This is a genomic window from Secundilactobacillus muriivasis (assembly GCF_054785195.1).
In genome coordinates, this window is the sequence record NZ_BAABMI010000006.1 from 1 (window position 1) to 57,671 (window position 57,671).

40 protein-coding genes (1 of these 40 running past the window's edge) are annotated in these 57,671 nt (G+C 47.0%); 14 read left to right on the top strand and 26 right to left on the bottom strand.

The window, feature by feature from the left end; translation table 11 throughout:
• Nucleotides 1-56: 56 nt before the first annotated feature.
• A complete protein-coding gene (locus tag ACYVR3_RS00980; RefSeq protein WP_054736997.1) occupies nucleotides 57-530 on the bottom strand; it encodes an S-ribosylhomocysteine lyase in 474 nt (157 codons plus the stop codon).
• A 61-nt stretch (nucleotides 531-591) separates the two neighbouring features.
• Nucleotides 592-1,377 (bottom strand): carbon-nitrogen family hydrolase, encoded by a 786-nt coding sequence (locus ACYVR3_RS00985; protein WP_054736998.1) that lies wholly within the window; start codon nucleotides 1,375-1,377, stop codon nucleotides 592-594.
• A 197-nt stretch (nucleotides 1,378-1,574) separates the two neighbouring features.
• Here ACYVR3_RS00985 and ACYVR3_RS00990 point away from each other — a divergent pair, with 197 nt between their 5' ends.
• On the top strand, nucleotides 1,575-2,213 hold the full coding sequence (locus tag ACYVR3_RS00990) for a histidine phosphatase family protein (protein ID WP_461242752.1): 639 nt from the start codon (nucleotides 1,575-1,577) through the stop codon (nucleotides 2,211-2,213).
• A gap of 364 nt (nucleotides 2,214-2,577) precedes the next feature.
• Nucleotides 2,578-3,762, top strand: a complete 1,185-nt coding sequence (locus tag ACYVR3_RS00995; RefSeq protein ID WP_461242753.1) for an acetate/propionate family kinase — start codon at nucleotides 2,578-2,580, stop codon at nucleotides 3,760-3,762.
• Between the two features lie 351 nt (nucleotides 3,763-4,113).
• Here ACYVR3_RS00995 and ACYVR3_RS01000 read toward each other — a convergent pair whose 3' ends face one another.
• On the bottom strand, nucleotides 4,114-5,739 hold the full coding sequence (locus tag ACYVR3_RS01000) for a peptide ABC transporter substrate-binding protein (protein ID WP_461242754.1): 1,626 nt from the start codon (nucleotides 5,737-5,739) through the stop codon (nucleotides 4,114-4,116).
• A 227-nt stretch (nucleotides 5,740-5,966) separates the two neighbouring features.
• Here ACYVR3_RS01000 and ACYVR3_RS01005 point away from each other — a divergent pair, with 227 nt between their 5' ends.
• Nucleotides 5,967-6,449 carry a C39 family peptidase gene (locus ACYVR3_RS01005; protein WP_461242755.1) on the top strand — a complete coding sequence of 161 codons (483 nt, stop codon included), beginning with the start codon at nucleotides 5,967-5,969 and terminating at the stop codon, nucleotides 6,447-6,449.
• Between the two features lie 470 nt (nucleotides 6,450-6,919).
• On the opposite strand, the gene ACYVR3_RS01010 is transcribed toward ACYVR3_RS01005, so the two are convergent.
• Entirely contained in the window at nucleotides 6,920-8,116 is a 1,197-nt protein-coding gene (locus tag ACYVR3_RS01010) for an RNA-guided endonuclease TnpB family protein (protein WP_461242756.1), read from the bottom strand.
• A 99-nt stretch (nucleotides 8,117-8,215) separates the two neighbouring features.
• On the opposite strand from ACYVR3_RS01010, the gene tnpA reads away from it, so the two are divergent.
• Both tnpA and ACYVR3_RS01020 read left to right on the top strand, forming a co-directional pair.
• On the top strand, nucleotides 8,216-8,644 hold the full coding sequence (tnpA, locus tag ACYVR3_RS01015; RefSeq protein ID WP_461242757.1) for an IS200/IS605 family transposase: 429 nt from the start codon (nucleotides 8,216-8,218) through the stop codon (nucleotides 8,642-8,644).
• A gap of 67 nt (nucleotides 8,645-8,711) precedes the next feature.
• Nucleotides 8,712-9,134, top strand: coding sequence for a hypothetical protein (locus ACYVR3_RS01020; protein ID WP_461242758.1), 423 nt, complete (start codon nucleotides 8,712-8,714; stop codon nucleotides 9,132-9,134).
• 550 nt (nucleotides 9,135-9,684) lie between these two features.
• Here the strand turns inward: ACYVR3_RS01020 and ACYVR3_RS01025 are convergent.
• Nucleotides 9,685-10,059 (bottom strand): hypothetical protein, encoded by a 375-nt coding sequence (locus ACYVR3_RS01025; protein WP_054736718.1) that lies wholly within the window; start codon nucleotides 10,057-10,059, stop codon nucleotides 9,685-9,687.
• A gap of 267 nt (nucleotides 10,060-10,326) precedes the next feature.
• A complete protein-coding gene (locus tag ACYVR3_RS01030; protein WP_461242759.1) occupies nucleotides 10,327-10,728 on the bottom strand; it encodes a hypothetical protein in 402 nt (133 codons plus the stop codon).
• Nucleotides 10,729-10,901: 173 nt separating this feature from the next.
• Here ACYVR3_RS01030 and ACYVR3_RS01035 point away from each other — a divergent pair, with 173 nt between their 5' ends.
• A complete protein-coding gene (locus ACYVR3_RS01035; RefSeq protein WP_461242760.1) occupies nucleotides 10,902-11,540 on the top strand; it encodes an MIP/aquaporin family protein in 639 nt (212 codons plus the stop codon).
• Between the two features lie 74 nt (nucleotides 11,541-11,614).
• On the opposite strand, the gene ACYVR3_RS01040 is transcribed toward ACYVR3_RS01035, so the two are convergent.
• The 5 genes from ACYVR3_RS01040 to ACYVR3_RS01060 all read right to left on the bottom strand — a co-directional run bounded on the left by ACYVR3_RS01040 (nucleotide 11,615) and on the right by ACYVR3_RS01060 (nucleotide 19,189).
• On the bottom strand, nucleotides 11,615-13,834 hold the full coding sequence (locus ACYVR3_RS01040) for a glycoside hydrolase family 3 C-terminal domain-containing protein (protein WP_461242761.1): 2,220 nt from the start codon (nucleotides 13,832-13,834) through the stop codon (nucleotides 11,615-11,617).
• Nucleotides 13,831-14,757 carry an ROK family protein gene (locus ACYVR3_RS01045; RefSeq protein ID WP_461242762.1) on the bottom strand — a complete coding sequence of 309 codons (927 nt, stop codon included), beginning with the start codon at nucleotides 14,755-14,757 and terminating at the stop codon, nucleotides 13,831-13,833. The genes ACYVR3_RS01040 and ACYVR3_RS01045 overlap by 4 nt, the downstream gene beginning before the upstream one ends.
• Complete coding sequence (locus tag ACYVR3_RS01050) at nucleotides 14,750-16,207, bottom strand: 6-phospho-beta-glucosidase (protein ID WP_461242763.1); 1,458 nt, start codon at nucleotides 16,205-16,207, stop codon at nucleotides 14,750-14,752. Before ACYVR3_RS01050 ends, ACYVR3_RS01045 begins: the two co-directional genes overlap by 8 nt.
• A 395-nt stretch (nucleotides 16,208-16,602) precedes the next feature.
• Nucleotides 16,603-17,760: an ROK family transcriptional regulator gene (locus ACYVR3_RS01055; RefSeq protein WP_054736727.1), complete on the bottom strand. Its 1,158-nt coding sequence runs from the start codon at nucleotides 17,758-17,760 to the stop codon at nucleotides 16,603-16,605.
• Nucleotides 17,761-17,785: 25 nt separating this feature from the next.
• Nucleotides 17,786-19,189 (bottom strand): MFS transporter, encoded by a 1,404-nt coding sequence (locus ACYVR3_RS01060; protein ID WP_461242764.1) that lies wholly within the window; start codon nucleotides 19,187-19,189, stop codon nucleotides 17,786-17,788.
• A 256-nt stretch (nucleotides 19,190-19,445) separates the two neighbouring features.
• Here ACYVR3_RS01060 and yicI point away from each other — a divergent pair, with 256 nt between their 5' ends.
• Together yicI and ACYVR3_RS01070 are read left to right on the top strand one after the other, a co-directional pair.
• The gene (yicI, locus tag ACYVR3_RS01065; RefSeq protein ID WP_057151762.1) at nucleotides 19,446-21,725 is read left to right on the top strand and encodes an alpha-xylosidase; all 2,280 of its coding nucleotides are present in this window, start codon (nucleotides 19,446-19,448) and stop codon (nucleotides 21,723-21,725) included.
• Between the two features lie 300 nt (nucleotides 21,726-22,025).
• Nucleotides 22,026-26,561, top strand: coding sequence for a mucin-binding protein (locus tag ACYVR3_RS01070; protein WP_461242765.1), 4,536 nt, complete (start codon nucleotides 22,026-22,028; stop codon nucleotides 26,559-26,561).
• Nucleotides 26,562-26,738: 177 nt separating this feature from the next.
• Here the strand turns inward: ACYVR3_RS01070 and ACYVR3_RS01075 are convergent, their stop codons facing one another.
• From ACYVR3_RS01075 to secA2, 8 genes are all read right to left on the bottom strand, one after another.
• On the bottom strand, nucleotides 26,739-30,524 hold the full coding sequence (locus tag ACYVR3_RS01075) for a KxYKxGKxW signal peptide domain-containing protein (protein ID WP_461242766.1): 3,786 nt from the start codon (nucleotides 30,522-30,524) through the stop codon (nucleotides 26,739-26,741).
• Between the two features lie 206 nt (nucleotides 30,525-30,730).
• Complete coding sequence (locus ACYVR3_RS01080) at nucleotides 30,731-31,579, bottom strand: hypothetical protein (protein ID WP_461242767.1); 849 nt, start codon at nucleotides 31,577-31,579, stop codon at nucleotides 30,731-30,733.
• Nucleotides 31,569-33,005: a glycosyltransferase gene (locus ACYVR3_RS01085; protein ID WP_461242768.1), complete on the bottom strand. Its 1,437-nt coding sequence runs from the start codon at nucleotides 33,003-33,005 to the stop codon at nucleotides 31,569-31,571. The genes ACYVR3_RS01080 and ACYVR3_RS01085 overlap by 11 nt, the downstream gene beginning before the upstream one ends.
• 14 nt (nucleotides 33,006-33,019) lie before the next feature.
• Nucleotides 33,020-33,787, bottom strand: a complete 768-nt coding sequence (gene asp3, locus ACYVR3_RS01090; protein WP_461242769.1) for an accessory Sec system protein Asp3 — start codon at nucleotides 33,785-33,787, stop codon at nucleotides 33,020-33,022.
• Nucleotides 33,788-33,806: 19 nt separating this feature from the next.
• On the bottom strand, nucleotides 33,807-35,366 hold the full coding sequence (gene asp2 / locus ACYVR3_RS01095) for an accessory Sec system protein Asp2 (RefSeq protein WP_461242770.1): 1,560 nt from the start codon (nucleotides 35,364-35,366) through the stop codon (nucleotides 33,807-33,809).
• Nucleotides 35,353-36,945 (bottom strand): accessory Sec system protein Asp1, encoded by a 1,593-nt coding sequence (gene asp1, locus ACYVR3_RS01100; RefSeq protein WP_461242771.1) that lies wholly within the window; start codon nucleotides 36,943-36,945, stop codon nucleotides 35,353-35,355. The genes asp2 and asp1 overlap by 14 nt, the downstream gene beginning before the upstream one ends.
• A 19-nt stretch (nucleotides 36,946-36,964) precedes the next feature.
• A complete protein-coding gene (locus tag ACYVR3_RS01105) occupies nucleotides 36,965-38,185 on the bottom strand; it encodes an accessory Sec system protein translocase subunit SecY2 (RefSeq protein WP_461242772.1) in 1,221 nt (406 codons plus the stop codon).
• 28 nt (nucleotides 38,186-38,213) lie between these two features.
• Nucleotides 38,214-40,622: an accessory Sec system translocase SecA2 gene (secA2, locus tag ACYVR3_RS01110; protein ID WP_461242773.1), complete on the bottom strand. Its 2,409-nt coding sequence runs from the start codon at nucleotides 40,620-40,622 to the stop codon at nucleotides 38,214-38,216.
• Nucleotides 40,623-41,048: 426 nt separating this feature from the next.
• On the opposite strand from secA2, the gene ACYVR3_RS01115 reads away from it, so the two are divergent.
• On the top strand, nucleotides 41,049-41,240 hold the full coding sequence (locus ACYVR3_RS01115; protein ID WP_461242774.1) for a hypothetical protein: 192 nt from the start codon (nucleotides 41,049-41,051) through the stop codon (nucleotides 41,238-41,240).
• A 494-nt stretch (nucleotides 41,241-41,734) separates the two neighbouring features.
• Here the strand turns inward: ACYVR3_RS01115 and xylB are convergent, their stop codons facing one another.
• The 4 genes from xylB to ACYVR3_RS01135 form a co-directional block, all read right to left on the bottom strand.
• Nucleotides 41,735-43,243 (bottom strand): xylulokinase, encoded by a 1,509-nt coding sequence (gene xylB / locus ACYVR3_RS01120; protein WP_461242775.1) that lies wholly within the window; start codon nucleotides 43,241-43,243, stop codon nucleotides 41,735-41,737.
• Nucleotides 43,244-43,678: 435 nt separating this feature from the next.
• Nucleotides 43,679-45,025, bottom strand: a complete 1,347-nt coding sequence (xylA, locus tag ACYVR3_RS01125) for a xylose isomerase (protein WP_057152325.1) — start codon at nucleotides 45,023-45,025, stop codon at nucleotides 43,679-43,681.
• A gap of 872 nt (nucleotides 45,026-45,897) precedes the next feature.
• Nucleotides 45,898-47,751 (bottom strand): GGDEF domain-containing protein, encoded by a 1,854-nt coding sequence (locus ACYVR3_RS01130; RefSeq protein WP_461242776.1) that lies wholly within the window; start codon nucleotides 47,749-47,751, stop codon nucleotides 45,898-45,900.
• A 288-nt stretch (nucleotides 47,752-48,039) separates the two neighbouring features.
• Entirely contained in the window at nucleotides 48,040-49,227 is a 1,188-nt protein-coding gene (locus tag ACYVR3_RS01135; protein WP_461242777.1) for an ROK family transcriptional regulator, read from the bottom strand.
• 840 nt (nucleotides 49,228-50,067) lie between these two features.
• On the opposite strand from ACYVR3_RS01135, the gene ACYVR3_RS01140 reads away from it, so the two are divergent.
• The 4 genes from ACYVR3_RS01140 to greA all read left to right on the top strand — a co-directional run bounded on the left by ACYVR3_RS01140 (nucleotide 50,068) and on the right by greA (nucleotide 53,817).
• Complete coding sequence (locus tag ACYVR3_RS01140) at nucleotides 50,068-51,261, top strand: MFS transporter (RefSeq protein WP_461242778.1); 1,194 nt, start codon at nucleotides 50,068-50,070, stop codon at nucleotides 51,259-51,261.
• 339 nt (nucleotides 51,262-51,600) lie between these two features.
• Entirely contained in the window at nucleotides 51,601-52,719 is a 1,119-nt protein-coding gene (locus ACYVR3_RS01145) for an aminotransferase (protein ID WP_461242779.1), read from the top strand.
• A gap of 52 nt (nucleotides 52,720-52,771) precedes the next feature.
• A complete protein-coding gene (locus tag ACYVR3_RS01150; protein WP_461242780.1) occupies nucleotides 52,772-53,326 on the top strand; it encodes a cysteine hydrolase family protein in 555 nt (184 codons plus the stop codon).
• Nucleotides 53,327-53,349: 23 nt separating this feature from the next.
• Nucleotides 53,350-53,817 (top strand): transcription elongation factor GreA, encoded by a 468-nt coding sequence (gene greA, locus ACYVR3_RS01155; RefSeq protein WP_054735855.1) that lies wholly within the window; start codon nucleotides 53,350-53,352, stop codon nucleotides 53,815-53,817.
• Nucleotides 53,818-53,996: 179 nt separating this feature from the next.
• On the opposite strand, the gene ACYVR3_RS01160 is transcribed toward greA, so the two are convergent.
• The 3 genes from ACYVR3_RS01160 to ACYVR3_RS01170 form a co-directional block, all read right to left on the bottom strand.
• Complete coding sequence (locus tag ACYVR3_RS01160) at nucleotides 53,997-54,632, bottom strand: DUF1648 domain-containing protein (protein ID WP_461242781.1); 636 nt, start codon at nucleotides 54,630-54,632, stop codon at nucleotides 53,997-53,999.
• The gene (locus ACYVR3_RS01165; RefSeq protein WP_461242782.1) at nucleotides 54,610-54,903 is read right to left on the bottom strand and encodes an autorepressor SdpR family transcription factor; all 294 of its coding nucleotides are present in this window, start codon (nucleotides 54,901-54,903) and stop codon (nucleotides 54,610-54,612) included. The genes ACYVR3_RS01160 and ACYVR3_RS01165 overlap by 23 nt, the downstream gene beginning before the upstream one ends.
• Nucleotides 54,904-55,545: 642 nt before the next feature.
• Entirely contained in the window at nucleotides 55,546-56,826 is a 1,281-nt protein-coding gene (locus tag ACYVR3_RS01170) for an O-acetylhomoserine aminocarboxypropyltransferase/cysteine synthase family protein (RefSeq protein ID WP_461242783.1), read from the bottom strand.
• Between the two features lie 633 nt (nucleotides 56,827-57,459).
• Here ACYVR3_RS01170 and ACYVR3_RS01175 point away from each other — a divergent pair.
• Nucleotides 57,460-57,671 carry the 5' portion of a thiamine-binding protein gene (locus ACYVR3_RS01175; RefSeq protein WP_461242784.1) on the top strand. The gene runs 112 nt beyond the window's last position, so only the first 212 of its 324 coding nucleotides appear in the window; its start codon is at nucleotides 57,460-57,462; its stop codon lies beyond the right edge, outside the window.

Sequence of the window (57,671 nt, forward strand, 5' to 3'; positions counted from 1 at the left end):
TTACGGGGGTGTTTACTTATATTCTGGGACCTAAACGAGTTTTGTCACACTCTCGCCTAAATCACACTCCGCTCAAACGGCTTATCACTAATGCCCTCACTCAAAATCTTCTTCGACCATTCTTTAGCCGAGAACAGTGAGTGGTCGCGGTAGTTGCCGCAGCTTGTGATGTCAGTGCCGGGGACGTCTTCCCACTTGATGTCGTTGGCGATTTGTTCCAACGAACTCTTCAGCGCCTTTGCGACTTCCGTTGTGGTTGGTTCGCCCCAAGCAATCAAATGGAACCCAGTCCGGCAACCGAATGGTGAGCAGTCGATAATGCCGTCCATGCGGTCACGCAACAAGCCAGCCAACAAGTGTTCAATGGTGTGTAAACCAGCCGTTGGAATGGCGTTTTCGTTTGGTTGGACTAATCGTAAATCAAAGTTCGAGATAGCGTCTCCCTTTGGGCCCTTTTCAACCGCAATTAAACGGACGTAGGGTGCCAAAACTTTGGTGTGATCTAATTCAAAACTTTCAACTTTTGCCATGTGATAAATGCCTCCAATTAATTAAGATGCCGTTTTTAGTATAACACGGAATTAAAATTGCCTATTCATACAAGTCTGGGCGGCGATCTTCAAATACTGGCATGAAACCCCGAATCTTATCGGTTTCATCGATATCAATGGTGACCGTCTTCAACTGTTCTTGATCATTTAACCGGGCAACTTCATTGCCAAGCGGATCAATCACAACTGAACTCCCGCCAAAGCGGTTGTCCGGATCACTGCCGACCCGGTTAACGGCAACCACAAATAGTTGATTTTCGATAGCCCGAGCCGCCAACAATTTCCGCCATTGTGCCAAGCGTGGTGTTGGCCATTCAGCGGGCACAAAAATCACCCGACTGTCGGTAAGACTCAGCGTCCGTAACCATTCGGGGAACCGAATATCGTAACAGATCACGCTAGTTGCACCAACCCCGTTAATGTCAAAGCGGTTCTTAGCATTTCCCGCTGCTAGATACTGATCTTCTGCCATCAGGCCAAACAAGTGCACCTTATCATAGGTCGCCACTTCCTGCCCGTTAGCATCGATCACGTAGGTCGTATTAAAGAACTTATCGCCACGCTTTACCGCGACTGAGCCCCCATGAATCATAATGTGGTACTTTTTAGCTAACGCGACTAAGACGTGTTGCGTCTGTTGGCCGTTTGGATCGGCAATATCCCCCAACCGAGTCAAATCGTATCCCGTGTTCCACATCTCCGGAAATACCACGATGTCGGCATGCTGCTCAGCAGCTTGCGCAACAAAGGGTTCAATTTTCGAAAAATTCTTCGCGGGCTGACCAAAATCAACGTCTATTTGTGCAATCGCAATTGTAAGTTCCATCCAGGTCCCTCCTATTATTGACGATTATTATAGCACCATTAAGTAGCGGATTTTCGTGATTGACCAGTCTCAGGCATAAATGCTATAAAATTTTAGAATTTAGTGAAATTTGCGCCCTTTTTCTAGCAATAAATTGCATTTAACGCCGAAGTCCCGCACAATGGGGGTATCATTTTTCACGAAAGAGGCTAGTCATAATGAACCCATTTAACGTTTACCTTGTCCGTCACGGCAGTACCATGCTGAACGCTTTCGACCGGATGCAGGGCTGGATCGATTCCGACCTCACCGATACCGGGATCGAACAGGCCAAGCAGGCCGCCGAAAAACTTCAGGGCATCAACTTTGACCGTGCATTTTCATCCGACCTTGGTCGCGCCATTGATACGCGCGATATTATTCTTTCAACGTTAGGTCAAACGCCAGCTACGCAACTGTTACCAGAGTTCCGCGAAGTTAACTTTGGCTTTTTTGAGGGTCTGAACTCTACCGATATTTGGCACGGCATCGCTGCCCCTTATGGCAAGAGTAGTCAAGAAGAACTCATTGAACTCGGCGGCTTAGAGGAAGCTCGCAATGCAATGAAGCAGGCGGATCCCTCTCACACTGCTGAAAGTACCGAAGAAGTCGTCGCGCGTATGAAGGCCGGCTTCAACAAACTGCGTGAACTTTGCCAACCGAGCGAAAACATCCTCTTGGTCAGCCACGGCACCCTGATTCGTACCATTGCGGATTACTTAGGCGTAGATACGATTGACAACTATCCGGCTAATGGCGGGGTGAGTCAGTTGAGTATCTTTGAGGATCAGGTGGTGTTTGAATCGTATAATCAATAGCGTGCGGAAACAAGGCGTTTAGAGACTGGAGCATAGGCCGCTTCCACCATAATCCCCGGTCTTTGGGGGTTGTGGTGGAAGTGGCCTATGTGCAAGTCTCTGTCTCTCGTAGCACGTTTCGGCTAGATAAAAGTAACGCTCATCCTTCCCTACCCCAACACCCAACTTTTTCAAAAGTCCGGCCCAATTTTTCAGTAATACCGCACCACCTGCCCCAATAAAACGTAACATCCCCACCTAAACCCGAAAATAGATGGTGTTAAAAGTTTCTCAGCGAAACTTTTAACACCATCTATTGAAAACGGTTACATTTTTCGTTAGACTATAGCTAGACTTTTAATTTTTCTGATGAGGTGGAGTAACAATGACAAAAACATTAGCAATCAACGCTGGCAGTTCAACCCTGAAGTGGAAGCTCTTTTCCATGCCCGATGAGACGGTGATCGCCTCTGGGCTCGTTGACCGCTTGAACTTGCCTGGGTCAATCTTTACGGTTAAGCGCCCAGACGCTGAAAAGTACCAGGTCACTCAGGATAATATTGACTACCGGTTGGCTGCTGCCATGGTACTCTCTCACCTGAAAGAGGCCGGCATCGTGAAGCATTTGCACGAAATCACTGGGATCGGTCACCGGGTCGTTGCGGGTGGCGAAATTTTCGATGATTCAGCTGTGATCACTGATGAATCTTTGAAGCAAATTCACTCACTGGCGCAATACGCCCCACTGCACAACCCAATCGAAGCGCAGTACATTGAGATCTTCCAGCAATTATTGCCGGAAGCTAAGCAAGTTGCTGTATTTGACACATCCCTTTACACCAACATGCCTAAACTGAACTACTTGTACCCAATTCCATACGAGTACTACGAAAAGTTTGGGGCTCGTAAATACGGCGCTCACGGCACTAGCCACCGTTACGTTGCCCACCGGACCGCTGAACTGTTAGGCAAGCCGCTCGAAGACCTTAAGCTAATCACGTTACACTTGGGTTCTGGTTCTTCAATTTCAGCTTTTGATCACGGCAAAGTTATCGACACATCAATGGGCTTCACCCCACTTGCCGGCGTCATGATGGGCACCCGTTCAGGTGATATTGATGCCTCACTGGTGACCTTCTTAGCCGAAAAGCTCAACATTAACATGAACGAAATGATTGATATTTTGAATCATAAATCCGGTCTGTTGGGTATCTCCCAACTATCCCCTGACCAACGGGACTTGGAAGACGCTGAAGTAACCAATCCACAAGCCAAATTAGCCTTGGATATGTTTGTGAACCGAGTTGTCCGCTACGTTGGGACCTACGTTGCTGAACTTAACGGCTTAGACGCCCTCGTCTTCACTGCCGGCTCAGGCGAAAACGGCATCGGTATGCGCCAACGCATTGCTGACCAGCTTGGCTACTTTGGCGTTAAGATCGATCCTGAAAAGAACGACTTCCGTGGTAAGGAGCGCGTTGTGAGTCCTGACGATGCACCCGTTACGGTGATGGTTGTGCCAACTAACGAAGAATTGATGATTGCGCGGGACGTTGCGCGGTTAAGTTAGTGTGCGGAACAAGACGTTTTGAGAGCGGAGTGTAAGGGACTTCGGTGAAAGCGCCCGGGTCTGGCGGTTTTATCGAAGCCCCTTACGTGCAGCTCTCAGTCTCGTGCAGCACCATTCGGCGCGGTGGCCAGAAGGCGCGGAGTTGACAAACCCGGCCACTTCAGGAACTCCGGAAATAACAGCCAAAGTGGCGCCGAATTTTGTAGCCTGAATGGGTACTTTTTAATGCGGCTTTGGCGAGCGAAGCGATGACAAACAGCCAATACCCAATTTCATTCAATACACTAACCACAAAACGAACGCCAGGTACCTGCTAACACAGGTATCTGGCGTTCGTTTTGTTCAAACAACTTACTTCATATAAGCCGTCTTAAAGTTATAGTTGGCACCGGCTGAGTTGTAGACGATGTCCTTTACATTTTGATTGAGTAACCATGGTGCGGATGACTGGTACAGTGGGGTAATCCCTTGATCCTTCAACAGGATGTTTTGGGCTTGAACCATGTCGTCCCAACGCTTTGAGGCGTTGTTGGCATCCGTAGTTGATGATGCCTTGATCAATTGATCATACTGGCTGTTTGACCAACCAGAGATGTTGCTTGGGTTGCCCTTGGTTAAGATGTTCAAGAAGGTAATTGGATCAGAGAAATCAGCGAACCAACTTGCCAACGTGACTTCATAACTGTGGGAAGCTTGCCGGGCTAACATCGTCCGGAACGGAATGTTTTGAACCGAGACCTTCAAACCTGGTAGGTTCTTCTGTAGGTCACTTTGGAGGTATTCGGCAACCTTCTTACCAGCTTCACTATCTGAAGCGGTGATGGTGAAACTAGGATTTGAAATCCCGGTTTCCTTCAAGCCTTCCTTCCAGAGCTGTTGGGCCTTCTTGGCGTTATACGTCATGACAGAGGTCTTAGCGATGTCAGCCGTAAAGTCTTTGCCCGTCTTAGGATTAGTTGCTAAGCCCTTGGAGACGAAGCTGCCGTTAACGATTGAGCCATCACCCAGCACTTTGTTGGCGATTTGGTCCCGATCAACGGCCATTGAGATGGCTTGACGAATCTTCAAGTTCTTAAACAAGGTCTTCTTTTGGTTAAGGGCCAAGTAGTAGCTACTTGATTGTGGCCGTGAGATCAAGTCCTTGTTGTTCTTCAAGTTCTTGGCTTGGTTCCCGGTCAACGGTGCCCCAATTAATTTCTTCGAGTTATATTGGTTCAAGGCCGTTTGGTTATCCTTGACCACTTGGTACTTCACAGCACTTAACTTAACAGCTTTCTTATCCCAGTAAGTGTTGTTCTTCTTGAGCGTCCAGGTTGTCCCCGTCCCGTTCCAGTTGGTTAACTTGAATGGGCCGTTGTAAACCATTTTGGCACTGGTCGTACCGTAAGCACTCCCGTATTTGTTAACAACCTTCTCGTTTTGTGGGAAGAACACTGGGAAACCGAGTAGCAGTTTGAAATACGGAATCTGTTGTTCCAAATTAATCTTCAACTGGTACTTGCCCGTTGCCTGAATCCCTAATTGGGTTGGTGACGTTTTGCCGTCCATAATTGAATCAGCGTTCTTGATGCCGCTAAACAGATAGCTGTACTGTGAAGCCGTCTTCGGGTTGACCGTCCGACGCCATGAGTACACGAAATCCTTCGCGGTCACGGTGTCACCGTTACTCCACTTGGTGTTATGGCGGATATCAATGGTGTAGGTCTTGCCACCATTGGTCTGCGTTAATTTAGTTGCCAAAGCGGTTTCTGGCTTACTATTGTTACCCAAACGATAAAGCCCTTCGTTGGTGTTATTCAACGCGTCAAAGGTTCCTAAAGCCGTTGACTTTGATAAATCCACCGTCGATAATTCACTGTCCGTTGGCATGGTAAATGTCTGCTTATCACTAGATGAGCTACTTGAACCACACGCACTCAGTAACAGGGCTAGGCCGGCGACTCCGGCAGTCGCCACCCACTTCTGATTCAACTTCATGATGATTCCTCCCAATCCTTTACAACATATAAACCACTAACATTAACAACACGTTAATCATAGTTTAACATAAATATTAGTTTTTTGTCGCTATTTACTAATTATTAGTTAATTAAAACCGCTTTATTCCAATAATTATGCTTCTCGGTGTTGAGTTTATGCAAATACTCATTTTTTCTCAGCATGCTATAATGTTGATAACTTAACGACGAAAGAAGGCCCCACCCATGAAATTAAACGTGCCCCTAATTGCACAACGTCCCGAATTACCGACTGGCTGCGAAATTACCGCAGTGACGATGATGCTCCAGTACGCTGGTGCTGCTGTGAACAAGGTGCAATTGGCGAAAGAAATGCCCCGCGATGCTGCTGACTGCGACCTTGGCTTTGTTGGTGATCCGTTTATGGAAGATGGCAATAGTATTTACCCACCTGCTCTGCTAGAGTTGATTACCAAGTACGCTGGCCACGCTACTGATTTGACCGGTGCTAGTTTGGCTGAACTCAAGGCACAACTCGACCAGAACAAGCCCGTTGTGATCTGGGTTGGCGAGTTTGATGGCTTTCATACGCATGCGCTGACTTTGATTGGGTATGATGATCAGCACGTGATCGTGAATGACTGTTGGACTGAGGAAGAGACCACTTTGAGTAATGAGCAGTTTGCTGAGATTCGGGCGAATAAGGGGAATCGGGCTGTGGGGTTGTAGGGTTTTTTGAATTAAATGCCAGTGCCGTGGAAATTGACTAGATGTGGTCAGTTTCTACGGCATTTTTGTGATTTTCAAGATTTAATTGTGATTCAAAAATATGCTTTTAGCGTCTTTTTATTTTAGACACGGTATTCTGTCTGAATCGACACACTATATCCCTAATGCATAATGCTAAGCAAATTAAGTACCGTGTATCCTCTTTTATAGATCGAACGTATGTTCTTGTTTCCAAAACTATTGCTTGATATAATCAATTTATTAACTGTGATACCTTCAAATTATTTTAACAACACTGCTGAATGGGTACCTATCATAACTGAATGGAGAATGGTTGAACTACCACCCACTAAAGTAGGTGGATTCTGGGAACACTGCAAACTTGCCAGTTAAGCTCTTCACTTCATCGGTAGCGGTCACAGTTATTTACCAAGGTACGTTCCACACCCGTTTAGTTTTAATTTTTGCGATTAATCAACTAACGCTAGACCTCGTTGTTTAATATTCAGTGCCGCATTAATGTCGCGGTCTAGCGTGGTTTGACAATTTGGACATTGCCAGTCGCGCACAGCTAGCCACTCATGAGTTGATAAGCCATCAAAGTCCGTATTTTTCTGTTGACACACATGACAGATGCGACTGGTGTTCTTAGGGTTAACGATAATCAGCTGCTTTCCGGCCCATTCAAACTTATAGGTCAGTAAGCGGACTAATGTCCCCCAAGCGGCATTGGCGATAGAACGCGCTAGTCGATGATTTTTCATTAGATTCTTGACGGATAGTTTTTCAACTACGAGCACATCATATTCCCGTACCAGTTGCGTGGTCAGTTTCTGCAAGTTATCCAGTCGACGCGCGGCAATCTGTCGCTTGATTTTAGCAACAGTTTTACGTGCCTGCTGGTACCGCGGAAACTGCCAGAGTTCGGTTCGCGGATTAAGGACTTTATTGTGCCGATCTTCAGCCATCGCCTGCTTCGCGTTTCGTAGTCGACGAGCTAGTTTGCGTTCCCACCGTCGTAGTCGGCGAGCTAATTCACGATCATACTGCGTTAATGGGACACTGGTGCCATTAGATAAGGTAATCAGTTGTTTCAGGCCTAGATCTAGACCAACTCTTTGATGCGTGAGTGGTAACGGAATCGGATCCTCACATTCTAGCAGAATGGTTGCTGAATATTGACCTTGCGGATTGATTCTAACGGTCACAGTATGAATCTTACCGTTTAGAATACGACCCGCTCGAAAGTAGACTTTCCCTAACTTTGGCAGTTTCAGGTGATGTTGATCGATCACTTCAATGTTCTTTCCAACGAATTTACTCGTATAGCTTTTATGATTATTTCGCTTGCTTTTAAACCGTGGAAACCGGTTGGCCAACGTTTTATCAAAGAACCGCTTATACGCATCGGTTAAATCTCGATTCACCCGTTGCAGAGCGGTTGAATCAACTAATTTGAGCCACGGATATTCTCGTTTCAATGCCGGTAATAAAGCATCACGATCGTAAGTCGATAGAAACCTGCATTCGGGATTATTGCGATAGCGTTCAATCAACATGTTAAGCATTTGGTTCCAAACAAATCGGGTGCTACCAAAGGTCATGTGGATCAATTGTTTTTGCGTGGCATTCGGGTAGAGTCGCACTTGAAAGGCTTGCAGTACCATGATGTCACCTCCGCATTGGTATACTCGTATCATACCATGTGATAAAGTAGAATCATAAGGATTTAACCCGCTAATTATTTTATATCAGAGGTGATATACATGAGAAAGAAAAAACGCATTCCCGATGCGATTTACACCCAATCGTACGTCTATAATTTTCACTTTCATTTGATTTGGACCACTAAGTATCGGCGAGAATTATTTACAACACCAGAATTAGTTGTCGAAATGAAGACCATTCTTAGCCGGATTGCGGAATTAAATGAAATCACAATCGAAACCATGGAAGTGATGCCGGATCATATCCACCTGCTGATCAGCTTCAAACCAAAATTAGCTCCGACCACAGTGGTGAAAGCCTTTAAAGGGGCCTCAGCGCGACTTTTCTTTAAAAATCATCCTGATATTAAAGCAAGTGCGTTTTGGGGTGGTCATCTATGGACGCGAAGCTACTACATGAGTACTCTCGGCAATATGAGCCGTGAAGTTGTTGAAACATATATTGAAGGTCAACGATTGAAAGGATAGATCAAATTCGTGTCGCTTACATCCCCGGTTTAAAAACCGGAGCATTACGCTCTATTTCAGTAAATTTATGGTCAAACAAAACGCCACAATCAAGGCCGTTCCTTATCAAGTTACTCGTGACGATGGGATTGACGGCTACTATTCTGATAAAAGAATAGAAACACGTTACCGGTTAGTCGATACGCAAACTGGTGCCATTATCAATGATGCCAACGGATATGGCTTCAAAACAGCTCAGAATGCTTATCGCGCAAATGGTTATCATCAGAAAAAGCGACGCAATCAGTTAACCAAGTCTGAGAAAGTAGCACAGTTTTTCAAACAACACCCCGATATTGCAGATCAATTTACACAACTGTGTTTTTTATCACTTCATGATGATGAACAACTGGGCGAAAGTGAATTTCAAGCACTAATGGATCAATCGGAAATTACGTGGCCGATTTCGGCTAAATATTTAGCTGTTAATTATCAACGCTTAAAGTTTTGAAATTATGTATGGGATAAATCGCCAGAAATAAAATTAGGGAGAGCTGATACTTGACCGAGTGCTACTGGCGACGCTCATTGCGATTACTTTGTTTTCGGCGCTTGTTTGGCTTTTAGTTTCTGGATAATCGTTTCCATAGTGCAATTTTTCTGTTTTGGATGTTCTCGGCTACCGCGCCGAAACGCGCGGAGAAAAACTGAGAGCTATGTGTAAGGACCGGAAGATAAAAGCCCAGGGCTAGCTGATACCTGACCAAGTGCTACTGGCGACGCTCATTGCGATTACTTTGTTTTCGGCGCTTGTTTGGCTTTTAGTTTCTGGATAATCGTTTTTATAGTGCAGCTTGTCTGCTTTGATTGTTTTCGGCTACCGCGCCGAAACGCGCGGAGAAAAACTGAGAGCTATGTGTAAGGACCGAAAGACAAAAGCCCAAGCCCAGGGCTTTTGTCTTTCGGTCCTTACACGCCGCTCTCAACCCGTTTTTCTCCACGCTCTGCACTAAAAAAACTATTTGATGCAGCCCTAGGCGACCCTCACCAAATAGTCTCAATCACACGGCGATGTTCCCGGCATTATCGACCGCTAAATAGGCGCGGCCGGTATTTTTAACCATCACATACGTGTTTAATTTTTGATTCAATTGTTTTCGGAACTTATCAATCAGCTCTTTTGGATCTATCTGCGTTAACCCCTCATAGTACAGTGACTGTACGAACGCATCGTACTCGTCCTCGATGACCTCGCCGACACTCCGCACATCCGTGTAACTTGGTGGATTATTCCCCTTCTTGCGGTAACTATCGGGATCTGCCATATCCTGTTCTAACAACGTTGGCGCTACGTGGAGAGAGTCGATCACCGCTGCCGTTTGTGGCAAATGCAGTTGGTCAACGATCTCATCCGGTTCCAATTCGGGCTGAGTCATACTATAATCACTTCTCTCTAATATCATTAGTAAACATTATGCCACGAAACTAAGTCGTTACTGTTAAAAAAGTGATAAAGTTTTGTTAAAATGTCTCACTATGAAAGACAATTGTCCTAAAACCACTAAATCGACTCATTTTCCAAAAATCAATGCCGATAATCGTTGTGAAATCAGCTTTCATCAATTATATCTAAATTAGATTGTTTTCAAAGAAGCGTCCTAACTGCCACCTAACACCGCTCTAGTTGGCACATTTCTGTAACATTACTCACGAAAACCAACTAAGCGAACCGCTAATCGTTCCTGCCGAACGCCAAATACCGTTCGCTGACAAAACCGGTTCAGTACCGTCTTCAAAAAAATGGCCACAACGCCCGCAACCTGTACCCGACTCTCCTGACTCAAATCGGGCTGCCGATACTGAACCGTCAGTATCGCTTGATGCCGCTCATGATCCGCCGTTACCCGAACTAATTTTGCGATACCATACGCCTCACCCTTCATATACGGGACGGTCGTGCGCCACTCATCAGTCCAAGGACTCTGCGACAATAACAATTCGTGAATCGCCGAATCCAACTGTTGGCCGGTTGTGACGTGGCGTTGATTTTGTTGATCCAGCCAATCAATGTAGACCGGCCAAGTGTACGTAAAGGTTGTAGGCATCCGTCTGAACTCCGTTTCGTTAGTTTCCACCCAGTATAGGCCTCAGCCTCAACCAACTTCAAGCTCAAATCTCAAACCGAACCCCCACCGCGCCAAATACCGCTATGTTTACCCCCAAAAGTCGAGTACAATGGGAACAATAGTTTAGATTTGTTTCGAGGGGGAATCACACATTGCGTCGCTACATTGCAGAATTTTTAGGGACCTTTAGTTTAATCTTAATTGGCACCGGGACGGCGGCTCTGACCAATGCCGATCCACTGACTATCAGCCTCGCCTTTGGGCTGACCTTTGCCGCCATGGCCACCATTTTCCAACCGTTCACGGACGGTCAATTTAACCCAGCTATCACGCTAGGCCAAGCACTCAACGGTAAGCTCCCATGGACTGAAGCACTCTGGGTCGTCCTTAGCCAATTGATTGGCGCTATCCTAGCTTCCGGACTAGTCAGAATCTTAGCCCTTAACCTGGGAAATGCCTCCAATGCGTTGGGCCAAACCACTTCTCGGTTAGACTGGCCAGTCGTGTTACTCACTGAGGGCATTTTAACCATGATTCTCGTCCTCGGTTTTTTGATTCTGGACGATACCGATCATCCGTTAGCCGGTTTTTTCAACGGCATTCTCCTTGCCGCACTGACCCTCGTTGGTTACGGTTTGACTGGCCCCGCTTTAAACCCAGCGCGGGCACTCGCACCAGCGCTATACGTTGGCAGTGATGCCATTGCGCAGGTTTGGCTGTACATTGTCGGGCCACTTTTAGGTGCCGTCGTTGCGGCTGGTATTAACCGCTTCTTTAGAACAACAGATTAAGCCCACATCAAAAAGATCCTGATGCCACTCACTGGCATTCAGGATCTTTTTAGTTACTCATCAATCTTATTCACTTAATTGACACGCTTCAAGAAGGCTTCAACCTGTTCCGGTGTCGCCCCAACCATCACAGCGGCGCGCAACGGCATGTTCAGCAACATCTGATCATCCGTTGTTTGACCACCCGCAATGGCTTCAAAGGTTTTCGCCAATCCAGACGCTTCAAGTGCCTGCTTGGCCCGTGGATCGTGCAACAAATCGCCCACGTAGGACTCGCTCGTAATGGGCTCAGCATTATCTTGATCACTGGTCAACGTTACTTGCTGACTTAGTGGCAGGTCACGACTATCATGGCCAACCGCAACCAGATAGTTGCCACTATCTAATTGCCAAGTTGCCTTAGCTGGGTTGTACCAGCTGAACGCCCGTTGGTCTAACGTGAAGGACACCGTTGCCGATTTGCCGGCTTCAAGGGTGACTTGTTCAAATCCCGCAAGTGTCCGCACTGGCTTTTCGATATGACTTGCCTGATTACCAACGTAGATCTGAACGGTTTCAGTCCCCGCAACGTCACCGGTATTCGTCACCCGAACCTGACCGTCAACGTGGTCGCCCGCAACCGTGAGCTTTAACTCATCGTATTTAAACTGCGTATAGCTTAACCCATAACCAAATGGAAACGCCACTGGTAACTGCTTCTTATCGTAGTAGCGGTAGCCCATAAACAGTCCTTCACGGTAAACTTCGCGCGCCGGGTCAGCGTTAAAGGTTAGCGCGCTCGGCGTATCAGCCAACCGGAGTGGGAAGGTTTCAGCCAAGCGCCCACTTGGGTTCACTCGGCCAGATAATACGTCCCAGGTAGCTTCACCAACGGCTTCGCCAGCCAAATACGTTTCGAGGATTCCAGCAACTTGGTGCTGCCAAGGCATCAACACGACCGCACCGTTTTGTAGCACAACGGTCACGTGATTGTTCACCGCAGCCACTGCTTCGATCAACTTCGTTTGGTTTTCTGGTAAGGAAAGACTCGTCTTATCGAACCCTTCTGATTCCCGTTCGGCTGGGTAGCCCGCAAACAAGACCACCTGATCAGCTGATTTAGCGACGGCAACAGCTGCTTGGAGTTGTTGGTCATCAACGGTTTCTTGGTCTAACTGATACCCGGCCGCAAACTGAACCTCCGGACGAGCGGCTTGAATCGCTTCGAGCGGCGATACCACCCGATAAGCGTTCACGTGAGAACTGCCACCACCTTGGTACCGTGGCGTTTTAGCCAGTGCGCCTAAGACCGCTAAGGAACGGTCGGCCTTCAATGGCAAGACTTGGTCGTTATTTTGTAGCAACACCATACTCTTAGCCGCTAACTGACGGGCGTACGCGTGTTGTGCATCTAAATCGTAAGACTCGACTTCACCGGCTGGTTGTTGCCACTTAGCGACCATCCGTAAAACTCGAGCGACTGCGCGGTTAAGCGTGCCAATGCCAAGTTCACCAGCGTCAACGGCGTCGATGATTTCTTGAACGGATAAATCACCCTTCCCAGGCATTTCGAGGTCCAAGCCGGCCTTTAGTGCGGCAACGTGGTCGGCAACGGCGCCCCAGTCAGACATAACGAGGCCGTCAAAGCCCCAGTCGTCGCGAAGAATCTGGGTCAACAACCGCTGATTCTGGGAGTTCAGCGTCCCGTTGATCGCGTTGTACGAGCACATAATGGTTGCGGGGTGGCCTTGCTTAACCACCTTTTCAAATGGCGCCAAATACAGCTCTCGCAACGTCCGCTCGTCCATATCAGACGACATCGTAAACCGCTGATTTTCCCGGTTGTTGGCGGCAAAGTGCTTCACACTGACCCCGACGCCCTGCTGTTGAACCCCGTTCACGTAACTAGCAGCTAACTCACCAGCCAGGTACGGATCCTCTGAGAAATACTCAAAGTTCCGTCCCGCCAACGGACTGCGTTTTAAGTTAATGCCAGGTCCCAGCAAAACGCCCACTTTTTCGGCACGGGCCGCTTCACCTAAATTGGTGCCCAGTTGCGTCAATCCAGCCCGGTCAAACGAACAGGCTGTCAGCGATGACGCCGGAAAACAAACCGCGGTGACACTCTGATTCAAACCCAGCGCATCCGCCGAACTGGCCTGTTTCCGTAACCCAGATGGGCCATCGGTCATCATCATCCGTTGCAGGTTGACCCGCTGATTACCAGCGGTAAACCAGAAATCCTTGCCAGACACCAACGCTGCTTTTTCAGCCAGCGATAACTGTTGGACTAAGTCTTGATCAATTTGCGTCATTTTTCCGATCCTTTCTCATCTTTAATTGCCGTTGCTGGCACCTCCGTTAGGAACTGATACACAGCACCAACGAGGTTCGCGTCATTTTGGAACTGACAACTCATAATTTCGGTTTCAATCGCCGCGGCGCCGTGCCGGTGCAGTAAGTCAGACACCCGCTGTTTCACATGAAACAACACGTCTTCGCGACTAGAAATCCCGCCACCCAATAACAAGCGATCCGGGTTCACACTGACAATCAGATTATAAGCCGCGACACTCAACCAGTGGTACATTTCGTCCAAACACTGCCGAGCAACCTCATCACCCTTAGCAGAACGGTCAAACACCACGTGCGCGTCAACGGGTTGCGGACTCCCGGTCAGTCGGTTATAGCGGTTGGCCATCTTAACCGGGCTCGCAAGTTCACTGAGCGTGTCATCTTGCCCAGTCATGACCATGTAGCCAAATTCACCGCCGAACTGGTCGTGCCCCGTCCAGATGTGCCCGTCTTGAACGATGCTGCCACCGATACCGGTGCCAATGATCATCAGTACGGACGACGTTGTGCCAGCAGCATTTCCTAACCAAGCTTCCGCCAATGCGGCACAGTTGGCATCGTTTTGAATCGTCACGGGAACGTCGAAGGCTTCCTTCAACGTTGCTTTGATTTCAAATCCGTTGAGGTACTCAACCGCACTTGTCCCAGTAATTTTACCGGCCACTGTGTCGACGCTACCCGGTAAACTGATAGCAACCCCCATGATGGGATGTGGCGCCTCTTGTTTGAGCTTCAGTAACGCCAACAGTAACGCCGTCCAAGTTTCGGGGGTCTCAAAACGTCCTTTACCAGCAAGTTGGCGATTTTGCCAGTAGGCGTATTTGACCGTCGTACCACCAATATCGATGGCCAACAGCCAGTCTTCAGGCTTGAGTTCAAGCATGTTTAGCCCCGCTTTCAGACAGATCATCACCGTTCGTTTCAATCACGTGTTGGTACCAGTAGAAGGAATCTTTCCGGTACCGCGCAAGGCTACCAGAACCGTCATCGTTACGGTCCACGTAAATGAACCCGTAACGTTTCGACAACTGACCGGTACTTGCGGACACGATATCAATGGCACTCCAAGGGGTGTAGCCCATGACATCAACGCCGTCTTCCACCATGGCGAGCTTCATCTGTTCGATGTGGTCCCGGAGGTACTTGATCCGATACTGGTCATGTACCTGATGGTCGGCTTCCAACTTATCAATGGCACCAATCCCGTTTTCGACGATAAATACCGGCACGTGGTAACGATCATTCATCCAGTTCAGCCCGTAACGCAGGCCTTCGGGATCCACTTGCCAGCCCCAATCGGAACGCGGCACGTAGGTGTTGGTGACCAAGTCTTCAGATTCGTTGTAAGAGTAGTACTTGTCTTCGTGATCAGAAGCGGCGGTCGCAAACGACATGTAGTAACTGAACCCGAGGTAATCGACGGTACCTTTCTTTAATTCAGCCAAATCTTCTGGCGTGATATCCAAGTTAAACTGCTTGGCTTTTTGATACCGCGTCAACCAACTTGGGTACTCCCCTTCAACCTGCACATCAGAGAACCAGAACCGCGTTTGCATGGCACGTTGAGCCTTCAACACATCCGCTGGTTTATCCGTTGCGGGATAGACTGGCGAGAAGGCAACCATGGCACCAATTTGGAAGTCGGGGTTGATCTTGTGACCAATCTGAACAGCTCGCGCACTAGCAACCACTTCGTAGTGGCCGGCTTGGTACATCACAGCTTCAGCATTTTCTCCAGGCTTAACTTGAATCCCAGAGTTGGTAAATAACGTAAATTCACGGTTGTAGTTACTCTGGTTGTTGATTTCGTTGAAGGTTAACCAGTACTTGACCTTGTCCTTGTAGCGGTTAAACACGGCTTCGGCAAACCGGGTAAAGAAGGTGATCGTCTTCCGGCTCCGGAAACCACCATACTCGGTCACAAGGTGGTACGGCATCTCAAAGTGAGACAGCGTGACAACCGGTTCAATGTTGTACTTGAGGCATTCATCAAACAACCGGTCGTAGAACGCTAACCCTTCTTCGTTCGGTTCCGTTTCATCACCCTGTGGAAAAATTCGTGACCAGGCAATCGACGTCCGGAAACTCTTAAAGCCCATTTCAGCAAACAACTTCACATCTTCTGGGAACTGGTGGTAAAAATCCACCGCCTCATGGTTTGGGTAAAATTCACCCTCTTGAACGCCATCCGTGATCCGCCGTTCATCGTGACTCCCAGCAGCGGTCATCACATCGGCAACGCTGAGGCCTTTGCCGCCAACGTTATAGGCCCCTTCAACTTGGTGCGCTGCAACGGCGCCACCCCATAGGAAATTCTTTGGTAATTCTGTCATAGTTTGTGCTTCCTCTCTTGTGTCAATTTTTGTAACTTATGTTTGTGTTGAGCTGATTTTGGTTGCCGGCTGTTTGTCTTCGCTTCGCTCGCCAAAAGCGCGTGAAAATCAATGTTCTCAGGCTACAAAATTCGGCGCCACTTTGACTGTTATTTCCAGGGTTCCTGAAGTAAGTGAAACTTGTCAACCACGCGCTTTCTAACTACCGCGCCGAATGGTGCTGCGCGAGGCAGAAGGTTGCATGTAAGCACGACCCAGCCAACCTACCAAAACCCGGTAACTTCGCAGGGTCGTACTTACACTCCACCTTCTAACCGCCTCGCTCCGCACACTAAAACATAAAAGGAAGCCTACCCTACATGGTAGGATAAGCTTCCTTGGTTCAAGCAAAAACATCAGTGGTGAAGAATCAACCGGGTCCCTTCCATCTGGAGCACACGGTGGATGGCCATGGAGGCGCCGCCAAGCAAAGTGGCGTAGTGCACATCCTTGGACATGACCAACGGTGGAACAAGCGGTAGGAACGACAGCTTCATCTGCACGTTCTTTAAAATTTCAGGAATCTGATCGATCAATGGTGAGTTGTAGAAGATCATCTGCGGATCATACGAGTTGATCAGGTCACTGGTGACCACCGCCAGATAGTAGCAGAATTGCTCAATTAGGCGAGTGATGGCCGTGTCCTCTCGGTTATAATCCGTCACCAACATGTCTAAGTCGTACTTCGGGTTCTTTTTCAGTAACGCCGCCTTACGTAACAGGGCTGCTTGCGACCACTCTGAACTAAAGTTCGGCAATCGCGTTAGTCGCTTGTTCTTAGCCACGTCGGGCAAGATGATCCGGCCAATTTCACCGGCCTGACCGTAGTTACCCGTGTACAGGTGCGCGTTGATAACGATGCCGGCGCCAACGCCTTCGTGGATGCTGACGGACACCAGGTTTTGAAGTTCTTGCTTACTGTAATCTTCTTCGAAAATTGCGGATAAGTTGGCTTCATTTTCAACGATCACTGGCACATCGTATTTGTTTTGAAAATACTCTGCTAAATCAACGTCCTCGTAATCGACGAACGGTGATGACACGATATCGCCTTGATAGACGACCCCAAAGACCGCAATTGAAATCGCCTGCAGGCCGTTGGTCATCTCAAACTCAGGGAGCTGATTGATCAGTTCTTCCATCTTTCCCAAGGTCACTGAAATGGGTTGATTATCAATTTGATCGACACTGTACTCGAGGACCCGACCGTCCATCTTAGTCGCTACCATCTCAACCTCGGTACCAGAGATACTGAAGTTGATCACGTACCCGTACTCCGCGTTATATTCCACCAACTCGGGTTTTCGGCCACTGGCACCAGAAGAGGTTCGCACTTCTCCCAGACTCTTCACGATTTGTCGTTCAATCAATTGCCCAACAATATCGGAAACCGTCACCTTATTTAATCCCAGTTTTTTGGAAATTTCGTTTCTGGAAATCGGACCATTATTGATAACGGCCGCTAGCACGGACCGCTCGTTGTAGTCGCGCATAATGTCTTTATTAATAATCATCTAGTTTCGCTCGCTTTTCTTAAATTTAGCCTTCAGCGTTTTCCTTAGCGTGCTTTGCAGCCAAGTCGCCTTGCATCTTCTTTTCGATTCCATCTACATGATAGAACAATAATGCAATTGCTGAAAGAGCAAATCCAAGTAATGGTACCCAAATGTAGTTCATTTCGATCCCATGAAGAGCGGAAGCGGTTTGGGTGTGGTTAGCAACATAACCTGATGAAGCCAAGATAGCACCGGTGATGGCACCGCCGATACCCATCCCAAGTTTAGCTGAGAAACTTGAGAATGAGGTAACGATCCCTTCAGCCCGGACACCGTTGACCCATTCGCCGTAATCCACGGCATCGGCCAACATAACGGCGATCAAGCCTGAAACATAACCAGTACCTAAGTAACCCACGATTGTAGCGAAGATGATCATGCCAACGCTCAAGTGTGAAGCACCTAAGCTCAAGAGTAATTGACCAACACAGGCGAGGATCATCCCACCTAACATGGTGTTACGCTTACCGATAATCTTAGCAGTGGCTGGCGTCAAAACAACGGCAACCAAGGCAACTAATTGCAAACTCAAAACTAATGAAGCGATACTTGCATCGTGCATGTTGTACTTGAAGAAATAAACCGTAACTTGTGAACGGGTTTGCATCCCCAACCAGTAAATGAAGTTGATGAAGATGATGATGGCCCATGGCCAGTTCTTACGAAGCGCTTTCAAAGATTCCTTAATTGGAATTGATTGACGAGAGCTCTTGGTTTGAACCCGTTCGTGCGTGTTCTTGAACACGATTCCGAAGAGAATGACAACGATAACCCCAACGATCAACGCCCAGATAAACCAGCCGTGAGCGCTAGTGGTTGAACCGCCGCCGAAGAAGGCAACCATCCCTAAAGTGATCCCAGTGATGATTGTGGCCCCAGCAGTTCCCATAAATTGACGAATCGTTGATAACGTGACCCGTTCTTGTGGGTTACTTGTTAATGATGGCAAAATTGAAGTAATGGGAATGTTAACCGCTGAGTAGAGAATATCAACACCAATGTAAGTCACGTAAGCCCAAATCAACTTACCCGTTAAACTCAAGTTTGGTGTGGTGAACACTAACACACAGAAGACGGCAAACGGAATCGAGAACCATAACCAGTACGGCCGACTCTTGCCCCACTTGGTATGCGTATGGTCAATCATGATTCCCCAGAATGGACCATCAAACGCATCGACGATCCGAGCAACTAAGAACAAAGTCCCAACGGCTGCCGCACTGATACCGAAAGTATCGGTGTAGAAGATCATTAGGTACGTCCCAACCATTTGGAAGGACAAGTTACATGCGAAATCGGATAAACTATAGGAGAAACGTTCCTTCCATGCGACCTGATTCTTTTGATCAGCTGGCACATCGGACGGATTTGAGACATTTTGACTCATAATCAACACCTCGTGTTTGTATTGGATGATTAATAAATTCAACTTTCTAAAGGAAATCCTACTGTAACCGCTTTCGATTGTCAAGATTATTTTAAAAGTCAATTAACGTCAAATACCGTCTATATAATGAAGAAACCGGTTTATTACAAAATAAAAATTCTTGAAAGCGTTGACAAAACAGCGGTTTCAATTTACACTAATCGTGATAATTAATAAATTCAATTTCTAAATACCAAATTTAAGAGGTGCTTTTTGAATGAAGTTTACTGATGGTTACTGGCTAGACCGACCTCAATATGAGATTCAGTCACCAAAAGAAGTCTATGAATTTGATAAGACCGACGATAAGTTAACGTTATACGCCCCATTCAAGTATATCAACGAACGTGGCGATCAACTTAACCTCGGGATGTCAACGATCGAGTTAACGTCTCCTATGGAAGGCGTTATCGGTGTTAAGTTAATCCACTTTGATCAAGAACAGAATGGTCCTTCGTATCAATTGGAAAATGAACAACCAAACATCGATATCAAAACGACCGATTCAGAAGTTTCCTTAACTTCTGGTTCATTGACCGTTAAAGCCCCATACAAAGGCCACTTCGAACTCGACTTCTTGCACGATGGCAAGACCATTACTAAGTCGATGGAAAAGGCTGAAGGCGTCATCTTAGATAAGTCAACTGGCAAACACTACATGCGTGAACAACTTTCCATGGGTGTTGATGAGTTAATTTACGGCTTAGGCGAACGCTTTGGTTCCCTTGTAAAGAACGGCCAAACTGTTGACGTTGTCAACAAAGATGGTGGGACTGGTAGCGAACAAGCTTACAAGAACATTCCATTCTACTTAAGTAGCGAAGGCTACGGGGTATTTGTTAACCAACCTGAAACCGTTTCGTTTGAAGTGGCTTCTGAAAACGTTGACCGGACGCAATTCAGTATCGAAGGCGAATCACTTCAATACTTCGTCATTGATGGCCCTACCCCTAAAGAAGTGCTTAACAAGTACACCCGCCTGACTGGTAAGGTTTCCTTGCCACCAGCATGGTCATTCGGCCTCTGGTTATCAACTTCATTCACCACTGATTACAGTGAAGAAACCGTTTTGAAGTTTATCGATGGCATGGCAGAACGCAACATTCCGCTAGACGTCTTCCACTTTGACTGCTACTGGCAAAAAGGGTTTGAATGGTGCACATTGCTCTGGGATCGCGATCAATTCCCAGATCCAGAAGGTTTGATCAAGAAGATCCACGACCGCGGCATCAAAGTCTGTGTCTGGATCAACCCATACATCGCTCAAAAGTCCGTCCTCTTTAAGGAAGGCCGCGATAATGGTTACTTCATCAAGCGTAAGAACGGTACGGTTTGGCAATGGGATCTCTGGCAAGCTGGCAACGGCTTCGTCGACTTCACTAACCCAGACGCCGTTAAGTGGTACCAAAGCAAGTTAAAGGCCCTGCTTGACATGGGTGTTGACTGCTTCAAGACCGACTTTGGTGAACGGATTCCCGTTGACGATGCTGTCTTCTTCGATGGCTCTGATCCAAAGCGCGAACACAACTACTACACTTACCAGTACAACGAAACGGTCTTCAGCCTGATTCAACAAGAAAAAGGCGCCGACCAAGCGACGGTATTTGCTCGTTCAGCAACTGCCGGTTCACAAAAGTTCCCAGTTCACTGGGGTGGCGACTGCTTGAGCCGTTACAAGTCAATGGCTGACTCCCTTCGTGGTGGCTTGTCATTCTTGCTTTCTGGCTTTGGCTTCTGGGCTCACGATATCAGTGGGTTCGAAGAACAAGCAACGCCTGATCTGTACAAGCGTTGGACCCAATTTGGCTTACTGAGTTCCCACTCCCGTTACCATGGTAGTGGCCAGTACAAGGTGCCGTGGGTCTTTGATGAAGAAGCTGTCGACAACACTCGTAAGTTCGTTGACTTGAAGTTGTCATTGATGCCATACCTCTTCGATGAAGCGGTTAACACCAGTGAGACTGGTACGCCTCTCATGCGTCCCCTCTTCTTGGAATACGCTAACGATCGCAACACTTACCACCTTGAACAACAATACATGTTAGGTAGCAAGTTGTTGGTTGCCCCAATCTTCAACGCTGAAGGCGACGTTCGTTACTACTTGCCAGCAGGTCGTTGGACTAACATCTTGACTGAAAAGACGTACGACGTGGCTACCGGTGAATGGTTCTCCGAAAACTACGATATGTTGACCTTGCCTGTTTTGGCTCGCGAAAACAGCATCCTGTTACGGAACCCTAACGCTAAGCACGCGCAATACGATTACACTGACGCTCCTGACATCAACATCTACGAACTCGCTGACGGTGCAACTGCCACGACTCGCGTTGTTGATCAAAAGGGTAAGGCTGCTGGGAACGTTTCAGCTACTCGTCAAGGCAACACTGTGACGGTTAAGGCTGACGGTCTCAAGGGTAGCTCAAAGGTTTACGTCCACGCTGACGGTGCTGTTAAGGAATTCAAACTTGATGGCCAATCTGGTGAATTTAACCTTTAATATCTGATTTTAAAAAGTGGTTCTTCCTGTGAGAGGAACCACTTTTTTTGTGTCTCCTGATAAGTTTGTGCAGTTCTCCCCTTTTCGCATTACCACCAAAGTATCGTTATTTGCCCCCTTACTTCAGCATAATCATCAACTAAAATAGTTTGCCATTTTCTAGACAAATCAAACGACAAACCAATGATAAAGCTATATACTATTAGTAACCATAATCGTTACTTTTTCAGTTTTATAGTAACGACTAACTGGCCGGATCTTTGGAGGATTCTACAAATAATGCGCAAGGGGAGCATTCATATGACAAATGAAAAAGTACACTACAAGATGTATAAGGACGGGCGTACTTGGGTTTTTGCGGCGATTACCGTTGCCACGTTAGGACTGGGAATCGTAACGGGTACTGGGGTAACCGCACACGCAGATAACACAGATACCGGTGTAACGGCTACGGGAGCCACTGACACCACGTCTGGAACGACCGCGACACTTGGCGGCTCGAGTTCATCGGCTGATAACAGCGGAACTGTCGATAACACGGCTACTCAACCGGTAACACCGGCTGAAGTACCAGTTGATTCAACGACATCAACTGATCCTACAGCAGCAACCACTACGGCCACACCGACTTCAGCGCCACAAGCAGCAGACACACAAACTACGCCTAAATACGTGGGTAATGCGCAGTCCCAACCAGCGATCATTGACCGGAATTCAGGTGAGGCAACGAAGTCTACTGACGGCACTGTTGCAACCGAAGCCGGTAGTAACGGCGTCACCGTTGGCGCCTACTGGACTGCTGAAAATGGCGATGGTGATGTGACGCAAAGTATCAGTTCAGATGGTAACGATAAATCATACTCGACCGTTTCGGCATCGGCGCAAAACATTCAATCGCATTTTACGTTCGGTAACACTAGTACGACTGACATCACCACTGGTGCAGTTTATTTGATTACGCCATACGCCGATTACACGTCGGATATCGCTGATGGTAAAATTGACCCGCATTTTGAAACCAACATGACCGCTGCCGAAGTTGTTGCTAGTTTACCGACTGGATTTACGGCAACCTTCTCACAAAAGGGCGGCCAATATAACATTGCTGCTGATCAACTAACGGATGATCAAGTCGCCACCTTAGTCGCCGTTGAGCTAAAAGGCACGATTGCGGCTGGACAAACGTATGATGTGACCTGGAATCAAAACTTGATTGCGGCTGGTACGGACGGTCGGTATGCGGATACGCATACGTTGTATTTAAGTCCTAATGGCTTGATTCAGCCTGATGCAAGTGCGTATGCTGATGTGGCAACGCAGACGATGCCAGCGGCTGATGGTACTGTCACTATTGGGACCACTTTCGGGAATAGCAAGGTAAGTTCAGATGCCACTCAGACTTCAGACGGCGTCAATGATATTCCAGTTAACGGCTTTGCTTACTTTGACGTGACTGTCGAAGATCCGAATACCATTACCGCAGGCTTTTCACTAGCTAACAACACCGATGATTACAACGCAACTAATGTCTTTTTCATGTTACCAAAACTTTATTCTCCTAATTACAATAACGCTACCAATTTATTTACCGTTGATGCCACTCAAGTCAACGAAAGTACGTTTACGGATGCCTTTCCGAGTGACGTTTCAATTATGTATTCGGTGGAATCTGGTAAATATTTAAGTATGTCGGATATGCTGGCACAGCATCCTGATTTTACGTGGGATCAGTTGCTCGCCTTTCAAGTGCGTGGGACGTTGGCAGCACAGACATCCTATCAAATCAACTTACCACTGGATTACGTTAACCAAGACAAAACTGATTTAATTTCTACCGATGTGAACGCCGCAACAGGTGCTTTTGCCTTCAACGGGGTTGGTGATTATACTGGCGACATTCAAAGTAATCTAAGCCTAACGATGCCCTATGGCCTTCAACTAGATGGTCCCTACTCACCAATTTATGTTAATGCTGATGGATCGTACACCCTGGTTGGTAGTGACTTATTCAACTTGATGCCACAAATCGATAAAGCTGACGTTTTAGTTTCTAACAATGGCAACTATTTCGATGGGACTGCAGCTGACACCACGCTTTATTACGGTGGTTTCTTCTATCTTAAATTAGCTAAACTCCAAGCGATTTTGGCTCAAAATGGCTATACCGTAGAGTTGAACGCCGATGGAACCCCGATGGACGGCTACATGTTTGACACCCTCAATGGCCCCGCAGTCGTTCATGATTCAACGGATGGGACCATCAAAGTCATAGCGGGTGGAACTAACTCCGGCGGTATTTTCGCAGTCATCAAAGTTCTGAACACTCACGATTCAACCGTTCAAGCAACTAAGGACACCACCATCAAGCTAACTGATAATCTTGATGGTGTTGGTCCATCCAACTACTACACGGTTGGCGCTAGTGACGTCACTGCAACCCTTAGCGATCCAGATGGCGTTCTTAAAGATAACGGCGATGGCACATATTCAGTCACAAAACCAGGCCAATACACCGTTACGTACAGTCTCGCCATTTCAGACGCCGTAACAGTCACGAAACAGGCCACGGTCACCGTTGATCCAAAAATCACGTACGGTACCTACACGACGACGCGAACCATTAACTTTGTGAACGACGATGGCACAACGAATACCAACACACCAGTGACGCAAATGGCTACCTACAAAACCACGACGAATCAACTCACTGGTGAAACCGTTTATACGGTTCAAAATGCCTACTACGAGGCTCAAGTTCCCGTTGAGGCAGGCTACAAGGCTGACACGGACACCATCGCACAACAAGCGCTCGGTGCAACAAACGTAATGCCAGCCGATTCAACGATCACGGTAAATTATCAGCCAACGTACACGTACGGCTCAGCCACCTCAACACGGACAATCAATTTCGTCAATAGCGATGGCACAACCGCCAGTGCTGCGCCAATCGTTCAAACCATTACCTACAAGACGGCAACTAAGGATGCCACTGGTGAAACGGTCTACACGCCGGCTGGCGCCTACTATGAAGTTTCAGTGCCAACGCAAACAAACTATACGCCTCAACAAGCGACTGTAGCACAACAAGCCGTTGGTGCTAGCACTACTGCCCCTACCAACACCACGGTAACAGTAACGTACGACCCAACTTCAACTTACGGCACCGCCACTTCAACGCGGACGATCAACTTCGTCAACGCGGATGGCACGACTAATTCACAGGCACCGGTCGTTCAAACGATTACCTATAAGACGGTCACGAACGCCGTTACTGGCGAGACCGTTTACACACCACAAGGGGCTTACTATCAATATCAAGTTGCATCTCAAACAGGCTACGCTGCTGACAAACAGGTGATTGCGCAAGAAGCCGTTGGCGCAACCAATGTGGCACCAACTAATTCAAACGTGACGGTTACCTACACACCAACTTACACGTATGGCACAGCGACCTCAACGCGGACCATTAACTTCGTGAACAGCGATGGTACTACCAGTGTTGACCCAATCGTCCAAACCATCACCTACAAGACGGCGACTAAGGAGGCCACTGGCGAAACAGTTTACACCCCAACCGGTGCCTATTACGAAGTTACAGTGCCAACTCAAGCAAACTATACGCCTCAAACCACAACGATTTCACAACAAGCCGTTGGTGCTAGCATCGCTGCTCCTGCCAATACTACGTTAACGGTGACGTACGACCCAACTTCAACTTACGGTACCGCCACTTCCACACGGACGATCAACTTTGCCAACGCGGATGGCACGACTAATTCACAGGCGCCGGTCGTTCAAACCATCATCTACAAGACGGTTACGAACGCTGTTACTGGCGAAACCATTTACACGCCACAAGGCGCTTACTATGAATACCATGTTTCGCCTCAAGACGGTTACGTTGCAGATCAAAAAGTAATTGCCCAAGAAGCCGTTGGCGCAACCAATATGGCACCAACCAATTCAACCGTGACGGTCACTTACACGCCAACCTACACGTATGGCACAACGACCTCAACGCGGACAATCAACTTTGTAAATACAGACGGTACCGATAACGGTATTTCACCAGTTGTTCAAACGATTACGTACAAAACTGTGACAAGCGATGCAACTGGCGAGACCGTTTATACGCCACAGGACGCTTACTATGAAGTCCAAGTGCCAACCCAGACTGGCTATACCGCCAACCAAACTACGGTCGCTCAAGCGGCAGTCGGGGCACTGGCAACGACACCGGAAAATACAACGGTGACCGTTACCTACACCAAGAACGCGACGACTGACCCAGGTGATGGTGGTTCAACAACTGATCCTGACAATGGCGGCACAACGACACCTGATAACGGTGGTTCAACAACTGATCCCGACAACGGTGGTACGACGACACCTAGTAACGGTGATTCAGCCACTGGCTCTGACAATGGCGAAACGACCACTGCACCGGCCGACAATGATACTACCAGCACTAACGGTGGCTCAACAACCACTGCACCTAGTGAGAATAGTACGGCTACCACACCAGAAAACGGTGACGCAACCACGGTTCCTGAGACTGACTCAACAACTACGGATGAGCCTGATAATGGCACCGTTACAACTAACGATAATTCTCAGCCTACCCGTGTCGATGGGCAATTCGCCAAAGGTGTTGCAACGACATCAAGTGAGCCAACGATAACGACTCAAACTGGTGCTGCTAAGCAAGCTTCGTCAACTGCTCACCTGCCACAAACTAACGAAACCAAGACACAAGCTACTACTATGATTGGAATGTCACTACTAGGCTTAATGAGTGTATTTGGCCTAGCGCGGAAACCTAGACGGAAAGAATAGGTTTAGTCTGAGCTATTGAAAAATACCATGCCTTGAATTTTTAGGCATGGTATTTTTTGTGTGGCATTTTTTTCAAATGGTCACCGCTAAATTTCAACCAACTATTACGACAACGCAAAAAACACGACCTCCCCTACTTTACGGGAAGGTCGTGCTTTTGTTGAATCTGGCTAACGTTTATTTGTCACCGTCGCCATCATCCTTCTTCTTGCGCTTGAAGCCAAACAGTCTCAAGAACGCTAACCCTAATGCTGCCAAACCGGTGACAGGTGCCACTGGTGACGTTGTTTCGTCCGTTTGAGGCAGTTTCTCACCACTCTGGTTAGTTGTCTGAGTTGCATTGGTATCGCTCTTAGACGAGGCCTGCGCCTGATCAGAAGCCGTATTTGTTTCCTCCTGATTCAAGGCCGTCGCATCCAAATGTACACCGTGCGCATGCTGCTCATTTTCAACGGAAAGGTTATCAACTTGATCATTTGCCGAATCAGTGATGATTGTATCATTTGCTGAATCGGTAATAATCGTGTCGTCCTCCGTACCGCTGTCCGACGTTCCGTGTTCGGCTGTGCTATTTGAAGCACTGTCGGATTTACCAGTAGTCGTGCTTTCTGAGCCGCTCACAGCAGTGTCATTGCTAGAATCACTAACGATTACGTCATCGTTTGATGTTGACTCGCTATCGCTCAATCTCGTTGATTCTGAGGTTGATAAGCCAGTCGAATCAGAAGTCGTAACCACATCGGAGTCTGATGAAACTAGACTTTCAGACATCAACCGTGACGATGACTCACTAGCTGAAACGGAAGCTGATATGAAGGTACTTTCCGAAATTGATGCACTAGTGGAAAGCGATTCGGATGCACTGTCTGAAATAGAAATCGAGTTGACATCAGAAAGTGATTCACTAGCCGATGTTGAGGTTGACGTCGATAAGTTATCAGATATCGAATTGCTGTCAGAAATCGAAGTCGATCGTGATAAATTGGCTGCCCGTGATCTTGATGCAGATAAGCTCTCAGACGCAGAGTCGGATGTTGAAACCGATTCGCTGTCGGAGATGGAACCACTTACCGATTCACTATCAGAAACCGAGCCAGATACTGACTCACTATCGGAAACTGAACCACTTACCGATTCGCTATCCGAAACGGAACCAGATATTGACTCACTATCGGAGACCGAACCGCTGACCGATTCGCTGTCGGAAACGGAACCGGATACTGATTCACTATCGGAGATTGAAGCTGACTCACTCACTGATTCGCTATCTGAGATGGAACCACTGACCGATTCACTGTTGGAGACGGAACCAGATACTGATTCGCTATCAGATACTGAACCGCTTACTGATTCACTGTTAGAGATCGAACCGGATACCGATTCGCTATTCGAAACTGAGCCACTCACTGACTCGCTATTTGAAATAGATCCAGATACCGATTCACTGTTAGATACCGAACCGCTCACTGATTCACTATTTGAAACCGAGCCAGATATCGATTCACTGTTAGATGCCGAACCGCTGACCGATTCGCTATCGGAAACGGAGCCACTTACCAATTCACTATTTGAAACCGAACCACTTACTGACTCACTATTCGAAACCGAGGTTGATTGACTGTCTAAAATTGAATCACTGACTGACTCACTGTTTGAAACAAAGTCCGACATCGATGTCGACTGCGAATTTTGCAATGATGTGCTAACTGAATCACTCGTAGACGCACTTCCGGAATCATGTAACGATTTTGATGTGGAATCTTTTAAGCTCGTAAGCTGACTTTCGAACGTGCTGCTAGAATTACTAAGTGACTCACTTGCTGAAACTAAGGCTTCATTTGAAACACTGGTAGAGGTCGAGTTGCTCAATGAATCTTTAGTTGAATCACTTGCAGACCCGCTTAATGAATCCTTGGTTGAATTACTCAATGAGTCCTTAATTAAATCCGAATCCGAAGCACTCGTTGACGCAATGTCGGATAAACTAGCTGAGGTTGATGCATTAACTGAATCTACCTTCGAGATATTTGCACTTAAAGAAGCACTCGTTGAGAGATTGGCACTAAGCGATCCACTTGTTGAAGCACTGGTTGAACTGCTTGCCGAAAGTTTCGTTGATAACGAGCTTGAATTCTTTGTGCTGAGTGAAGCCGATTTGGATGCATTTGTACTATTTTCTTTACTAAGTGAAATAGATCCGCTCGTATATACATTAGTCGATATACTTCTCGACATAACATCACTGCGTGAGCGACTACTAGAATCACTAACTTGCTTGGAGTTAGAATTGCTCGTTGATGCAACAGCTGATTTAGATAGACTTTCTACGTTAGAAAGTGAGAGCGTTGTGGAATCTTTAGCAGAATTGGAAGCACTGTAGGCGTTGGACAACGACGTTTCGTTTGATACATTGGTCGTTGTTGAAGTAGTATCCGAGGTTGTTGCTGAATCGGTATCAGCAGTTGTTGGTGAATCAGTAGTCGAACTAACAGTTGAATCCAACGCTTGATCAAATGCATTAGTCTGAACAACTGCCCCAAACACACTAAGCGATGGCGAACTGACCACAATATCACCAACTGTATAAACAGTGCCATCAAACGCCGTCCCGGTGTCCGGGTTAACCACCTTGTTAGCAGCTTGCATTGCACTAATAATTGTCTGTGTATCTGCGACTGAATACGTAACTTGGGTTTGCCCAGCTGCTAACTGGTTACTGATCAATACATCGACACCTGGAACTGAGATAGTTGTACCTGGAGTATCAAATATATTGTTAACCTTCGAAATGTTGACTGCCATTCCGGCGTACCCGCCCGAATTAATCGTTACTTGTAACTGAGAGCTCGTCGTAAACTGGACAACTTCACCCGTATCACTATTCACGTAAACGTTGCTCCAACCAACAGAAACTTGTCCTTCTGTCTGCGTCGTCGTAAAGTCCTTCACAAACGAAATGGCACTCGCTTCACCCGCAATTGATGAAATTTGAACCGGGGTTCCCGTCAAATGATACAACGCAGAACCCAGTTCTTTACTACTCATAGTGTCGCCAGTATCCGTAGTAGTACCATTCACGTTGCTCGAAGTACTCGACGCAACACTACTGATCACGATTTGGCTCACGTTATTCGCTTTAATGTAATCGCTCAGTTGGGCTAGTTGAGTGGCCGTTAATTCGGCATCACCCTTCAGGCCAACCGTTAACGTGCCCGAATCTGTCACCGTCACTGCAGTAGCTCCTGTAAAACCAAGACTGTCAGTTAAATCAGTTGAAGCCACCGCTTTAGTACTCGTTGCATTTGCTGATAAGGCCGTACTTAAGCCACTCGACAAGTCACTTGTTGAATCGGCCTTAGTTGAGGCCTCATCCGTACTTGCCGTTGACTGACTGTTTTTAGTTGATGCCGAAGTCGTGTCACTACTCGTTGCGCTCGCCGTATCGCTGTTAGTTGTGCTGGCGGTGTCGCTACTGGTGCCACTATCGGTGGTACTAGTCGTCGTGCTTGTGGTTTGACTATCCACACCACTAGCCGATTGCGTCTCACTATCACTACTACTGTCACTCGTGGTCGTACTATCAGTCGTACTGGTCGTGGTACTTTCACTATCGCTGTTACTTTCAGTTGTACTCGTTGTGGTACTTTCCGTAGTGCTATCCACACCACTATCAACTTCACAGGTACTCGTTGAGGTTGAGTTAACGGTTGACGTTGCTGGAATCGTGGTCTTGGACTGCGTTGCCAGCACCTGCCCATCATCAACCTCTTGACTCACCGTTTTACCGGTAGTCGTTGTATCAGCGGACGCTTTCGTTGTAGCAGAAAAAGTCGCCGTTAGCCCCATAAAACCGGTAAACGTCGAAATTGCTGCGTATGCCCAATGCTTGCCGCTCTTGAACATTTTATAGCGGGATTTGCTATTATTTTTCTTAATATCTTGCCGCTGCTTATTGCGTTTCATTTAGCTTCCCCCTTTGCTATCGGACTCCTATGCGTTTGTTAAGCTAAAACATATCTTCATATTAAATAATCATTAAATTACCCTGTTTATATTTAAATTTACATCCTATATATCACATTGGGTATCACCGCTATTATACTTAACTGCGATGAGAAAGTCATTTAAATTACAAGAATTATTAACTGGATAATCAACTTTTTTATTCACTATTTAATAATTAGCTTATCAATTGGGCAGTTAGCAGTCTTTAAAACAGTTGCGGCGTCTTCACTAGCAACGACATGTTGGACGTACTTGACTTCATTCGTTAAAATCGCACGTAAATTGCCCTTCACCTGACCGGCTTCATTTAAAGGTGCCTCTTCAAGGTAAAGTGTATTTTGTGAGGTCGTTTCAGCTAACACACTAAGTTCCAGACCAAGATAACTAATATTAACCTGATCATCCGGCGTTAACCGCTGCGCAAGTTGGGCCCTCATAAACTGAAGTTGCGTATCGTACTGGGTTATCACTTCACGTGTTTCAGGATTTTCAATCGTCACCAAATTTAATTGTCGCTCATAGTAGTAATACCGAATAACTGGGCGTTGTTGATTATCATAGAAACAAATCTCTTGAACCGCATTCCGGTCGTAAAAGATTCGACTAAATAGCTCGCCGTCAAAGGTATACTCTTCAATAAAGTCACGGCCACCATCTTCATTCAGATAGGTCACGCTTTTCACCGCACGCCGAGTATTGGCGTAAAGTTCAACTTCACCGATAACGTCACCTTCACTGATCAGTGAAATTGACCGATCTTGGTTCATAAAAATTTCAGCATCCGTTACGGTTGGAATTTGGTTAAAATACAAATAGTTGCCAGGATAATAAACACGTTGTGTTACCCAGTCAATCAAGTTGTGTCCCTGCGTACCTTCTCGTGATAGCAAGCCACTAAAGCCTGGGTTGGGTGCCAATGTCAGCACCTGACCATTAGTTTGTTGTAACCGGGCACGTTGTTGCTGCCAATTATCAGTCTCTGGTCGGATAATATTCGTTAGTTCATAAAGCATGCATAAGCTCCTTCCACTGATCGGCAATGACGTGATCACGATAATTTTGAATTGAGGCTCGGGTTTCGGCGTGGAGCGCCGAATAATCAGCTGCTAACAATCGGTTGATGCCCGTCACTAATTGGGCAACGTTCCCGTCATTATCATCCCGTTTAAATGGCTGTAAGAATCCGTTCTTGCCATCTTGAATCAGTTCTAACGCACCAAAGCGCGCCGCAAACGTAATTACCGGTAACATGGCATTCAGCGCTTCAATATAGGTCAACCCGAACCCTTCTGAATAGGAGGCTGAAATAAACGCATCGTACCTCGGGTAAATTTTGGCCGACTCATTGGTATGACCCATCATCCGAATATATTCACTAGCATGACAGTCTTTAATTACCTGTGTAAGTTTATTTAACTCGCCACCTTGACCATAAATATCAAGTTCAACTGGCGTCCCAGCATCGTGCACTTGTGCAACGGCTTTAATTGCTAGATCCAAGTGCTTTTCAGCAGCCAGTCGCGACATTGACACCAACTTAAGCGGCTTGCCAAGCGTTGCAGTCGCGTGCTCAGCTACTTCATCCCGGATGCCACCAACGGGAATCGTCACGAACTTTTCAGTGTCATCCGGAAAATCAACCAAGAGATCTTGGCGTTGCAGTTCCGTTGCAACCACCACTCGATCAACCCGGTTTAGGTGAGTCAATAGATACTCGTAATAGTTATTCCACAACGGATGTTTCGGGTCATTTCGGTCAGATAGATGATCAGCATGGATCATTTCAATCAAATGACTGCCCGTTGGCTGATGATTGAACAACGCTGCTTCCGTATTTTCATCCCGGTCAATAATGAAGTTACTGTGACCGCCAAATGCCTGATCAAGGACGTTCAAAAAGTAACGCTGCAGCAGGACTTCATTGCGAAAGAATCGGTGAGCCCCTTGTTCGTTAAACAAGTGAATGTTGCGGATTCGATGATTCTGATGCTCATCTTGGTAGACATCATACATCACTCGGCGTTCACCAGTTGTATCGTCTAATAGTTCAACTCGAGCGGTACCGACTAACAACATCTTTCGATCCGCCGCTGGGTATTTAACTAAATGATCCACAATCCGCATCCCGGCTGAAGTGACTAATTCCCGTTTACGATGCGTATTCGTACTGTCAATCACCGTTGATTTCCGAGTTGTCCCAGTTGGGTTTTTTCCAGTTGTGAGGTAGTCGCCACCAAAGACGAAGTACTCCCACATATTAATCACTTGTTGCGCCGTTAATTGCCATTTTGCCATTGCTTCATGAAGTTCTGGAATCAATTCTGTAAAGACAAAACGGTACGGTAGTTGGGCCTGATCAAACCGGTTCGCTCGATAAAATTGGGCGTGCTCGACACCGGAATTACCGATACCCATGGCACGATTTAGAAAAAAGTTCACGTTGCTCGTCTCCCTTATACATTTGTTGGGTGGAGTAACTCCACTAATTGTTGCGTGGCAGTTTTGGGAACTTGTCCCCAACGCCGAATACGGATAGTGGTTCCCTCGGATAATCGGTGTTGCATTTCCCACACCCGGCTGGTCAAATCATTTAGGGCAATCGTTAACTGAGTCGGGTCCTGAAAAGTCGCTCGCGTGTACGCGCCAATAACCGTAGCGCCCTTCGTATTAACCGGGTAGTTTCGATTGGCCGTGTTGCGACAAGCCACGATCACGTCAAGCTGAGGCGTATCAAATGCCGCTGCAGCCACGCCAATCACATTTCCCATCCAACTGATGCGTTGACTCAGTTCAGCCGGCATCAACACCATCTGATGAAACGTTAATCGGTGATGATTAGTGTTCATCAAACTCAGTTCATAACTGGCAACCTCATCAGGTAAGCTAAACGTCCCTGATAATTCTTGAAACGTCACCTGATCAATCGTTTCACCCTGCTGATCAAACGTGCTCAACTGTGCGTAGACTGATTTGGCTGGAAAAGCTTCGCAGGTCATCGCAAAGTAGTACGTGCGCTGGTGTAATAATAATGGCAATTGCGGCGACGCCATAAGGTAAGCGTCACCCGAACCACGTGATGACCAAGTTCGGATGGCCGTCCCAGGTGGCATCATCGGACACGAATAGCTGACTGTCTCATCAGCTTCAAAACTGACCTGAGCGCCGTAGTTATACGTTTGTCGCAGTTCGCGTGGCCATTTAAAGACACTGACTGTTTCCATGCACCCATCCTCCTTTTGATTAATCTACTTGTCGGCCAAACCCCGTATGCAATAAGTTGTGATACTGATCTAAGAACCAAGTCACAATGCCGTTCGTATCATCGTTATGCCGCCCGGTTAATCCTTTATATAACAATTTAACGTTCGGGAATCGGTGTTTTAACGTTCTAAATAACTCTTGAAAGGCAGTTTGGTCGTAATCGTCTTCCTTCATATAACTGATAGCAAAGGTGGTATTTTCAAAATCACCCGTATTAAACTGCGCCCAAAAGTGGCGGTTGAGCTCCGTCACACCCCGACTATCTGCCCGACCCGTATGCCACAATAGGTTATCCAGTGAGGTTGGGAACCCGCCTGGCCGGTTAATGCGTTCGTTTTCGGCCATTGTTCCCAGATCAACTAATGGTTTACCAACGATCACTGCATACGGTTTGAGCTTCGCGGCGTAGTAAAGTGCGCCGTAAGTCCCCATGGAAAGGCCTGATAGAATCAATTGATCGTGCGTAAACCCTAATTGATCTAAGTACCCATCGATTGTTTTAACTAAGTCTGCTTCAAGCTGAGCGCTTCCCATGTAGAAGCCGCCCCCTTCAAGTCGCGGATCGCCAATGAGCAAGAACGGACTTCCTAAGCCTTGCATCATGAAGGCCCCTTCAAACCCTTCAGCGGTTCGGTACCCGGAAAAGTAAATGTTCAATGGTGGCTTCATATCACCGGGATTAAAGTACACCAGTAGCTCCGTACGCATCTTAGCTTGATCAACGACCCGAACCCCACCGGGCATTAATTCCCCCCGTTGCCGACGTGATCGTCGAAAATGGCAATTACCGATACTGATTTGTCCCGTTCCCTGTGCCCAAACTGTGACATACACGAACTGAACTTTATCAGATTGGGGTAACTGAAATGGTTCTTGAAGATCATCGAAGGTCTTTTCAATGACTTTATTAACCTGATTCGTATCTCGATCAACAAGGTAAAACTTAAAACTAATCGTCACATCACCGCTCAACACCGCCGCTTCCGGTAGTACCGTCACTTGGTAATCGGTCATCACGAAGCCCCGCTGACGCCAATTTAATAATTGTTGGGGCTGTTGCCCAAAACTGCCGGTGTAGAGCATTCGATTATGTCCCTCTTGCCGGACTTGCCCGGTAAAGTTAGGCGTAATTCGAACTTCGTCAAAGTTCAACTTGTAACCGGTTTGGCCACCGAAGTAGTCATCGTTAATCGCGTGAGCAACCGTTTCTGGCTGCAACAAGGCCATCGCCTGAGCCGCTTTTACATCTAACAACGCTTCAATGTCTGGTGCTAAAACGAGGTGTTCATCATAAATAACTTGATACGCGGGTAACTGTGCGACTAATTCGGTATCGTCCAACAATCGTGATCCCGGTGCAATCAGAAAAATTGCCGTTCTAAATCCCGGCTTTAACCGACCATCTTCAAATGGCGCTAACTTGTTATCCGCATCAACCACTCGGTCATTAGCAATCCAGTAATACTTAAACTCTGGTGCCAAAGTATCGGATAAATCACAGCGAAGACCACCAATTTGAACCACTTTAATTGTCCGCATCCGTCATGACCTCCTGCCATCGTTCAATTAACCGTTCATCTGAGAAACGTTCCATTTTGGCAACGCTGTAAACCAGAGATTCATTCCAGCGGCGAAGGCCGTCCAAAAAGTAGGCTAATCCCCAGCCAACTTCGTTCAAATCATGGATCACGAGTCCGTTTTTACCAGTCGTCACGTACTCCGTTTTTGCCCTGACTAACTGTGGTACCCCAGTACTGATGGCCGCAAGTTGAATAAACGGATCAATTTGAGGGCTTAAATCAAGTAACAACCGGGCTTCGTCAAGTGCCGCCCACATCGTCTTGTGGTCGTCAATTCCTCGTAAGTGAATTCGGCGAAGAAACTTGGCCGCCGTTGTCACTTGATCCCAGTTTTCAGTTTTCTTTAATTCATCTAGTTCATCTGCCTGTTCACGTGTTAACGTCTGTTGATCCTTAGCGTCCAAATACCCTAACACAGTTTCAATCGCTGCGTGGTCTTCAGCAACGTTAAACGTGTCGTCAACGAATCGTTGAACAACAGCATTAATGGTTGTGCCATTATCATCAGTGCTTGCCAAAAGAACAACCGCATCGTTTGACAGCATTTCAGTCAAAATTTGCCGGGTAACAACTTCCTGAGCCGCATCGACAAGATCGGTTGCCCGCCAATAAATGACCAGTTGTGACAGTTCATTACTGTGGCCTAACGCTAATCGACTGCTATATGGTGAGAGTAAACGCAACGGCTTTTCCAGTAACAGTGCCCAATCAGCTAATGCCCGTTGGACTGCTCGACTGGCACCCATATCCGTGGCAATTACGGCGTGGGCTACCGACGTCATCCGGTGCAAAACATCGTCAGTGTACGTCACCCGTGATTCACCGCTTCCCACTAAAATATCGTAAGGCGTTAGCGCCAGAACCTGCGTACTAGGATAGTTAAATCCTGCTCGGTAAACTAAAATCGTGAACGTTTCGGCCTGTTGGTGTGCTCGTTTAGCGGTAAATTCATCGAGTAACGGTTGAAATGCATCATAATGAGCATGCTGAAACCGGCGCTGTTGGCCAGGTGCAACCGTAATGCCATCCGCATCCGTCTTCGTTAACACAACGTCGCCAAAGGCGTTAAACAGCGTCTGCACCTCACCAGTTGGCTGTAAATCACGCCGCCAGCTCAGAAAGCCTCGATCATCAAACTGATCGATCTGGGTTGGCTGGCCCTGTGAATCATACCGGGTAACCTGATCCAGGTAATCATCTGGTGTATACGTGCATTTCGCATAGCGCACCCCTTGAACGTAAACTAATACAGCACCCGTTCCCGGCACAAATTCAGCATTTTCAGGCCAATCGAGATCCTCTACCGCTAACGGGATCCCATCTTGAATCGGGATATCGGCGATTGCATCGTAGACGTTCCACCACGGCATCTCAAGTTGATTGATCTGCTCTAACTGGTGGCGCAAGTGCGGCATTAATTGGAGGGTCACCAACGTATACGGTTGCTTCGTCCGTTTCAACATACTAGCAACGTTGGCTGAGATATCGTCTTCAAACGCCGACGTTAAGCTTTTCCACGGCGTAATTAAATCAATCATGCAACGTCCCTCCCGTTCATCAAATTAAATCGTACTGCCCCTTAAAGTACAGGGCACGAATCTGATCAAATAAATTATCCAAAATCGTGACTAGAATGAATAGGCCACTAAAGAAGAAAGCTAAGTTCCCATAACCCGGTACATACAGTCCAATAATCAGTGGAATCGCCGTGACTGCTACTAAGAAACAGTTGCCGGCAAAGATCATGATTAAGAGCTTATGCGTCAGGTATTTTTCCGTCTCACGCCCCGGGATAACGTTGTAAATGTAGTCGCCACTCTCCTTAAGGTGCCTAGCTGTTTCACTAGGTTGGAAATTAACAAACCCGAACCCATATCCTAGTATGCAAACCACGAGACTGTACATTGCGATGCCGTAGTAAGTATGATAGCTGAAAAGTTGATTAATAATAAAGTTCGTCACTGCATAACTCCCAATTCCTTCATGCCGCAGATAAGTTGGCAACACAAATAGTGAAATTGAAAACATGAACGGCATCGCCCCACCTGGTAATAGCCGAACTGGGATGTACGACTTGCCATAAGAGTTAATGATACTAGTTCGTTCAACTTCGATTCGAAGCTCTGCTTGATAAATAAAAATCGCCACGATCAAGAAGATGATCACCGAAGCAATCAGCGTTGCCGTACTCTTCGGCGTAAAGATGAAGTGGTCGTTACTATTAGGACCGTTTTCCAACATATTTGGTAAATTTTGAACAACAGTTGGCACGATTAGTAACACCGCACCACCAATACCACGTCCCGTGTTGACGTCTGACAGCCAAACCACCAGCATCGCCCCCGCTGTTAACGTGAACACCAAAATCAATAAGCTATCAAATTGGGAAATAATGGTAACGGGTTTTACAGTTTTTTGAATCATCAACGCCATTTGAAGCGCTTGCGCCAACGCAAAAGCCAGCGTCAAGCACCGTTGAATCACATTTGACGTTCGTTCCGTCAAATGCCGTGTCCCCTCCGGATTCACCATCGTAAACACCGACCAGAGGATCTTACTCGTCATGTACGGCGCAACCCCCAGTGAAAACAGGGTCGGCACCGACATTTGCCCACCGGTAGCGTACCCGAAGAACTGTAGCGCCCGGTTTTTTTGGAGTAACGCTTCGGCGCTCGAAATATCAACTACTGGAATGACCAGTTGGCGGCCAACTTCCACGATCAATAAGATAAAGATACTCCACATACAGCGCCGAATTAGATCTCGCTTGTTGTTCATGCCATGCTCATCCCCGTCTCGTTACAGTTTATGGAAAATCAACGTCCATCGTGCCATCTGAATTGATCGTAAACGTTGATAACATTAAGTTACGTAAAGCAGTTTGCCAAAACGCATGCGTCATTTGTTCAAAGGATAACCGCGCATCGCGTTGGTACTCGTAGATAGGATTCCGCGAGCCTTGCGCGCGACTGTTGACCACTTGACGTAACTGTTGTAGGTTATCGACCTGTTCGATCCAAACGTGGTCGATGGCCTTTAAAATCGATAGTTTTTCAAAATACAAAAATTGATCTGCTGCCCCAAACCGCTTTTGTTGCAGTGCCAGTCGCTGTTCTACCACCGTTTTCAGGTAGCTTGCCAACTGAGGGCCACCCGCCTGCCAGTTTTCCCACAGCGTTGATCGGTCGTAGTTGTAGTCAACATTATTGAACAAGTAATCTAAGATACCTTCAAAAGTCAGCGGATCCTGCCGGTTAGGTGTTAGTAACGTCGTCAATGCTCGGTCACAGAGTTTTGCAACGAGGCCATCCACGTCAGCTTGATCCATGACTTTGTTTCGAAATTGATAAATCGTTTCTCGTTGCAACCGGAAAATTTCGTCAAATTGGAGTGTCTGTGACCGTGCACCCCGCTGACCGTTAGCAGCAATCGATTGCACATCTCTGACGAGGTTTTTGAACCGTTTTTTTGTCAAGGGTTGTCCTTCTGGTCGTTTACCAGTCGCCACCTGCTGCTCGTATTTGACCCGGGCGCGTTTGACCCAAGCTGGACCGTTTTCAAGAACCACTTTGTCTTCCAGTGACACGTAGAAGTGACTTTCACCAGGCGCACCTTGACGCCCTGCCCGGCCCTTCAATTGCTGGTCGATTCGTTGACTATCCATCGGTTCGGTCCCAACAACTAGCAGACCGCCCATTTCTGGAACACCCTTACCAAGTTTGATGTCGGTTCCCCGACCTGCCATCGAAGTTGCGACCGTAATCGAACCAGGCTGACCTGCTTCAGCGATGATATCCGCTTCCTTACCGACACTTCGCGCGTTCAGCAAACTGTGCGGAATACCTTCCTTCAATAGAATATAGGAGTATAACTCCGACATCGAGACTGAGCCAGTTTCGATCAACACAGGCCGGTGAATTGCATAGGCCTCCTTGATTTTGGCCAGTGAGGCGTAAATCTTTTCCTCATTTGTGATATAAAGTTGATCCGGATGATCCTTTCGAATAACCGGTTTATGCGTTGGTACTTGAATGACATCTAAGTTATACGTTTCCCGGAATTCACGTACGTCCGTCTTTGCCGTCCCGGTCATGCCGGATAACTTGTGAAACATTCGGAACAGGTTTTGGTACGTGATCGACGCCATTGCCCGTGATTCAGAGGTAATTGTGACGCCTTCCTTAGCTTCAATCGCTTGGTGTAATCCGGCATGCAGCTTCATCCCTGGCAATTTCCGACCATTTTCCCGGTCGATCAACGTTATCTCGCCGTCTTCACACACGTAGTCACGCCCCTGATACATCAGGTAATTAGCCCGCATCGACAAGACCAAATGCCGGTACAGCTCAGCCCATTTTGGTGACAGTAAGCCACTAATACCAAAATAGGTTTCAATCGTATGGATGCCGCGTTCAGTAAACCAAGCGTTCTGGGTATCGTCACTCATTTCGATATCAAGGTCGTCACCAACCTCTAGTAATTTAACGAGTTTATCAACCGACTCATAGTAGTTCGATTGCACCCGAGGCGCACCAGAAATCACCAACGGAATCTGGGCCATATCCAGCAATACCGCATCGATTTCGTCAACCAGCGCATAGTGAAACCGTTGAATAAACTGATCATCTTCGCTAGAAGCCAAGTTATCCATCAAATAGTCGAAGCCCAAAGCACTGTGGGTCGTATACACCACGTCGGCGCTATAGATTCCCTTCTTATCCAGTTCGCTCGTGTCTAAGTCATCAACTTTTTCGTCCGCTGCACCAGCGGAAACAGTCAGACCAAGCCATTCGTAAACCGGCCCGATTTCTTCCGCGTCCCGATTCGCCAAGTAGGCGTTAGCAGTGATCAGATAGTTACCGGGTCCCGTTAAACCATTTAAATACAGCGGCATCGTGGCCGTCAGACTTTTTCCTTCCCCAGTCTTCATTTCAGCGATGTCGCCGTAGTAGAGCACAATCGCCCCGGTAACCTGATTAAGGTAGGGTTCAAGCCCTAAGACGCGCCGATCCGCTTCTCTAACCACGGCAAAAGCCTCCGGTAACAAGGCGTCTAACGCCGTTCCCGAAGCTAATCGTTGTTTAAATTCAGTTGTTTGCGCCTTTAGTTCTGCGTCACTCATAGCGTGATACTTGGGTTGTAACGCCACAATATGGCGCGCCAAACGTTCGTACCGTTTCAAAATTGGTCGTTTCCACCGCCATTTGATTGCCATGTCGCTTCCCCCTCATCAACAGTCACTAGTTGGGTTAAAAATCGTTGACCCCATCAACCGAACCCCAGTGGCATACTTTGCGCTTACTGTCGTTGAGCAACCGTTATGGTTACGCAATGCATCGTGTTCGTCGTCCCAACAAATGCCGAATTGGTATCTTTGATTTTCAAGTCCAATTCAGATAAGTTAGCCGACCTTCTAGTTTTAACTATATTATACTTAGCATAAATAGACAAGGTGTAATTCACCGTTTCGGTAAGCGTTCTAGTTCTTGATATAACAAGCTTTCTAAATTAAATCAACCTGCTCATCATGCATCAATTAACGACATTAACTTCACTGCATTTTCATCACCCATCCATGGTAAAATAGTGGTGACAACTGGAATGCCTGATTCTTTCCAAAGAAAGCCGTGTATTAGCCACTATGAATAAACCCGATAATAAAAAACTACTCAGTAAAGATATCGATGACCGCTTTAAATCTGAAAAAAAATTCGTTCACGATCCTGACCGCCAAAGTAACGGTCGCTTCCAATTCGTTCAACTCACCATCGGCATCATCATGGCAATCGTCGCCATCGGCGGGATTGTCATTGGTTTGATTACACTGCTGTAACTGCATCTTTTTCAACGAGCTCGGTCTTTGTCGAACTCATTTTTATACTGTCGTTTGTGTCCAGCGTAAGTGTGCGGAGCGAGACGGGTTGAGCGCGTAATGTAAGGGGCTTCGGTGAAAGCGCCCGGGTCTGGCGGTTTTATCGAAGCCCCTTACATGCAGCTCTCAGTCTCGCGCAGCACGACCCGACAAAGTCTGGAAGCCTATCTGGTCATTCGGCGTGGTGACCAGAAAGCGCGTGGCTGGCAAGTTTCTGCAATGTCAGGAGCCCTAGAAATAACAGTTTAAGTGGCGCCGAATTTCGTAGCCTGAATGAGCGCTTTTCAATGCGGCTTTGGCGAGCGAAGCGACGACAAACAGCCAACACCCCAATCGCACTCAACACTTACGCCGGACACAATCGACAGCAATAAAAAGAAACGAACTCGCCATTCCCAAGACGAGTTCGTTTCTTTTTATATTGCAAGTTTGAATGTTTATCGAAAGGCTGTTAACTAGTCGTTTGCGCGACGGTAGTCTAACAGTTGTTCGCTGATACCTTTGGTTTGCTCGTAAACTTGAGCGTAAATCTTGTGGAGTTGTTCATACTTCTTGGCGTTTTCAGGGTTTGGCAAGTAAGCTTTGCCGAAGTGCACGAATTTTTCGGCACATTCTTGGAAGTCTTTGAACCAGCCCAAACCAACGGCGGCCATCATAGCAGCGCCCATGCCTGGTCCCTGTTCGTTAGTCAAGCTGACAACCTTCTTGTTGAAGATGTCGGCTTGGATTTGAAGCCAAAGTTCACTCTTGGCGCCACCACCGATGGCAACGACCGTGTCGAAGTCACCGTTGTGTTCGTCGTAGATGTCCATGATGTCACGGAATGAGAAGATGATGCCTTCCAAGACGGCCCGAACGAAGTCAGACTTTTGGTGAGTCCCATCAACACCGGTGAAGCTCCCACGGATATCAGCATCCGCGTAAGGGGCCCGTTCACCAACGATGTATGGCGTGTACAGCAAGCCATTTGCACCGACAGTTGACTTGCCAGCACTGGCAACCATGTCGTTAAATGACGTGTCTTGCGCAAACGTCCGCTTGAACCAGTTCAATGAGTACCCGGCAGCCAACGTCACACCCATAGAGTAGTAAGAATCTGGAATAGCGTGATCTTCAAATTGAAGAACGCCATGGTAATCAACAGTTGGGTCTTCCTCGTACTTCAACACAACCCCTGATGTCCCGATACTTGAAAGGACCATGTTAGGTGATAAAATACCAGCGCCAACTGCCCCAGCGGCGTTATCAGCAGCCCCACCGAAGACTTCGGTGTGGGTGTCCAAACCAGAGAAGATGGCGTAACTGTCGGAAATCTTGCCGGCAGAATCAATTGAGCGCATCAATGGTGGGCACATGCTCATTGGAATGTCGAAGGCGTCACAGATAGCTTGGCTCCATTGGCCAGCCTTAACGTCCAGTAAAACAGTCCCAGTAGCATCAGAGTAGTCCATGCCCAATTGACCAGTCATCCGGTAACGAACGTAGTCTTTTGGCAGCAAGAAGGTCTTGGCCTTAGCCCAGATGCTAGGTTCGTTTTCCTTAACCCAAAGCATCTTAGGTAACGTAAAGCCTTCAAGTGGTTTGTTCTTGGTGATGTCGATAAATTCATCGCCTAACTTAGCGGTGATTTCTTCACACTGTTTCGTGGTCCGAGTATCGTTCCACAAGATAGCTGGGCGTAATACTTGGTTGTTTTCGTCCAATAAAACTAACCCGTGCATTTGACCTGAGAAGCTGATTCCGGCAATTTCTGCTGGCTTGATGTGGTCGTTCAAAATTAAACGAACAATCGCAACCGTTGTGCCTGAGACCCAGTCTTCTGGGTTTTGTTCACTGTAACCTGGGCGAGATTGGATCAATGGATAATCGTAACTTTGTTGCGCAACGATTTCACCATCACGGTTCATGGCTGAGACTTTAACGGCACTGGTACCGAGGTCAACGCCTAATACGTATTCGTTCATGTTGATACTCCTTTTTGGTTGTGGTTTTGATTAAGTGACGTGTTCTTTGAGTTGGTGGTTGTAGCTGACACAATTATTGGTCATCCATAGCCTGCTGTTGCCTATTTACAGCGTGTTATGGGCGACGAGCATTGCTGTTACATTTATTTCGGCGCTTGTTAGCTTTTAAGTGTCAGTAGTATGTTGACTCACTTGTGAGAGGCTTCGCTGACACCTTTCTCAGACTACTGCGCCGAAACGTGTTCCAGAAAGCAGACTGCTATGTGCAGGGTGACTCAGGCAATAGGGCCTAAAACCCAGGCCCCATTGCCTGAGTCACCCTGCACGCCGCAGTCTAATCGCTTTCTTCCACACTCTTAACAAAAAGCAGCCCGCAGACTATGGGGTCTACCAGCTGCTTCCAGTATTTAACCATTCATTATTAATTAACTTAGATTATTTGCTCAAAGTATCAACGATGTAGTGGTTGATCGTATCCTTGACTTGTTCCAAGTGATCTGAGTGCGTTGCGGCACGGAGGTCTGCTTGAGTCTTATCAAGTGAGTAGGCTTCAAGGCTTTGGAACGTTGCCTTGCCGCTTTCGATTTCAGCACCGACACCTGACTTGTATGAGCTGTAACGCTTAGCAACTAAGTCGTCTAAGACGCCATCTTCCTTCATCTTCATGGCAACCCGTAGGCCGGCAGCAAAGCTGTCCATCCCAACGATGTGGCCGTAGAACAAGTCGTTTGGTTCGAATGATGAACGACGAGGCTTAGCATCGAAGTTCAAACCACCGCGAGGGCCGATTCCACCAGCTTGAACGACTTCCCACATTGCTGCAGTAGTTTCGTACAAGTTTGAAGGATATTCATCAATATCCCAGCCAATCAACTTGTCACCTTGGTTAGCATCCAATGAACCAAGTAAGCCGGCTTCACGAGCAACACGGATTTCGTGTTGGTAAGTGTGACCTGCTAAGTTAGCATGGTTACCTTCCAAGTTCAACTTGAAGTCTTTGTCCAACCCGTATTCCTTCATGAAGGCAATCGTGGTTGCGGCATCAAAGTCGTATTGGTGAGTCGTTGGTTCCTTTGGCTTTGGTTCGAGCAACATTTGGGCATCGAAGCCAATTTCGTTGGCGTAATCCTTAGCCATGTGGAACAACTTAGCAGCGTGTTCTTGTTCTAACTTCATGTTTGTGTTCCAGAGTGATTCGTAACCTTCACGGCCGCCCCAGAAGACATAGTTTTCAGAACCGACGCGCTTCCCAATTTCAAGACTATGCTTCAATTGAGCAGCTGAGTAAGCAAAGATGTCAGCGTATGGTGAAGTACCAGCACCGGCAACGAAACGAGGGTTAGTGAACATGTTCGAAGTGTTCCAGAGTACCTTCATGCCAGAAGTCTTTTGGTAGTCCACGATCTTGTCAACGATCTTGTCCAAGTTAGCGTTGGTTTCACGTAATGTGTCACCTTCGGGCGCTAAGTCACGATCATGGAAGCAAAGGAAGTCAACGCCTAACTTACGGTAGAATTCAAATGCGTAATCAACCTTAGCTAAAGCGCTGTCCATTGGGTCACTGTACTTATCGTATGGGCGAATAGCAGTACCATCACCGAATGGGTCGACCAAACGTTGGTCAAATGTGTGCCAGTATGCAACTGAGAAACGAAGCCAATCGCGCATCTTCTTGCCGCCGATTACTTCATCAGGGTTGTAGTAGTGGAATTCTGCACCTGATCCTAAATCTTTGTTGCCAACATACTTAATGTCTTTCATATCCCATAAATCTTCAGACATTTAAAAAGCCTCCTCATAGTTTTAAAGATTACTTTTAATTAGTTTGTTCATACAACCAACTCACAAGACTTAGTATAGCGCTTACATCAAAGATTGCAACCCCTTTTGGCCAAAAAAATAGTGGTGAAACGTTGAAACCGTTGGTGTTAAGGGACTTTTACGAACAATAAAAAAATTCACTTTACTAAAAGTTTTAGTGCAGTGAATTAGATTGGTTAAATTCGTGGTTACGATTTAACTATTTTAGATAAGAATTGGATTGTTTTTGCGGTACGGACCGGTGTGCATCTTGTCATTTCGGCTTGGATTTGGAATAGACTTTTCTGGAACGTCTGGTTGTGGTTTGGGACTTGAGCGTAACAAGCTCTGCAAAACTGAGGCTTGCGTATAAAAACGTCCAAGCAAGACTGGCCAAAGGCTCGCTCTTGCTATCGAGAGTTTCTGGCGACGTTCATTGCTATTACTTTGTTTTCGGCGCCTTTTAGGCTTTAGTTGGCAATGATCGATAACATTTTGGAGTTTGTTGACGTTACTGTTTTGATTAGCCTGCGCCGAAACGAGTTCCAAAAGACAGGGAGTTAACATGTAAGGGCGCCCAAGCAAGACTGGCCACAGCCCGGCCCTGACACAAAGAGTTTCTGGCGACGCTCATTGCTATTACTTTGTTTTTGGCGCCTTTTAGGCTTTAGTTGGCAATGATCGGTAACATTTTGAAGTTTGCTAACTATAACCGCTTTAATTAGCCTGCGCCGAAATGTGCTCCGCAAAACTGAGAGTTGCATATAAGGGCGCCCAAGCAAGACTGGCCAAAACCCGGCCAGTCTTGCTTGGGCGCCCTTATACTCCACTCTCAAACCGTTTTGCTCCGCACTCTACTCTACTCTCGGCAACACCGGTCGATCAAAGTAGTACCCCTGCATGTAAGTCGTAACCTGATGTTCTTGAAGCCAATCAACTTCTTCTTGATTTTCGACACCCTTTACAGCAAACAACAAGTCATACTGCTTTGCGATTCTTGCCCAGTAAACTAAGCGGGTTTGCAGCCGCTCTCGATCCTGCGCCACATCATTGGCCGTCATCGTGAACTTCAAGCCATCAACGTACGGCAAGAGGTAGTCGAGTTCCTCTAGGTTCGTGTTAAGCGCCACGTCGTCAATCACTAACTTAATGTCCGCTTGTTGATACTCGGCCAACACCGATTTCAAATCCGTCAGTGATGGCCATTCTTCCATTTCAACCACCATATAGTCAAGCGTTGGTTGCGCCTTTCTAAACGCGGCCAAGGCCTTTGGTGTTGCTGGATCGATAAACTGCGTTTCGTCCAAATTCATTGAAATTGAGAAACAATGCTTATAGTCCAACAATTGCGTCATTAAATCGATTTGAGTCTTAACCGATACCTGAAAATGCTCAGGAACGACCCACCGCCGATGTTCATAGCTATAGTTTCGCAACAACAATTCGTTTGACACCGGAGTCGCTTCCCCATCCGCTGTTACTTTCATCACACTTTGCGGACAGAACACGTAAGTCGACAAAATGGCATCCCGGTGGTTACGATCCCGAGTTTCACCGTCAATGGTAACAGTATTGCGCCCATTGCGTTTACTTTGATACAAGTTATCATCCGCACGCCGGTAGATGTCTTCCACCGAAGTATCTTGATCCGTCATCGCGGTCACGCCCATTGAAATCGTGACGTTGATATCGTACGCTTCGTATGAGTAATGCGACTTTTGAACAGCATGCCAGCATTCCTCAATAATCGACATAACATCGCCCGGTTGTTTATCGGCGAAAACGATGTTAAATTCCTCACCACCCGTCCGGTAAACGTAGCGGTTGTAACCGTATTTTTCCAACACGTGTTCTAAGGTTTGCGCAACGCCGACTAGGACATCATTGCCGGCTAAATGCCCGTAGTAATCGTTAATTTGTTTAAAATGATCCACATCCAGTGCCACCAACGTTAGTGGTTCGTTGCGTTGCTTAGCATCGTTAAACAGGGTTGTAATTTCGTGCTGATACAGGGCATAGGTTTTCGCATTGGTCAGCGAATCGTAATTAACCAGTTGCGCCATCTTCCCGGTTTCAACCCCGACCCGGTGCCGATGCAGCCAGTAATTCGAGGCGGCCACGTCCATCAGGATAAACATCAAAATGGCCTGCATACAGATTGCCGTGCTAACCTGCATCCCCGCAGAAACTCGTGGTAGTAACAACCAAAACGCAATTGAGATGTAAACGGTTAGGCCACCGTTGAGCCATAAATTATACCGAAACTGTTTGCCATAGCGTTGAAGTGCAATCAGCGCAATGCCTAAAAGAATCAGCGAAATCGCAAACTGCGGTCGATCAAAATGCCCCATGTGGTGCATTGACCACACCCCAACCAGCGCAACGGTTCGAATGAGATATTCCCATATTTTCAAATCTGTATCGAACATGGTGAACACCAAAATGAATAAGCCCATATTATGAAACATCATGGAATTGTAGTAAACGTAGTAGCCCATAAAGTGGAACAGTGACCCAATGCCTAACGAAAAAATCATCAGTAGGACTCGACTTCCAATTCGCGCCCAATTCGCCTTTTGTCCCCCAAGAAACTGTCCTAATTCTTGATAAAGTGACACAAAACCTGACATAAAGATGCTGGCAATAATCAACTGTGTAATAAACATCGGTAAACTTAACAAGTGTAAGTTCATGACCATCATACGCATCTGTTCAATCACCCTCCTTCAGGGTGTTGAACCCCATATAAAATGCCTAATTAGATTGATTATAGGTCAATTTCCAAGGGGTTAAAAGGGGAAATCCATACAATTTTCTCATTTTGTGGAAACGTTAACAGAAACTAATATTAGAGTAATATGTCTGTAATATGATGTGGCTCAACCGACACTTTTTGCCATTTTTTGACCGCTTACAAACAGCAAAATCCCCCACGTCAATTCACATCAACATGGGGGACGATTTGATTTCTAATTTAAATCCCTTAGCAACTAAACTTAAGCACTTGGCGCCACGTTCACGCCACCAAATCGCAACTCAAATTCATCCATCTCCAACACCTGCCGCGTGACAAGCGCACAACCGCCCAATAACGTTGCGTAGTGGGAGTTTTTTGTCACCTCAATCGGCACACTTGCCGAGGTTACCATCCGTTGGTAAGCCAGTTCAATGTCTGGGAGCAACTGAGGTAACGTTTCAATCAGTGGCGAGTTCAAGAACACAGCGTCCGGATCGTAACTGTTCGTCGTGTTAATGATGATTCGCGCAACGTTATCCACAAAGGACTTCAACGCTTGCTTCGTCACCTCATCACCAGCGTTGAACAATTCAACGACGCCGTGACGATCCAATGGTATGTTATCCTTGGCTTCACTAATCTGGCCAATGATGGCATCTTCTGAACAAAAATCTTCAGTTTTCTTAGGCGTTTCATCCGCTAAGCCACCGATTTGAAGTGAGCGGCCAATTTCACCAGCCTCCCCGTGAGCCCCGCGGTAGAGTTGCTTATTGATGATCAACCCGGCCCCGATCCCACGGTGAATGCTGATGGTGACCGAGTTATTTAATGATTGACCGTGGTTAAAGTCCCGTTCGTAAACGGCGGCCAAGTTAGCTTCGTTTTCAAGTAGCACCGGCACACTGTATTTGGTGCCAAAATACCGGGCTAAATCGATCGAGCCCATCTTCAAGAATGGTGAATAGGTGATCTTGTTGCTGTCCACCGTCCCGTGAATGGCGAAACTGATGCCCAATAGACCGTGACTCGTGCGATCATCGCCGCTTGCTTTTTGGAGCTGCTCGTCGATCAATGGCACGATTTCATCGATGGTCAGGTCCTTAACGTCGACCTGCGTATAGGTCAAAACGTCGCCTGACAGATTATTTTGCATGACGTGTAAGTGGCGGTATCCAAAGTCAAAGTTCATGGTGTAGCCGTAACGCCGGTTGATGGCGATCAATACGGGTTTCCGCCCACCAACTGTCGACGCAGCCCCTTCACCAAGTTCTTCAACGACCCCTTGTTCCTTCAAATCGTTATACAGGGAGGAAACCGTGGACTTATTCAATGCCAAGTTCCGAGAGATTTCGATTCGTGAGATTGGTTGATGGTTAAAAACCTGAGCGAGGACTGACTGAATATTTTGCTGATGCAACTGCATCCGATTTCGAATTGCGTTTCCCATGGGGAACACCTCCTTGTAGTAGAGTGCGGAGCAGGGCGGTTAGGGAGTAGTGTGTAAGGCACCTTCACCAGAAACCCCGGGTTTTGGGGTTTGTGGGGGAAGTGCCTTACACGCAGCTCCCTGCCCTGCGTAGCACGTTTCGGCTAGGTAACATTAACCCGCCGTTTAATCAACGGTTCCGTAATAGAGCGCGGAGAGAAGCGGTTAGAGAGCGGAGCGTAAGCTACTCGTGCCAGAAGCCCCGGGTTTGGGGGCTTGTGGTGCGAGTGGCTTACGTGCAGCTCTCTGCTTCTCGGAGCGCGTTTCGGCTAGGTAACATTAACCCGCCGTTTAATATCAACGGTTCCGTAGTAGAGTGCGAAGTAAGGCGGTTAGAAAGCGGAGCGTAAGTTACTCGTGCCAGAAACCCCGGGTTTGGGGGCTTGTGGTACGAGTAGCTTACGTGCAGCTCCCTGCCCTGCGTAGCACGTTTCGGCTAGGCTAAATTAACCCACCAAACCTAAATAATTTTTCAATAACCATGAGTTAAAACACAGCATACAATACCGGTTAACTCACCCTACTCTAAAATAATTACTATGTAATTACTTGTTTTATTGTACACTACCGATTGGCCTAGACTCAACGGGCTTTTTCAATTATCAACTTTAATTGGTCCATTTTCCCAAATCAATTAATGAAGTAACGCTAATCACCCGCAACGCTAAATTTAAAAAAATTTCTCGAAACCGGTTCCCCAAATCCTCGCCATAGTATATCCTAAAGTTAACTCTGCGAAAGCGCTTTATAAAATCCCCAACTTACCGTTATATCGTTGGCTTTCGCTGAAAGGAAGTTACCATGCACGCATTTAAATTTCGCGCTATCATCCTCGTTGCGATCGCCTTTATCTTAGGCTGTAACGAATTCATTATCGTGGGGATTCTCAACGACGTGGGGCATCAGTTCAACGTCCCCGTGGCCAGTGTTGGTTATCTGGTCACCGTGTTCGCCCTCGTTTACGCGATTTCAACCCCATTCATCACCCTATTTGTGGGCCGCTATTCATACTTTAAATCGCTGATGGTTCTCATGGTCATTTTCATCCTGAGCAATACCTTCAGTGGCTTAGCCAGCTCCTTCTTCTGGCTGACTGTTTCACGGATTCTCACCGCACTAGTGGCCGGAGTCATTATTTCGCTCACTATTACGATTGCCAACCAAATCGCGCCGTTGGACAAGCGACCATGGCTGATTGCCTGGGTCTTTTCCGGTTTTAGTATCGCCTCCGTTTTCGGGGTGCCGATTGGGACCTGGATCAGCACCACGTTTACTTGGCGCGATTCATTTTGGGCTATCACCGTTGTTAGTCTCCTGACGTTGGCCTTGGCGTACTTTAGCTTGCCACACAAGATGGATCAGGAAACCGGTAATTTGCGAGATCAACTTTCCCTGTTGAAGGACCACCGAATTCTGGTTGCCATCACCTTGCCGTTTTTTGGTTCCGGCGGGATTTACGTTTTCTATACCTACCTGCGGCCAACCTTAACGACGCTGCTACATTTCTCCACCCAGTCATTGAGTTTGCTGCTGTTTATTTACGGCCTAACCGCTATCGTCAGCAATCAATTGAGTGGCCAAATCGCACAACATGGGAGCTTAAAACTCATGCCAAAGGTTTACGCGATCGAAGCAATTTTACTGTTTATTCTGCCACTGGTAACCGGATTACAGTGGGTTGCGCTTGCCGTGGTATTTTGCCTCGGCATCACCATGTACCTGCTCAACTCCCCAATTCAGCTCCACTTCTTGATGGTGGCCGAACAAGATTATCCACAGTCAATCGTGTTAGCCTCATCGCTAAATTCGATTTTCTTTAACTTCGGTATCTCACTAGGATCAGCTACCGGTGCCCTCGTGGTGACGCACCTCGGCTTGAAGTGGATTGGCTGGGGCGGTGCGGTTTATATCGCAGTGGCTATGGTGTTAGTCATTTGGTTGAACCGCTTAAATGCGCGCAAACCAATTAAGGTCACTTCTCACGAATCACTTTGATCGTTAGTTTCATCAAGCGGTTGGGGCTGGGAAAAAAGTCCATGTTGGCAAGTATCGAACTACTTTCTTAACTTAATAATGAGGTAAAAATGTTATTAAATTTCAAGACTGATATCTAGTCTAAACGTGCGCCAAAACTCAGGTCCCGGCCATATAAGAGAACGAACCCGTAGATTCCAAAATCAGGAATCCACGGGTTCGTTCTCTTATATTCTGGAACCTAAACGAGTTTTGGCCCACTCTCAACCGCCTATTTATTGTCAACAATCATCCGCATTCCCCTTTCACCCTAATTTTTGATACAATATAGCCAACTTATTAACGACAAAGGAGCCTCTCATGCAAATAGCTGAATTCGGCATCGAAGCCTGGTTGAATCAGTGGGAAAACTCGGCAACTTACGATATTTCCCAAAGTACGATCAGTTCGATGACCATTAGTGACCTCTTAAAATTAACCGGTGACGCACCGGACACATTTGCGAAACAACTTAACGATACCAAGATGAACTACGGTTGGATCGAAGGCTCACCTGAATTTAAAGAACTGGTCAGCAGCCACTATGCGAACGTCAAACCTTCTCAGGTGCTACAAACCAACGGTGCCACTGGCGCTAACTACCTCGCCCTCTTCTCATTAGTCGAACCCGGTGACCACGTGATCAGTGAATATCCTTCCTACCAACAACTCTTCGATATTCCCCGCTCTTTGGGCGCCGACGTTGACCTGTGGCGGATTCACGAAGCTGATAACTGGTACCCCGACATTAACGAGCTCAAAGCGATGATTCGGCCGAACACCAAACTGATTTGCCTCAACAACGCCAATAACCCCACCGGGACCCTCTTAGACCGCGACTTCTTATCACAAGTTGTCGAAGTTGCGAAAACGGTGGGCGCTTACGTCTTAGTGGACGAAGTGTATTTACCATTGGATGACCCCCAAAAATTCACCTCGATCGTGGACCTGTACGACCGCGGCATTGCCACCAACTCCCTCTCGAAGAGTTACTCGTTCCCCGGTGTCCGCATCGGCTGGACGGTAGCCAACGACGAAGTGAGCGATTTGTTCCGGAAATACCGCGACTACACGATGATTTGCGGCGGCGTGTTTAACGACCGACTAGCTGTTTATATTCTGCAGCACCGTGACCAGATTTTTGCCCGTAACCGAGCGTTGGTCATGAACAATTTAGCGATTCTCAAAGACTGGATTGCCAATGAACCCCGGGTGTCTTGCGTCCTACCCCAAGCGGTCTCAACCTCCTGTCCAAAACTGGATATTCCGGAAGCAACGGAACCATTCTGTTTACGCCTACTAAAGGAAACTGGCGTCCTCTTGATTCCCGGCGAGCGTTTTGACTTGCCAGGACACGTTCGGTTAGGGTATTGTACTGATGAGACAACTCTTCGAACCGGTCTTGACAGGTTATCTAAATTTTTACGTCAGTTTGACTGACCCGTCTTGACACCCCGTTCGAAGAATCCTAATCTTTTGGAGGTTTTCGAACATGGCAGCAAACGAAGCACTCTTAATTATTGATTATACAAACGATTTTGTTCACGACGATGGCGCCCTAACTTGCGGCGCGGCCGGACAGGCACTTGAATCATCGATCATTACGTTGGCCGATCAATTCGCAGCTAATGGCAGCTGGGTGATCTTGCCAACCGACGTGCACACGCCAAACGATCCCTATCATCCAGAAAGTAAATTGTTCCCACCCCACAACGTGCGCAATACGTGGGGCCGGGAATTCTATGGTCAGTTAAAGCCATGGTTCGCGCAACACCAAGATGATGCGCAGGTTTACATGTATGACAAAACGCGTTACAGTGCATTTGCCGGGACCGACTTAGATCTTCGGTTACGCGAACGGCATATTGATACGCTCCACTTGGTTGGGGTTTGCACCGACATCTGTGTGTTACACACCGCCGTTGATGCGTATAACCTGAACTATAACGTCATCGTTCATCAAGACGCCGTTGCCGCATTAACGCCAGCCGGACAGGAGTGGGCACTTGGCCACTTTGAGCACGTGCTAGGCGCGCAAGTCGTTTAATATTTGTGGAAAGAACTGAGGGTATGCAACCAGATTTTAACCCGGTAACCAAGCAGGGCTACCAAAAAATTGAAGCTGAAATTGAGGCGTTAAAGCAGGATCGCCCAACAAAAATCGCTGCGTTAGTCGCCGCACGAGCGCTGGGTGATTTATCGGAAAATGCCGATTATAGTGCAGCGAAACGGGATCTCCGTCACTTGGAGAGCCGCTTGCGCTTTCTCGACAAACAACTCCGTTACGCGAAAATCATCGAACCTAACGACAATGCCGTGGTTGAAATCGGCAAAACGGTGACGTTGGCCTTTCAAGACGATGGTTCGGAGGAAACCTTCGCTATCGTGGGAACGCCTGAAGCAGACATTGCCGATAATAAGATCTCCATTGCTTCGCCGATGGGCAAGGCACTGTTGAACCACACCGTGAATGATGTGGTGACGATTAGTTCGCCGAATGGGAGTTATGCGGTTAAACTACTGCGGGTCACCCTTTAATCAATCATCAATAAAAATGGCTTCGAAGTCCCTTGTTGGGATCTTCGAAGCCATTTTTTGGCCTTAAACGATGATATTCATTTTTTTACACAGCTTATCCACACGTTATCCACAAAATATTATGAGTTATCAACATACTTATCCACAGTTTATCCACAACTTGTGCACAACTACTATGCTTAACGTCGCGGTAATCGTAAGCCGTAAATTGAGACGCCAATCACACTAACGATTGCGATTGCCACTGCCAGCCATGACACGACTTCTGAAAAGAACAAACTCAACAAGCACAGCAAGCCACTAATGACCATTGCCTGACCCATTTTCCGGTTCACCCTAGCCTGTAATTCAGGCTTTAACTTCGTTGTTGGATGGTATCCCCACGTTTGGCCGTTAGCCGGTACCGTGGGTAAATAGTTGCCCATTAGCACAAACATAGCACCTACTAGGCCAACTGCGATCCGCCGAATATCAACGCCAAACCCTAAATTTGCCCGAATCGTTGTGATGTACAGCACCACCGTTAATACTGGAATTAGCCACTGAACAAGTCGTTCCAATCGTGGCGCACCACCCGTTTTCTTAGCACTGATTCGTAAGATGATCACAATAAACCACTGTAAGGCCAGCATTAAGAATGGTAGGCCATAGACCGCCCACGCCTTTGGCATCCACCCATTCGGTTGATTATTCACACCCCAGTGCGTCACCATATCAGCCGGCAACTGTGCATAATTCATGACACCATAAATGATTGGTAACAAAATGACGATACTACTGATTATCAACACCCTAACGTTTCTTTTGGTCATCATCCTGATCGCCCCCGATCCCTAGTCCGTAGATCCACGTCAGTACCTCTTCAAACACACTGGCGTTTAGTTCGTAATAAATGTAGTTTTTCTGTTTATGTTCAGAGATTAGATTCGCTTTTTTCAGCAATTTTAAATGATACGAAACCGTTGCGTTCGTCAGCTCAAACTGATCAGCGATTTCACCAGCCGAATACTGTTTGGTTTTCAATAGTTCCAAAATTTGTCGCCGAACTGGATCCACAATCGCCTTTAACGTTTGACTCATTGCCATGTGCTCACCGCCAATCTATTTAGATATCTTTCTAAATAGATTATAGCATGTTTGCTGAATGGTGGTCGAACTATTTAGATATTTTTCTAAATAGTTTTATCGTAGTTCTCAATTAGTCCAAAAAATAAAACGCGCGCCCATATCAGGACACGCGTTTTACTTCGGATGAATTCACTATCTATTTTAGGAGTTACTTCTTATGTTGAGACTTTAGTTCGAGAAAGTTGCACTTCATTAACGGTCGTCACATCGATCAAGCCTAGTCAAGGTCAGTGCCTAGGGTTGGTGGACGTGGGGACTGGTGGATCAGAACTTGGATAACAGGCCGTTGGGAGACTGGTTGGTCCTTGTTGTGTTGACTTGGGTGGTGCTTAATTACTAGTTTATACGACACGTTGCGTTACCCTGAGTGGTACCTGCGACGTGCATGGCTACTACTTTGATTTCGGCGCCACTTGGATTAGGCTTTCCGCTTAACAGTCCATTTGTGAGATTGGTTACGGTAGTTCGTTCTGGCAACCGCGCCGAAACGTGCTCCGAGAAGCAAAGGGCTATGTGTAAGGCGACTCGGGTAAAAGCCCAAACCCCGGCTTTCACCCGAGTCGCCTTACACGCCGCCCTTTAACCGCTTCTCTCCGCACTCTAGATTTGATCCAACGCTTGACTCAAATCAGCAATCAAATCATCAGCATTTTCAATCCCAACTGAGATCCGGATCAAATCTGGAGTAATGCCAGTTTCCTTCAATTGTTCGTCGTTCAATTGGGCGTGAGTCGTTGATGCTGGGTGAATGATCAATGACTTAGCATCACCAACGTTGGCCAACAGTGAGAACAATTCCGTCTTTTCAGTCAATTGCTTGCCAGCTTTTTCGCCGCCCTTTAAGCCTAAAGTGAAGATTGAACCAGTGCCCTTTGGGAAGTACTTAGCAGCTAAATCATGGTACTTGCTGTCCTTCAATGATGGGTAGTTGACCCAGGCCACCTTTGGATGGTTGTTCAAGAATTCAGTGATCTTTTGGGTGTTCGCCACGTGGCGTTCAACCCGCAGTGATAATGATTCAAGACCTTGAATCAACAAGAATGAGTTGAATGGGCTGATAGCAGCACCAGTATCACGTAATGTTTGGGCCCGAACCTTTGTGGTAAAGGCAGCTGGGTTAATGTCGTTCCAAACGATGCCGTTGTAAGTAGCATCTGGTGTGGTAAAGTCTGGGTATTTGCCAGAAGCGGCGTAATCGAACTTGCCGTTTTCAACGATGACGCCACCCATTGAGGTCCCGTGACCGCCGATGAACTTCGTTGCTGAGTGGACAACCACGTCAACACCGTGATCAAGTGGTTGAATCAAGTATGGGGTGCCAAAGGTGTTATCAGCAATTAAGATAATGCCGTTATCATGGGCAATCTTAGCAACGGCTTCGATGTCAATGATGTTAATACCAGGGTTCCCAATGGTTTCGATGTAAAGGGCCTTGGTGTTTTCGTCGATGGCCTTGGCGAAGTTTTCAGGGTCGTCTGGATCAACGAACGTCGTGGTAATGCCTAACTTTGGTAAGGTAACGCTGAATAAGTCGTAAGTCCCACCGTAAAGGGTGCTGGCAGCCACGATGTTGTCACCGGCATTGGCGACGTTTTGAACAGCGGCAGTAACGGCAGCGGCACCGGTTGCTAAAGCAACGCCGGCAGTCCCGTTTTCAAGAGCGGCAACCCGCTTTTCCAAAACATCGGTAGTTGGGTTCGTCAAACGGGTGTAAATGTTACCAGCATCCGTCAAAGCAAACCGGCCAGCAGCTTGAGCGGCGTCCTTGAAGACGTATGAAGTCGTTTGGTAAATTGGCACTGCCCGTGAACCAGTTTCATCGACAACTTGACCCGCATGGACTTGTTTCGTTTCAAAATGTAATTCGTTGTTTTCAGTCATAATAAAGATCTCCTTTAATTTAAAATCATCATTTAGTTTTTAGGTTAGAAATCGAAAAAAGCGTTCGCCCCATACCAGCATATAAGCTAGTATGGGACGAACGCTTCGTGTTACCACCCATCTTTGCAAATCATTCGCATGACTTGCCTCAACGACACCTGTTGATGTCTGGGATCGTAACGCATCCTTGCGGGTCAGTTGCGTGAACAGCTAACCTTCAATCTGGGCTCATTCTCCGATTCGACGATCTCCTGCCTCGCACTATCTACAGGTCGCTGTGTGATGTCATCCTCAGGTACTATTCCCATCCGAATTTCATAATCTAATTGCCATTTAATATAATCATAATTCGGGGGTCTGTCAACAGGTGTTTTGTAATTTGAGTAAAATTGATGTTATTTGGCAGGCCTAAAGTGCTGATAATTCGGCATTTATGAGCTTTTTAATTTTTTTGAACTTTTTTTAAATTTGGTGTATTAATTGCAAATTTGGGTTACCAACGGATCCGCTTTCTTAGAAATAATTCATTTTCGGTTCAAATTAATCATTCACTTCAGCCATAACACGTGACGCAACTATCTCCCAAATAACCTTTCGTGCTATAATCAACAAAAAAGCAGGGGAGCGATTCACATGGCAAATGCAGCAATGGCAATTCAAGTTCTACCTGAAGCAGACTCAACCAAGGAGCTACTCCGATTAGTGGATGTCGCAATCGCGGAAATCGATGCCAGCGGACTTTCATACGAAGTTGGTGCGTTTGAAACAACGGTTGAAGGCGACTTAGATGATTTGATCAAACTACTTCACCGGATCCAAACGCAAGTTACTGAAAGCGGCGCGCC

What these genes read in the sequence shown, in the direction of transcription:
- ACYVR3_RS01050 (WP_461242763.1), bottom strand. Translation starts at nt 16,207, where the DNA reads ATGACAGAATTACCAAAGAATTTCCTATGGGGTGGCGCCGTTGCAGCG.
- ACYVR3_RS01080 (WP_461242767.1), bottom strand. Translation starts at nt 31,579, where the DNA reads ATGCTTTATGAACTAACGAATATTATCCGACCAGAGACTGATAATTGG.
- ACYVR3_RS00990 (WP_461242752.1), top strand. Translation starts at nt 1,575, where the DNA reads ATGAACCCATTTAACGTTTACCTTGTCCGTCACGGCAGTACCATGCTG.
- ACYVR3_RS01040 (WP_461242761.1), bottom strand. Translation starts at nt 13,834, where the DNA reads ATGACGCAAATTGATCAAGACTTAGTCCAACAGTTATCGCTGGCTGAA.
- asp2 (WP_461242770.1), bottom strand. Translation starts at nt 35,366, where the DNA reads ATGCGGACAATTAAAGTGGTTCAAATTGGTGGTCTTCGCTGTGATTTA.
- ACYVR3_RS00985 (WP_054736998.1), bottom strand. Translation starts at nt 1,377, where the DNA reads ATGGAACTTACAATTGCGATTGCACAAATAGACGTTGATTTTGGTCAG.
- yicI (WP_057151762.1), top strand. Translation starts at nt 19,446, where the DNA reads ATGAAGTTTACTGATGGTTACTGGCTAGACCGACCTCAATATGAGATT.
- secA2 (WP_461242773.1), bottom strand. Translation starts at nt 40,622, where the DNA reads ATGGCAATCAAATGGCGGTGGAAACGACCAATTTTGAAACGGTACGAA.
- ACYVR3_RS01000 (WP_461242754.1), bottom strand. Translation starts at nt 5,739, where the DNA reads ATGAAGTTGAATCAGAAGTGGGTGGCGACTGCCGGAGTCGCCGGCCTA.
- ACYVR3_RS01020 (WP_461242758.1), top strand. Translation starts at nt 8,712, where the DNA reads ATGGTCAAACAAAACGCCACAATCAAGGCCGTTCCTTATCAAGTTACT.
- asp3 (WP_461242769.1), bottom strand. Translation starts at nt 33,787, where the DNA reads ATGGAAACAGTCAGTGTCTTTAAATGGCCACGCGAACTGCGACAAACG.
- ACYVR3_RS01150 (WP_461242780.1), top strand. Translation starts at nt 52,772, where the DNA reads ATGGCAGCAAACGAAGCACTCTTAATTATTGATTATACAAACGATTTT.
- ACYVR3_RS01025 (WP_054736718.1), bottom strand. Translation starts at nt 10,059, where the DNA reads ATGACTCAGCCCGAATTGGAACCGGATGAGATCGTTGACCAACTGCAT.
- ACYVR3_RS01045 (WP_461242762.1), bottom strand. Translation starts at nt 14,757, where the DNA reads ATGCTTGAACTCAAGCCTGAAGACTGGCTGTTGGCCATCGATATTGGT.
- greA (WP_054735855.1), top strand. Translation starts at nt 53,350, where the DNA reads ATGCAACCAGATTTTAACCCGGTAACCAAGCAGGGCTACCAAAAAATT.
- ACYVR3_RS01055 (WP_054736727.1), bottom strand. Translation starts at nt 17,760, where the DNA reads ATGATTATTAATAAAGACATTATGCGCGACTACAACGAGCGGTCCGTG.
- xylB (WP_461242775.1), bottom strand. Translation starts at nt 43,243, where the DNA reads ATGAACGAATACGTATTAGGCGTTGACCTCGGTACCAGTGCCGTTAAA.
- ACYVR3_RS01130 (WP_461242776.1), bottom strand. Translation starts at nt 47,751, where the DNA reads ATGCGTATGATGGTCATGAACTTACACTTGTTAAGTTTACCGATGTTT.
- ACYVR3_RS01170 (WP_461242783.1), bottom strand. Translation starts at nt 56,826, where the DNA reads ATGACTGAAAACAACGAATTACATTTTGAAACGAAACAAGTCCATGCG.
- asp1 (WP_461242771.1), bottom strand. Translation starts at nt 36,945, where the DNA reads ATGATTGATTTAATTACGCCGTGGAAAAGCTTAACGTCGGCGTTTGAA.
- tnpA (WP_461242757.1), top strand. Translation starts at nt 8,216, where the DNA reads ATGAGAAAGAAAAAACGCATTCCCGATGCGATTTACACCCAATCGTAC.
- ACYVR3_RS01145 (WP_461242779.1), top strand. Translation starts at nt 51,601, where the DNA reads ATGCAAATAGCTGAATTCGGCATCGAAGCCTGGTTGAATCAGTGGGAA.
- xylA (WP_057152325.1), bottom strand. Translation starts at nt 45,025, where the DNA reads ATGTCTGAAGATTTATGGGATATGAAAGACATTAAGTATGTTGGCAAC.
- ACYVR3_RS01030 (WP_461242759.1), bottom strand. Translation starts at nt 10,728, where the DNA reads ATGCCTACAACCTTTACGTACACTTGGCCGGTCTACATTGATTGGCTG.
- ACYVR3_RS01075 (WP_461242766.1), bottom strand. Translation starts at nt 30,524, where the DNA reads ATGAAACGCAATAAGCAGCGGCAAGATATTAAGAAAAATAATAGCAAA.
- ACYVR3_RS01060 (WP_461242764.1), bottom strand. Translation starts at nt 19,189, where the DNA reads ATGAGTCAAAATGTCTCAAATCCGTCCGATGTGCCAGCTGATCAAAAG.
- ACYVR3_RS01135 (WP_461242777.1), bottom strand. Translation starts at nt 49,227, where the DNA reads ATGGGAAACGCAATTCGAAATCGGATGCAGTTGCATCAGCAAAATATT.
- ACYVR3_RS01070 (WP_461242765.1), top strand. Translation starts at nt 22,026, where the DNA reads ATGACAAATGAAAAAGTACACTACAAGATGTATAAGGACGGGCGTACT.
- ACYVR3_RS01105 (WP_461242772.1), bottom strand. Translation starts at nt 38,185, where the DNA reads ATGAACAACAAGCGAGATCTAATTCGGCGCTGTATGTGGAGTATCTTT.
- ACYVR3_RS00995 (WP_461242753.1), top strand. Translation starts at nt 2,578, where the DNA reads ATGACAAAAACATTAGCAATCAACGCTGGCAGTTCAACCCTGAAGTGG.
- ACYVR3_RS00980 (WP_054736997.1), bottom strand. Translation starts at nt 530, where the DNA reads ATGGCAAAAGTTGAAAGTTTTGAATTAGATCACACCAAAGTTTTGGCA.
- ACYVR3_RS01165 (WP_461242782.1), bottom strand. Translation starts at nt 54,903, where the DNA reads ATGGCAATGAGTCAAACGTTAAAGGCGATTGTGGATCCAGTTCGGCGA.
- ACYVR3_RS01160 (WP_461242781.1), bottom strand. Translation starts at nt 54,632, where the DNA reads ATGATGACCAAAAGAAACGTTAGGGTGTTGATAATCAGTAGTATCGTC.
- ACYVR3_RS01115 (WP_461242774.1), top strand. Translation starts at nt 41,049, where the DNA reads ATGAATAAACCCGATAATAAAAAACTACTCAGTAAAGATATCGATGAC.
- ACYVR3_RS01010 (WP_461242756.1), bottom strand. Translation starts at nt 8,116, where the DNA reads ATGGTACTGCAAGCCTTTCAAGTGCGACTCTACCCGAATGCCACGCAA.
- ACYVR3_RS01005 (WP_461242755.1), top strand. Translation starts at nt 5,967, where the DNA reads ATGAAATTAAACGTGCCCCTAATTGCACAACGTCCCGAATTACCGACT.
- ACYVR3_RS01140 (WP_461242778.1), top strand. Translation starts at nt 50,068, where the DNA reads ATGCACGCATTTAAATTTCGCGCTATCATCCTCGTTGCGATCGCCTTT.